This window comes from Fontibacillus phaseoli, from assembly GCF_003337355.1.
GTDB lineage: Bacteria > Bacillota > Bacilli > Paenibacillales > Paenibacillaceae > Fontibacillus > Fontibacillus phaseoli.
The window spans coordinates 115343-173013 of sequence record NZ_QPJW01000006.1; the positions used below are offsets into that span (position 1 = coordinate 115343).

The 57671-nt window shown below is 45.5% G+C and carries 46 protein-coding genes (2 of these 46 running past the window's edge); 31 read left to right on the forward strand and 15 right to left on the reverse strand.

What is annotated here, in order from left to right; translation table 11 throughout:
- The 3 genes from DFP94_RS15860 to DFP94_RS15870 all read left to right on the forward strand — a co-directional run.
- Positions 1–330, forward strand: partial view of an alpha/beta hydrolase gene (locus DFP94_RS15860; RefSeq protein WP_220270923.1) — the final stretch only. Its footprint begins 399 nt before the window's first position; only the last 330 of its 729 coding nucleotides appear in the window; the start codon falls outside the window, past its left edge; it ends in the stop codon at positions 328–330.
- 179 nt (positions 331–509) lie between these two features.
- On the forward strand, positions 510–710 hold the full coding sequence (locus tag DFP94_RS15865) for a cold-shock protein (RefSeq protein WP_114497440.1): 201 nt from the start codon (positions 510–512) through the stop codon (positions 708–710).
- Positions 711–790: 80 nt separating this feature from the next.
- Positions 791–1003, forward strand: coding sequence for a cold-shock protein (locus tag DFP94_RS15870; protein ID WP_114497441.1), 213 nt, complete (start codon positions 791–793; stop codon positions 1001–1003).
- A 96-nt stretch (positions 1004–1099) separates the two neighbouring features.
- Here DFP94_RS15870 and DFP94_RS15875 read toward each other — a convergent pair whose 3' ends face one another.
- Positions 1100–1930, reverse strand: a complete 831-nt coding sequence (locus tag DFP94_RS15875) for a CPBP family intramembrane glutamic endopeptidase (protein WP_245954875.1) — start codon at positions 1928–1930, stop codon at positions 1100–1102.
- 304 nt (positions 1931–2234) lie between these two features.
- On the opposite strand from DFP94_RS15875, the gene DFP94_RS15880 reads away from it, so the two are divergent.
- From DFP94_RS15880 to DFP94_RS15890, 3 genes are all read left to right on the forward strand, one after another.
- Entirely contained in the window at positions 2235–2858 is a 624-nt protein-coding gene (locus tag DFP94_RS15880; protein WP_181873173.1) for a TetR/AcrR family transcriptional regulator, read from the forward strand.
- Positions 2855–3748, forward strand: a complete 894-nt coding sequence (locus tag DFP94_RS15885; RefSeq protein WP_114497444.1) for an alpha/beta fold hydrolase — start codon at positions 2855–2857, stop codon at positions 3746–3748. The genes DFP94_RS15880 and DFP94_RS15885 overlap by 4 nt, the downstream gene beginning before the upstream one ends.
- Before the next feature lie 108 nt (positions 3749–3856).
- Positions 3857–4933, forward strand: coding sequence for an SGNH/GDSL hydrolase family protein (locus tag DFP94_RS15890; RefSeq protein WP_114497445.1), 1077 nt, complete (start codon positions 3857–3859; stop codon positions 4931–4933).
- 510 nt (positions 4934–5443) lie between these two features.
- Here DFP94_RS15890 and DFP94_RS15895 read toward each other — a convergent pair.
- Positions 5444–6472 (reverse strand): hypothetical protein, encoded by a 1029-nt coding sequence (locus DFP94_RS15895; protein ID WP_114497446.1) that lies wholly within the window; start codon positions 6470–6472, stop codon positions 5444–5446.
- A gap of 214 nt (positions 6473–6686) precedes the next feature.
- Positions 6687–7142 carry a hypothetical protein gene (locus DFP94_RS15900; protein WP_114497447.1) on the reverse strand — a complete coding sequence of 152 codons (456 nt, stop codon included), beginning with the start codon at positions 7140–7142 and terminating at the stop codon, positions 6687–6689.
- An 885-nt stretch (positions 7143–8027) separates the two neighbouring features.
- Between DFP94_RS15900 and DFP94_RS15905 the strand changes: the two genes are divergently transcribed.
- Together DFP94_RS15905 and DFP94_RS15910 are read left to right on the forward strand one after the other, a co-directional pair.
- A complete protein-coding gene (locus tag DFP94_RS15905) occupies positions 8028–8438 on the forward strand; it encodes a DUF1259 domain-containing protein (protein WP_114497448.1) in 411 nt (136 codons plus the stop codon).
- A 56-nt stretch (positions 8439–8494) separates the two neighbouring features.
- Positions 8495–8914 (forward strand): DUF1259 domain-containing protein, encoded by a 420-nt coding sequence (locus tag DFP94_RS15910; protein WP_114497449.1) that lies wholly within the window; start codon positions 8495–8497, stop codon positions 8912–8914.
- Positions 8915–9077: 163 nt separating this feature from the next.
- On the opposite strand, the gene DFP94_RS15915 is transcribed toward DFP94_RS15910, so the two are convergent.
- The gene (locus DFP94_RS15915; RefSeq protein ID WP_114497450.1) at positions 9078–10385 is read right to left on the reverse strand and encodes a hypothetical protein; all 1308 of its coding nucleotides are present in this window, start codon (positions 10383–10385) and stop codon (positions 9078–9080) included.
- A gap of 306 nt (positions 10386–10691) precedes the next feature.
- Between DFP94_RS15915 and DFP94_RS15920 the strand changes: the two genes are divergently transcribed.
- Together DFP94_RS15920 and DFP94_RS15925 are read left to right on the forward strand one after the other, a co-directional pair.
- On the forward strand, positions 10692–11720 hold the full coding sequence (locus DFP94_RS15920; protein WP_114497451.1) for a LacI family DNA-binding transcriptional regulator: 1029 nt from the start codon (positions 10692–10694) through the stop codon (positions 11718–11720).
- Between the two features lie 193 nt (positions 11721–11913).
- Positions 11914–16302 (forward strand): carbohydrate binding domain-containing protein, encoded by a 4389-nt coding sequence (locus DFP94_RS15925; RefSeq protein WP_114497452.1) that lies wholly within the window; start codon positions 11914–11916, stop codon positions 16300–16302.
- A gap of 168 nt (positions 16303–16470) precedes the next feature.
- Here DFP94_RS15925 and DFP94_RS15930 read toward each other — a convergent pair whose 3' ends face one another.
- The 3 genes from DFP94_RS15930 to DFP94_RS15940 form a co-directional block, all read right to left on the reverse strand.
- A complete protein-coding gene (locus DFP94_RS15930) occupies positions 16471–18798 on the reverse strand; it encodes an ABC transporter permease (RefSeq protein ID WP_114497564.1) in 2328 nt (775 codons plus the stop codon).
- Between the two features lie 2 nt (positions 18799–18800).
- Positions 18801–19505, reverse strand: a complete 705-nt coding sequence (locus tag DFP94_RS15935; RefSeq protein ID WP_114497453.1) for an ABC transporter ATP-binding protein — start codon at positions 19503–19505, stop codon at positions 18801–18803.
- Between the two features lie 459 nt (positions 19506–19964).
- Entirely contained in the window at positions 19965–20870 is a 906-nt protein-coding gene (locus DFP94_RS15940; protein ID WP_114497454.1) for an AraC family transcriptional regulator, read from the reverse strand.
- Positions 20871–21078: 208 nt separating this feature from the next.
- On the opposite strand from DFP94_RS15940, the gene DFP94_RS15945 reads away from it, so the two are divergent.
- From DFP94_RS15945 to DFP94_RS16020, 15 genes are all read left to right on the forward strand, one after another.
- A complete protein-coding gene (locus DFP94_RS15945; RefSeq protein WP_114497455.1) occupies positions 21079–22263 on the forward strand; it encodes an acyl-CoA dehydrogenase family protein in 1185 nt (394 codons plus the stop codon).
- Positions 22256–23218 (forward strand): methionine ABC transporter ATP-binding protein, encoded by a 963-nt coding sequence (locus DFP94_RS15950; RefSeq protein ID WP_114497456.1) that lies wholly within the window; start codon positions 22256–22258, stop codon positions 23216–23218. Before DFP94_RS15945 ends, DFP94_RS15950 begins: the two co-directional genes overlap by 8 nt.
- A complete protein-coding gene (locus tag DFP94_RS15955) occupies positions 23219–23881 on the forward strand; it encodes a methionine ABC transporter permease (protein ID WP_220270924.1) in 663 nt (220 codons plus the stop codon).
- A gap of 38 nt (positions 23882–23919) precedes the next feature.
- Complete coding sequence (locus tag DFP94_RS15960) at positions 23920–24789, forward strand: MetQ/NlpA family ABC transporter substrate-binding protein (protein ID WP_114497457.1); 870 nt, start codon at positions 23920–23922, stop codon at positions 24787–24789.
- A gap of 48 nt (positions 24790–24837) precedes the next feature.
- Positions 24838–25197 (forward strand): tautomerase family protein, encoded by a 360-nt coding sequence (locus tag DFP94_RS15965; RefSeq protein ID WP_114497458.1) that lies wholly within the window; start codon positions 24838–24840, stop codon positions 25195–25197.
- A gap of 17 nt (positions 25198–25214) precedes the next feature.
- Positions 25215–26219, forward strand: a complete 1005-nt coding sequence (locus DFP94_RS15970) for an aldo/keto reductase (RefSeq protein ID WP_181873174.1) — start codon at positions 25215–25217, stop codon at positions 26217–26219.
- Entirely contained in the window at positions 26216–27634 is a 1419-nt protein-coding gene (locus DFP94_RS15975; RefSeq protein WP_114497460.1) for a Sapep family Mn(2+)-dependent dipeptidase, read from the forward strand. Before DFP94_RS15970 ends, DFP94_RS15975 begins: the two co-directional genes overlap by 4 nt.
- Before the next feature lie 841 nt (positions 27635–28475).
- Positions 28476–30068 carry a GIY-YIG nuclease family protein gene (locus DFP94_RS25720; RefSeq protein ID WP_245954876.1) on the forward strand — a complete coding sequence of 531 codons (1593 nt, stop codon included), beginning with the start codon at positions 28476–28478 and terminating at the stop codon, positions 30066–30068.
- A gap of 922 nt (positions 30069–30990) precedes the next feature.
- The gene (locus DFP94_RS15990) at positions 30991–33345 is read left to right on the forward strand and encodes a hypothetical protein (protein ID WP_114497461.1); all 2355 of its coding nucleotides are present in this window, start codon (positions 30991–30993) and stop codon (positions 33343–33345) included.
- A gap of 656 nt (positions 33346–34001) precedes the next feature.
- On the forward strand, positions 34002–37082 hold the full coding sequence (locus DFP94_RS15995) for a P-loop NTPase (protein WP_181873175.1): 3081 nt from the start codon (positions 34002–34004) through the stop codon (positions 37080–37082).
- A gap of 637 nt (positions 37083–37719) precedes the next feature.
- Positions 37720–39942 carry an McrB family protein gene (locus DFP94_RS16000; RefSeq protein ID WP_114497463.1) on the forward strand — a complete coding sequence of 741 codons (2223 nt, stop codon included), beginning with the start codon at positions 37720–37722 and terminating at the stop codon, positions 39940–39942.
- Positions 39914–42298, forward strand: coding sequence for a restriction endonuclease-like protein (locus DFP94_RS16005; protein ID WP_114497464.1), 2385 nt, complete (start codon positions 39914–39916; stop codon positions 42296–42298). Before DFP94_RS16000 ends, DFP94_RS16005 begins: the two co-directional genes overlap by 29 nt.
- 160 nt (positions 42299–42458) lie before the next feature.
- The gene (locus tag DFP94_RS16010; RefSeq protein WP_114497465.1) at positions 42459–42875 is read left to right on the forward strand and encodes a hypothetical protein; all 417 of its coding nucleotides are present in this window, start codon (positions 42459–42461) and stop codon (positions 42873–42875) included.
- Entirely contained in the window at positions 42868–43089 is a 222-nt protein-coding gene (locus DFP94_RS16015) for a type II toxin-antitoxin system HicA family toxin (protein ID WP_114497466.1), read from the forward strand. Before DFP94_RS16010 ends, DFP94_RS16015 begins: the two co-directional genes overlap by 8 nt.
- Positions 43090–43177: 88 nt before the next feature.
- Positions 43178–43477 (forward strand): DUF6809 family protein, encoded by a 300-nt coding sequence (locus tag DFP94_RS16020; RefSeq protein ID WP_114497467.1) that lies wholly within the window; start codon positions 43178–43180, stop codon positions 43475–43477.
- Positions 43478–43513: 36 nt separating this feature from the next.
- Here DFP94_RS16020 and DFP94_RS16025 read toward each other — a convergent pair whose 3' ends face one another.
- On the reverse strand, positions 43514–43981 hold the full coding sequence (locus tag DFP94_RS16025; protein ID WP_114497468.1) for a hypothetical protein: 468 nt from the start codon (positions 43979–43981) through the stop codon (positions 43514–43516).
- Between the two features lie 166 nt (positions 43982–44147).
- On the opposite strand from DFP94_RS16025, the gene DFP94_RS16030 reads away from it, so the two are divergent.
- A complete protein-coding gene (locus DFP94_RS16030) occupies positions 44148–44684 on the forward strand; it encodes a TetR/AcrR family transcriptional regulator (RefSeq protein ID WP_114497469.1) in 537 nt (178 codons plus the stop codon).
- 157 nt (positions 44685–44841) lie between these two features.
- Here the strand turns inward: DFP94_RS16030 and DFP94_RS16035 are convergent, their stop codons facing one another.
- On the reverse strand, positions 44842–45219 hold the full coding sequence (locus DFP94_RS16035; RefSeq protein ID WP_114497470.1) for a hypothetical protein: 378 nt from the start codon (positions 45217–45219) through the stop codon (positions 44842–44844).
- Positions 45220–45401: 182 nt separating this feature from the next.
- Here DFP94_RS16035 and DFP94_RS16040 point away from each other — a divergent pair, with 182 nt between their 5' ends.
- The gene (locus tag DFP94_RS16040; protein ID WP_114497471.1) at positions 45402–46244 is read left to right on the forward strand and encodes an aldo/keto reductase; all 843 of its coding nucleotides are present in this window, start codon (positions 45402–45404) and stop codon (positions 46242–46244) included.
- Positions 46245–46325: 81 nt separating this feature from the next.
- On the opposite strand, the gene DFP94_RS16045 is transcribed toward DFP94_RS16040, so the two are convergent.
- Genes DFP94_RS16045 through DFP94_RS16060 form a run of 4 tightly spaced genes read right to left on the reverse strand, consistent with a single transcriptional unit; the run spans position 46326 to position 50580 of the window.
- Entirely contained in the window at positions 46326–47369 is a 1044-nt protein-coding gene (locus tag DFP94_RS16045; RefSeq protein WP_114497472.1) for a Gfo/Idh/MocA family protein, read from the reverse strand.
- Positions 47370–47385: 16 nt separating this feature from the next.
- Positions 47386–48501 (reverse strand): Gfo/Idh/MocA family protein, encoded by a 1116-nt coding sequence (locus DFP94_RS16050; protein WP_114497473.1) that lies wholly within the window; start codon positions 48499–48501, stop codon positions 47386–47388.
- A 15-nt stretch (positions 48502–48516) separates the two neighbouring features.
- On the reverse strand, positions 48517–49365 hold the full coding sequence (locus tag DFP94_RS16055; protein ID WP_114497474.1) for a sugar phosphate isomerase/epimerase family protein: 849 nt from the start codon (positions 49363–49365) through the stop codon (positions 48517–48519).
- Positions 49366–49416: 51 nt separating this feature from the next.
- Positions 49417–50580: a Gfo/Idh/MocA family protein gene (locus DFP94_RS16060; RefSeq protein WP_114497475.1), complete on the reverse strand. Its 1164-nt coding sequence runs from the start codon at positions 50578–50580 to the stop codon at positions 49417–49419.
- Positions 50581–50798: 218 nt separating this feature from the next.
- Here DFP94_RS16060 and DFP94_RS16065 point away from each other — a divergent pair, with 218 nt between their 5' ends.
- Complete coding sequence (locus DFP94_RS16065) at positions 50799–51629, forward strand: AraC family transcriptional regulator (RefSeq protein WP_114497476.1); 831 nt, start codon at positions 50799–50801, stop codon at positions 51627–51629.
- Positions 51630–52262: 633 nt separating this feature from the next.
- Here the strand turns inward: DFP94_RS16065 and DFP94_RS16070 are convergent.
- Together DFP94_RS16070 and DFP94_RS16080 are read right to left on the reverse strand one after the other, a co-directional pair.
- Positions 52263–53336, reverse strand: coding sequence for a GntR family transcriptional regulator (locus tag DFP94_RS16070; protein ID WP_114497477.1), 1074 nt, complete (start codon positions 53334–53336; stop codon positions 52263–52265).
- A gap of 344 nt (positions 53337–53680) precedes the next feature.
- On the reverse strand, positions 53681–54622 hold the full coding sequence (locus DFP94_RS16080) for an MTP-1 family protein (RefSeq protein WP_114497479.1): 942 nt from the start codon (positions 54620–54622) through the stop codon (positions 53681–53683).
- A gap of 154 nt (positions 54623–54776) precedes the next feature.
- Between DFP94_RS16080 and DFP94_RS16085 the strand changes: the two genes are divergently transcribed.
- The 3 genes from DFP94_RS16085 to DFP94_RS16095 form a co-directional block, all read left to right on the forward strand.
- On the forward strand, positions 54777–55625 hold the full coding sequence (locus DFP94_RS16085) for a helix-turn-helix domain-containing protein (RefSeq protein ID WP_114497480.1): 849 nt from the start codon (positions 54777–54779) through the stop codon (positions 55623–55625).
- Between the two features lie 288 nt (positions 55626–55913).
- On the forward strand, positions 55914–56828 hold the full coding sequence (locus DFP94_RS16090) for an ABC transporter permease (protein ID WP_114497481.1): 915 nt from the start codon (positions 55914–55916) through the stop codon (positions 56826–56828).
- Between the two features lie 11 nt (positions 56829–56839).
- Positions 56840–57671: the 5' portion of a carbohydrate ABC transporter permease gene (locus tag DFP94_RS16095; protein WP_114497482.1), read on the forward strand. 65 nt of this gene lie beyond the right edge of the window; 832 of the gene's 897 nt are visible here — the first part of the coding sequence; the start codon lies at positions 56840–56842; the stop codon falls past the right edge of the window.

Consider the following 57671-nt stretch of genomic DNA (forward strand, 5'->3'; position numbering starts at 1 on the left):
ATCGGAGGGCATTCATTGGGCGGAGCGATGGCAAGCAGTTACGTAGAGAAAAACCAAGACCGGATCGAGGGGCTTGTATTGCTGGGTGCTTACCCTGTTAAGGATAGCGATATACCGACACTGGTTATGTACGGAAGCGAAGATCAGGTACTGGATAAATCCAAGCTATCCTCTTCGTTAAGTCCCTATGTCATCGAAGGAGGCAATCACGCTCACTTTGGGAATTACGGCGAGCAGAAGGGCGATGGAGAGGCGACTATCACTAGGGAGGAGCAACAACAGGTAGCGGTAGAAGGAATCACAAGATTCATAATGGACTTGGCGGAGTGAAAGTAAAAGAAGAGTTGTAAATCAGCTCCAGTTGTGTGATAATTAGTTTATTGGAATTTCGACCTGAATTCACATATTGTAGAGGGTTATGATTTTGATTATGTAGCCTTGTACAATATGTGATTTTTTTTTGGAATTTTGAAGATCATGTAATAATGAAAATATGGAGGTAATGGATCATGGAACAAGGAACAGTAAAGTGGTTTAATGCAGACAAAGGCTTTGGTTTTATCGAGGTTGAAGGCGGAGGCGACGTATTCGTGCACTTCAGTGCAATTGTTAGCGAAGGCTTCAAATCGTTGGACGAAGGTCAACGCGTTGAATTTAATGTAGTACAGGGCAATCGAGGCCCACAGGCCGAGAATGTTGTTAAACTATAAAATTGCTGTTAGAAAGGTCCCAAACATCGTTTTGGGGCTTTTTTTCATTCATTATTCCAGAAGAGAAAGAGGGATGCTGCTTGTACTATTCACGAAAAAGACAGCTGATTGATCTTCCAGAGGAAATGACAATGATATGGTCTTGCACCAATAAAGAGTGCAACGGATGGATGAGGAACAACTTCGTTTTTTCGATTCAACCGATCTGTGGCCAATGTAATTCCTCCATGGAAAAGGGTGAGAAAATACTGCCTATTCTAGCTAATACAAGTCCTAATCAGACAAAGCACTAAATAAGGCGAGGATGGGTAACAATACAAAATATTTCGTTCAAATTCTTCAATTGAAGATTGCTCCATCCCCTGACTTATTTATGTCCCAAATGATTCTTATTTCCTCGAGTGACCTTGTTTTTTTGTCAAAATCAGCATGGGAATAGCGAGCAGCAGGCTAATGATCACGGGGACGATGGAAGCCTCGATGCCGAAGTTACCACCCGTCAGAAGGTAAGGACCGTTGACTTGGACAGAGAAGAGGCCTGATGATGGATGACCCGAGACGGGGATCCCCAATAGTTCCTCTATTGCATTCCACGTAAAATGAATACCGATGACGAACCATAAACTTCTACGCCAGAGAAAGGCGGAACCCAGAAGAACGCCCGCTTGGACGGCAATGGCAATGGCACCCCAAATGGTCGCTTCGGGATTTCCCAGATGTGCGACCCCAAAGAACAGAGAAGTGATTATAAGGGCAACTCGGCTTCCTAACATTTTTTCAATGGCTTGAAAGGCAATTCCCCGAAAAATCAGTTCTTCGACGAAGGCTGCACCAAGGGCTGTTGAGATCGTAGGCAGTATAACGGAGTTGGCATTAGCCGGTAACCATTCAAAGGAGTACCCGCCAAATAAAACAATAATCAGAGTGGATATGCCGATAAAGAACAAACCGATTAGCGCTCCAAAAGACACTTCGGTTACTGCTTTTTTCATCGAGAGCTCGGGTACATCCCGGTGAGCCAACCATTTCATGGTAAGCCAATATAAAATGGCGGCCGTGATGCTCATGGCAATTGCCAAGGTGAGGGCTTCAAATCCGTTTGGACTCTCACTTAATGAGCTAATCAGCCCATTGGCCAGGATAATTACAACGGCTCCGAGGATCATCCAAACCAGCGGAAATTGAATAAATGAATACAATGACAATCGTCTTTTACCCACTCTATGATCTCTCCTTAAAATCAAAAAATATACTAATATTGGTAAAGGGTGCGATTTGATCATAAGCTATAGGGCTATATTTGGCAACTCGTCTGGCGGGTATGGGTTACACTATAGTATGTTAAACCCTCGAATCGCGGGGAGCGCCAGCGACGGGCGGAAGCAGCTCATAATCATGAAAGAGAATGGTTCGGCGATGGTTTTAACATCTGATTCCGTAATAAATCATTGTAAAACGAGAATGCTCTCTTTATAATAAAAGAGAACACTCTCGTTTATTTTTTGCGAAAGGATGGACATCTTCATGCCTAAAATTACGCAACAACAAAAAGAAGCTATCCGAATGGAAATTTTGAATTCAGCACGACATGTTTTCATAGAAAAAGGATATGAAGCCACTTCTATGAGCGATATTGTAACCAGCTCTAGCAGGAGCTTCGGAGGAGTGTATTTATATTATTCCGGCAAGGAAGATGTTTTTCTGGATCTGCTTCGCCGGGAGTATGAAAACATGGCTCCGGATTTTGGATTAGAAGAACAGGGCAGTGCGTGGAATGCATTTGTGCAATTCATACGGGGACAAGAGAAACGGGTTAGAGAGGCGAATGCCGGGTTAGCGCCCTGTTTGTACGAATATTTTATCGTGGGCCGCAGAGAAGATCATCGTCGTAAGTTAATTGAAGAACGGTCCCAGGCTGTATACGGAACTCTGTTTGATTTAATACATAATGGCGTTCAGCGAGGAGAGTTTCATCCTGCTCAGCCTCTGGATATTTTCGTTCATTGGCTCATTTCGTTACTTGAAGGACTTTATATTGAGAGTATTATTAATGGTTTTGAAAATATACAACTAGCCCAGCAATTCGAGTTATTATTGACGGTTTGCCGCTCTATACTTAGGCCATCCGGGTTGGAGGGAAATCTATGACTGGTGCGGAACGGAGTAATTTGTCCGTATTTAAAAGCGAAGCAGGGGCCCGGCTGTTTATGCATACTTACGATAAACTTATGGAGCATTGGCCAAGTCACTATGAAACGATGGAGATCCAAACCGAATTCGGGGTTTGCCATGTGATCGTTAGCGGGCCCGAAGATGGGGAGACCGTCCTGATGTTCCATGGTATGACGAGTAATTCAGCGATGTGGTACCCTACTATTGATGCGCTGAGTGATTTTCGGGTCTATTGTATCGACACGCCGGGGGACTTCGGCAAAAGCAGGGTTGTTAAACGTATTAGCACCCCGGAAGATGCCGTTCTCTGGATGGATCAAGTTCTTGACGCGATTGGGCTTGCTAAGACGACATTCATCGGCCACTCGATGGGAGGTTGGTTTTGTTCGAATTATGCGACAAGTCGACCGGAACGAATCGAGCGGTTAATTCTGCTTGCTCCAGTGGCGACATTTTTGTCGGTCCCATTTCTGAAATTTCTCCAAAAAGTCTATCCAGCCATGCTGTGGCCCAAGCCTGATCGGATTCGCAGAGCGTGGGACTGGTTTTGTAAAAAGGGATACTCTCTTCCTTCGCAAGTTATGGACATGGTGATTGCAGCCTATACGCATGGTCGCTCGCAGCTTCCTGTTGTCCCTCGTCTCATCGAGAAAGAAGCTTGGAGCAGGATTTCGGCACCGGTACTCTTTCTGGTCGGGGATGAAGAGAAAATTTACGATGCCGGGAACGTGATGAAATGTGTCAGAGAAACATTGCCCGATTCAGAGGTCGCGTTGATTAATGGAGCAGGGCACTGCCTTATTCTGGAGCAAAAATCATCCGTGAACGAGGCTATTCAAGGATTTATGACAAAGCCCATTGCGTGACTGGGACCTTTAATATCATTTGAACCGGCCGGTCTATATGGACGGCAATATTAGGATTTATTAATATGAAGAGAGGTACTGGTAAAGAAGTCGGGAGGAAGAACCACTATGACAGAAGCAGCACAGGTTTTTAAAGCCACAGAGAACAATGTAAAAATCATCGGGAGAACCTACGAGTACAACGATGTACTTTGGCTGGCCTTGTCGGGCGGCGGGGTGGAATTTTCTTTTTACGGTAAAAAAGCGGAAATCACCATTAAGGGCGACCCTATTGCGACAAGCGGTAATAATGAGGCCCGAATCGGTATCGATGTGAACGGAAGCCGGGTGATTGACGATATGGTAACGCAACCCGTGAAAAAGTACACCGCCTTCGAAAGCGACACGGAGCAAAACGTCACGATCAGGGTCATAAAACTATCGGAAGCGGCGATGTCGACGGTCGGAATTCAAGAAATCGCCGTGGACGCCAAAGAGGGGATTAAGCCTACCCCGGCAAATGTACATAAAATTGAATTTATCGGCGATTCCATTACTTGCGGCTATGGGGTGGACGATGACAACGTGGAGGGTACTTTTTCCACAGCGACGGAGGATGTCACGAAAACCTATGTTTATCTGACAGCCCAGCGGCTTCAGGCCGATTACAGCATGGTTTCGTTCAGCGGTTACGGAATTATTTCAGGCTATACGGAAAACGGCGAAAAGCTGCTCACCCATCTCGTTCCGGATTACTACGAAAAGGTAGGCAAATCCGAAGGGAAATTCGACGGCACCCTGGTGCCTCAAACCCTAAGCTGGGACTTCAACAAGTTCGTACCTGATCTGATCGTCGTGAATCTCGGGACGAATGACGATACCTATACCGAAGACGATCCCGCTAGACAGGCGGATTATGTGAAGCAGTACGCGGAGTTCCTGAAAATGATCAGAGCCAATAATGCGGATGCCACCATCCTTTGCACGCTCGGGATTATGAGAGACAGACTGTATCCCTTTGTTGAACAAGCGGTTAACAACTATACCCAAGAAACAGGCGATACGAAGATCTCGGCCATGCGGTTTGACCTCCAGTCGGAAGCGGACGGCTACGTCGTTAATTTTCACCCGTCGGAAGTGACTCATCGGAAGGCGGCGGAGAAGCTGGTTGCGCGAATTAAAGAACATATGAAGTGGGATAAATGATTTGTCCTGTAGAAACATTCGGCACAAACCTCGCCGCTTTTTATTCTATCGAAAAATAAAGAATGCTTATTTAGGATGCAACATGTAAGTTAAGTTTGAATGTTCTATATGAATTTACATGTGTATAAAACAGGTGAGTGAGCACCTTAAGTCTGTAGTCATCGTATCATACAAATTTCGCATAGACAGGATGCTCTTACATAATGGTATAAATATAGATTAGGCTTGCAGAGATACCATCGATTCATGGCAGCCATAGCCAGCAAGAAACGGATTTAAACAGGCATAATGGAGTGTGATTCTACTCAAAAAACGGGCGCGATCCTTTTTTAAAGGAAAGCGTCCGCTTTTTTAGGGGCTATTGTTTTCGCAAGACTGCACCTTTAGCTTTTCATTCTCTAAAGTACGTTATAATATGCCCAATATTCATTTGCTGGTAGTTGTTTCATATAACTCTTTTAATACAGTAGTACTTCCTATACTACAATATTTACACTTTGCCCTATTTTATTAATTCCAGAATGTACAGGAATAATTACCCATTGTATACGGACAATCAGCGAAATTATGTGAAAATACTCCATAAATTCCCCATTTGGATTTCACATCTATATCTTGTCCTGTTCCTCCTTGTCCAATGAAAGTAACAATACCCGAATGATCGCCAGCTCCGTAATCTATCTTACTTCCGACCCTTGCGATACCACTTGTATAGCTACCATCTGTTCTATAGGAACTTGCACTGTTCATCCAATGGGCATTTGAGGAACTTTGTGAATACCACGCATAGGAATGACAATTATAACTAGGACTTTGAGAACTGAGTACGGTTGTATTTGGATAGGCAGCTACCATTTGAGTCTGCAATGCTGAAGCCTCCGATGCCGTTAAGCCATGGTCAGACCAAGTCAAGCCCTTATATGTTTCCACACTGGTTCCCTTTGGTGTTTTTACGGAACTGATGACCGCAAAAGGTGTTACTACGCTATTTATAAGCTTCTTAGAGTTGATTCCTTCAAGTAGAGTTTCAGTATAAACTCCTTGTGCTATTGAAACTGAGTCTGTAGTCTTAAAAATACTAAGCTTATTCTGATATTGTTGAATTTCAAGCGATGCATCAGACCTCTTTAACAACTCTTGCAAACCATTAAAACTACTTAAGACTGCATCAAATCCTTGTTGTTGCGTATTGAAAGCATACATATTTGGTAACAATGGATATTTAAGTACTGTCTCCACTAGAGCTTTTGTTGTCATCTTGCTAAGGATTTCTTCCGGGATTTGAGTTGCCTTAACTTTTTCTTCAGTAGAGGTTAATTTTATCCATTCAGCAGTATTAGGTTTAACAACATATTCATATGGTTCGCTTATTGTATATTCAGTGCTGATTTCCCCCGTCTCATATGATACAGTAGTGGAGTCAGCATATGCAGCAGGTACTGCTACACCAAAGCATAACATTAAGCACAAAATGGAAGACAATAAAAAGTATCTTTTCATTTCAAACTTCCTTTCACACTGATATTTGTTTTGAAACATTCCCTGCTTATCCTCGTTTTGGTTTTCGCTGAAAAGGAGCTATACTTATATCAACTTTACATGTTCTTCATGGCATCACCCCTAATGTAAACTCCATTACAAAGGCAGCTATAGAGCAACTTGAAAGTAAACTATTGTGAAAAAAATCACTTAATTCAGAATGGTACTATATCTCGGGTCAGTTTCAATTTGGATTAGCCCTAGATCGACTTTTTTACTTTTCTTTTATAACGAAAATGTATACTTCATCCCTTGATTCCCATGCTGCATTGACTTTGAATCCTCTATAATTCCTTTTAGTGGGCTCGAACTGCGAACTTAGGCCTGATGTTAAATTCGTTCCAAAAACAAAACTGAAATTCTCATCTTTATTGGTTAATAAAGTCTCAGGTGATAGCTTCTCCGGATAGAGATACTTGCCATCAGAACTGAGTAGAATATCCTTAATTATAACTTTGTTCGGTTGATCTCCCTCGAATTTCAGTAATAACCTTTCATTTATCTTTACATTTTTGATTTCTGACAAGGCTTCTTCAGTAAAAAAAGACTTGAAGACATCTTCCGAGTTAAATTCCTGGCCCGCTGGGATACAATTAATGCTTTGTTCTCCAGCAATTATTGCGAGTTTATAGCTATGTTCAGGTTCGTTTGTTTCCCCACTATTTATCATATTATGGTCCCCGCTGCTTTCCACACAGCCACTTAGTCCCAATAAAAACAACAGTAGTATTATCCAGTGTTTGATATAACTCAACTCCTTTTAACTTGTGTAATGACTTGCTCCGATCATCCTCCTCTTCCCGTAAGATAAATCTTCGACATCAAATGCAACACTAGCATTGCGGCACCATCACATTCCACTGTTACTTTTCTTAATGGTATAAAGCTTACTTTGGCAGTTGAATGTATTCGGTCTACCATAAATATATTTCTTATATCAATCGCCAAATTGCGTCAACCTGAAGCATTAAATGAGATGATATACGTCGCTTGTTCCAAGCATATGAAAATCAAATATAAAAGATCTTTTTTTGTAAATAATTGTTTTTATATCATAAATTAGGTTTATTATTTAATATTATACTATAGTTGTGTAAAAAGGAATATAAAAAAGCCAATTTATTTAACCCATTTAACTCGTTCCGAATTACTACGAAAAGGTAAGCAAATCTGAGAGGAAATTTGATGGCCCTTGGTGCCTCAATCCGTAAGCTTGGAGTTCAACAAGTTTGTTCCTGATTTTATCATCGTTAATGTCGGGACTAATGATGATACCTATACCCAAAATAATTCGATAAACAGGAGGATTATGTGAAGCAGTACGTTGAGTTCCTGAATCGGATCAGGACCAATAATGAGGACGCAGCGAATTAAAGAACTTATGAAGTGGGAGTAAGGACGTCCCCTCGACTTCAGTATATAAATCCACATCCTCATGAGGGTGTGGATTTTGCTTTTGATCGCCCTAATTTGTTGCTATCGACTGGGCTTCTGTCTTGTTCCCTTTTCTCCCTTGGTCATAGGATGTTGAGAAATCGATTAAAGGAGGATTTACATGGCAAAGGTAAGCCCGCAATTCAAACGGCTGTGCGCCCAATTCGGAAAAATCCTGGGAGGCGAGTCCGAAATCGAAGAAGGCCCGGTTTGTTTTGTCACGCGGATGACGAATCTGAGCGAGACGATTCTGGGAAGAAGAACGCGTTCGCCTTTAGTTCAAATGCAGATGTTTTCGTTTGAGTCTCTTGATAAGTCGGGTCGCGCGCTTTGTTTGGGCGAGACGGCCTTACATCAGAATCAGGTTAACCGATTGATTTCGAATCTCCGCAAACGGGGAATCAAGGTAACCGCCGTTCATAATCACTGGTTAAATGAAAATCCGCGCTTAATGTATATGCACTGGGAAGCCGTTGAGAATCCTGTTGTCTTTGCCAGAAAAACCAAAGAATCCATATCATTTCTGGGCTGAGCAGATCGGTTATGAGGTTGAATCTTTATTACGAATTGAAAGGATGAACTCGACTGATGGAACAAGTGAAAGCAAGCCCTCGTTTTAAAAGACTATGTAACCAATTCTCAACGATTTTAGGCGGAACGGAACATGAAATCACCCCAGGCCCGGTTTGTTTTGTAAGCAGAAACAGAAGAATAAATGCTACCATTCTGGGAAGAAGAACTACATCTCCTTTGATCCGTTATCAACTGTTCTCGTTTGAATCCCTGGACAGTTCAGGCCGCGCGCTTTGTTTAGGAGAAACGGCCCTCTTCCAAGGCCAGGTCAACCAATTGCTGACGAATCTCCGCAATAACGGAATTAAAGTAACGGCGGTTCACAATCACTGGCTGTTTGAGAAACCGCGGCTAATGTATGTCCACTGGGAGTCGATCGATAATCCGATTGATTTCGCAAGGAAAGTAAAGCGTTCTATTGCCTTCTTAGGTTAATATAAAGATCACAATGCAATAGCGTGACATGCGCGGCGGCGAATTGTGGATTTGGCCTACCACGAGTCGCCTACATAACAAAGGTGTGGAAGCCACCACCCACAATTAGCAGAAGTGGAAAAAAAGAAGAGCTACCGTTACACGATAGCTCTTTCCATTAGGTTTACTCGTAATCCGCCAGCCCCAGATAGTGCAGGGAAATGACGTTCTCGAGTCCTTGCATGAAGCCCATCTTGTCGCGGTGTTCCATCGTCTGAGTGGCATACTCCACTTTCGCGTCATGGAAACTCTGAAGCCGCATCTTGCCCTCGTCGAGCCCCGCATAGTAGTGATAGATGAAATAGTACGGGTTGATCTCCTGCAGCATCTCGTAGGTTACGGGCACGTAGTCGAACCATTGCCCCTGCTCATTTTCTTCGACCATAGTCCAAAGGTAGTTATTCAGTCCACCGCCGTTAGACGCTGTTATGGTATGCGAGATAGGATTGATCATCTTCCCCTTCGTCAACCCGTCGTGGATGATGTTGTCCGAACCGAGACCCTTGGCCGGGCTCATTCCCCAGTAGAACGCGGTGTAATAGTTAGAGGCCAGGCCACTTTTAACAGTCGCACGGCTCATAAACAATTCCTTGTTCTGTTTCGCACCCTCGCCATCTCCCAGACTATTTACCATAAGGTTCATGACTCCGTTCTTGTTCTCTTGTAGTAAATTCTGCTTCAAATCTTTGTAGTAGGTGCGAAGGTCTGAGTTTTTAAAGAGGCCGAATTCCTCCTTCAGCCGTTTCGTAAAAAGGGCAATGTCATTCTGGGCCAGGCCGTCCTGAATATTAGTCGGAACAGCAAGAACGACGTTCGGAACAGATTTGCCCCCGATCTGCTTGCGGTAAGCGTCGTAGCGATCGACGTATCCGGCGAACTCGCCCTTCGTTAGAGGTAGGCGGGACACGGGCCATTCGGGAATGAGCGTCAGCGGAACATTCTTTTCGAAAACATCAAAGATGAGGACGTCAGCGCTCAGGTGCTTGCTATCATTCTTGAGAGTCGAGTAGAAGAAGTCGGTTACGAATTTCTCTTCCTTATTGTGTTCGATGCCGTCCCATCTTTCGGTGGCCGGAATAGCCTGGACCTTGTGGACATAGGAGAAGGCAGGGACATCATCCTTGATTCCAAAAATCTGGACCCCGGCAACTTTTCCGCCGATCTTCTGCTGCCGGGCTTTCAAGGCATCCAGCAGTTTGGAGGCTTCCTTGTAGTTTTTAGCATCGAACAAAACGTTATGGGTATTCTTGAACTTAGCGGTGTACTTCTTGATGGCCGCAAGATCCTTGGCATCGACCTTTGAGCTATTATAGACGAAGTAATAGTTGCTTTTCTCTGTGGTTGCAGAACTGGCATTGGTGATGCCATCGAGAGGCAACAGAGTAGAGATCAATAAAACAAGGAACATAGACTTCCAAAAGAACCTTTTCATTCAAGACTTACCTCCTAGATTTATCCTTCGAATATTCCTCTTTCCATTCAAGAATGACGTCCGATTGCCCTTCTTCATACCAGGAATTATTACCTATTATAGGTGTGATAATTGTTTCAAACAATGAAATATATGGGTTTATAGTCTTTCTTATGAAGATCATTACGGGACGCCCTTTTCATGCAGATCAGAGAAAAAGAAACCAGGTCATGCTGGGTAGACACCGGAAAGAGTTTGACCGATATCCGCCTTTATTGTATTTTGAACATAGAATGCAATAATAAATGACAGGACGACTCTTAATATATGAATATTTTCGACATTGCTAAACTAGCCGGCGTCTCCCGGAAAACGGTTCAACGTGTGCTGAACAACTCTGCTAGCGTCAGTCCAAAAACCCGCGAGAACGTGCTCAGGGTCATGGAAGAATACCATTATGAACCGAATTCGGCCGCACGCAAGCTTTCCTCCAAAAAGGCGCATACTATTGGATTGTTTATTATTCAGGATACCAGTAACTATAGACTGTACTCGGATGACTTGTTCTACGGAGTTGCAATCGGAGCTGTTATAAGCCAGTGTTTTGAGCGCGGCTATAATACACTGGTCACGATACTCGATATCTCGGATACTTCGGCTCTATTCAGCCAATACAAGCAGAAGAATATTGACGGCGGTATTGTGATCAGCTGGTCCAATCTGCAGGAGCTTGTTGAACAGGTTAGAGACGCGGGCTTTGAAATCTGTGTGTTTGATCGCAGTAATGCTCCCGATGGAGGTCTATTCGTACCTGCACCAAGGATTAACAATCGGAAGGGCGCTTATAAAGCCATTGAATATTTGGCCGAACTGGGACATATGAATATTGGAATTGTTACAGGGCTGCTGAATAATCTCTCCGGTCTGGAACGCTATGAGGGGTATTTGGAAGCCATGCAGGCTTGGAAGCTGCCTGTTTCGCAAGCTCAAATTTTCCAGGGGGATTTTACGGAAAATGGCGGGTATGCAGCGGTTGAACATTGGATTTCGGAAGGTACATTGCCGACCGCGGTGTTTTGCTCAAACGATCTAACGGCGATCGGAGCCATGAAGGCTTTGGCCGCCCATAAATGGAGTGTGCCGGACGATATTTCCGTCATTGGCTTTGACGATTTGCTCATCTCGCAGTATCTTCATCCTGCGTTAACGACGATGCATGTTCCGCGTGTGGATATGGCCGTATCGTTAGTAAATCAATTAATTTCCGTTCTGGAGGAAGATAGCGAATCATTAGAGGAGAGATCCTTTGAAGTAGAACTAATCGTAAGGGATTCATGCAGCACTCCGAAAATATAAGGCAAATTTTCGTAGACGGTTCGCATTGACACTCCAGCGTGCTGATACTATATTATATTTAACTATGTCCCATATGGGACATTACTATTGTAAGCGATTTCATGAAGAAAGGAGGAAAGTTTGCTTCAAGGCAGTGGTTGTAGTACGCAATATAGGAAACGGGCTAATTAAATCTTAAAAGGAGATGTAGGATATGAGAAATCGTTTGATCCGCAAAGGTACATCCTTGGCAATGTCTCTGTTGATTGTGACGAGCGCGGTATCCGGTGTAAGCTCCGCCCAGTTCGCGACCGGGCAGGCTTCGGCATTTGTGGTGCAACAACAATATAACGATTTGTCAAAGAATCATTGGGCAGCCAATTCTATTGCCCGCTGGATGAATCATGACATCATTCATGGATATGGAGACGGGACAATTCGTCCGGATGCTTCTATCACGCGGGCAGAATTTTCCGTCATTATGAACAAGGTGTTTGGCTTAGTTCAGAAGTTGGATCAGCCTATTCCGGATGTCCCAGCTGGGACATGGTATGAAGAGGGTATTTCCAAAGCAGTTCATGCCGGATATATCAAGCTGAATGCCGAGGGAAAATCAAACCCGTATGCTCCTCTCAGCCGGGCCGAAGCCGCCTTTGCCTTGGATACGCTGTTCAGCTTCAGCCAATTGGACACGGGTTCATCGGATACCGCGTATTTCAGCGATATAAAAGGACTAGATGCCGACACGCTAGAAGCCGTTAATGCGCTTGCGGCTGCCGGATATTTGAAAGGATATTCCGATTCGAGCTTTAAGCCGCAGAGAACGATGACAAGAGCTGAGCTCGTCTCATTAATCGATCGCCTTGTATCTGGCTACTTCGACAAACAGGGGGATTTCTCAGAGGGAACCGTACGAGGGAATGTCATTGTCAACAAGGGAAAGGTTACGTTAAAGGATACCGTAGTGGAAGGTAACCTGTATTTAACAGCAGGAATCGGGGAAGGAACGGCCATCCTTCAAAACGTAGTCGTCAAAGGGGCAACCTTCATACCTGACAGCAATGCCGAAATTCACATGTCCGGTAGCTTTAAGCGAATTATTGCCGGGCCGTCAGCCGAGCATCAGCCAGCCATCACGATTACAGGAACTGTAGAGGAACTGGAGCTTGACGGGAATGCCAAAATCATTTTGGCAGAAGGAGCTGTAGTGAAGAAGTTGATCGCTGGCAAACATGCCGGTAAAGCGGTCATTGAAGGTAAAGGCAAGGTGGAGGTTATCGAGAATCAGGCGGACGGTCTAACATTCAACGGAAGTAAAATTCCGAAGAGCACAGACAGTCCATCCGGTGGCAACAGCGCAGGAGCCGGAAATCATCAAGGAGGCGTTACGCCCGGGAATTCTGATGGCGGAACACCGGGCGGTAACAACGGTAGTCCGAATAAGGATTGGACATTGACGTTTGCCAGCGAGTTTAATGAGGTATCGGATCTGCAAAAATGGACACCGGAGATTGGCACCGGTAAGGATGGCTGGGGGAATAAGGAACAGCAATATTATAAAGCAGAGAATGCAGCCGTAGAGGGCGGAAATTTGGTCATTACCGCGAAAAAAGAGGATATACAAAGTAGCCACTATACTTCTGCCCGGCTTGTGACCAGGGATAAATTTTCCCAGACTTACGGCAAGTTCGAGGCGCGGATCAAGCTTCCGGAAGGCACCGGGTTCTGGCCGGCATTCTGGATGATGCCGCAAGACAGCACCTATGGAACCTGGGCTTCGTCCGGCGAGATCGACATCATGGAGAGCAGGGGACGCTTACCGAAGGTAGGCCTAGGCACTCTTCATTATGGCGGGGAAGCACCTAATAATCGGTATTCCGGTCAAGAGTACCCGCTTCCGAACGGCGGGACGGCAACGGACTTCCATACCTATGCCATAGAATGGGAACCGGGGGAGATCCGGTGGTATATTGACGGCATCTTATGCCAAACCCAGAACGACTGGTACAGCATAAGCAAAGATCAAGCGGCGAATAATGCATACCCGGCACCATTTGACCAAGATTTCTACATGATCTTGAATCTGGCCCTTGGCGGTAATTTTGATGGCGGACAAATGGTCGATGACAGCTTACTCCCCGGCAAAATGTATGTGGATTACGTTCGCGCATACAAGCTGACCGGCCGCCCATATCGTGAAGCCGTTCCGCCTGTAATCGGGAAAGAGCCTATTCCAGCTGATGCGCAAGCGCCATTGGCAGATGGAAACCTGCTGTATAATCATAATTTTGACCAAGACGATGCAGCTAAACCGAATTTGTCGTACCTGAATGGTTCCGGGTCTTCCACAGAGGTTCCCAATACCGACTACTGGTCGCTGTTTGAAGGTGAAGGCGGCGCAGGGAGTGTAAACATAGACCGGATCGGTGCACAAAATTATGCGAAAATTAGCATTAAAAATGCGGGCAGCCAAAACTATTCCGTGCAGCTGTTAAACACGGCATCGCTTGTGAAGGGACATTTCTACAAAGTCACGTTTGACGCCAAGTCTTATGCGGATCGTACCATGATGGCAAGAATGACGGGAGGCGCAAGCCGCGGATACGCAGCTTATTCAGAGGCGAATCTATTCAATTTGACCGATCGGATGAAGTCCTTCGAGTATAAATTCCAAATGAAAGCCGGCACCGATCTTGCGGCAAGAACGGAATTTAATGTCGGGTTGAATACTAGCCCGGTATGGATCGGCAATGTTCGCGTAGAAGAGATCGATACCATTGCCATTGACGATGACATGCTGAAAGAGCCTTTGGATGGTGAAGGGAACCGGGTATATAACGGAAGCTTTGATCAAGGCCGGCAGGATCGGATGACCTTCTGGCATGTCGTGACGGCGGACAATACCAACGTAAAGGCATCGGTGAATCCGGCCACCCGCTATCTCGGGGTAAATATTCTGGATGCAGGCGACGGCAATGCCGATGATGTGAAGGTTCTGCAAAAAGGCATTTTACTTGAGGGGAATCAGGCCTATGAATGGACTTTTGACGCAAGCGCTTCAACCGCCAGGGATATTCAAGTTGAACTAAGGAGCAGTGACGGATCCGAATCCTATTTTAGTCAAAAAGTATCCCTGGGCAGTGAGGATGTACATGCAGCAAGCTCGAAACAAACCGTCAGCTTTACGATGACAGGAACAACGGACCCGAATGCGACATTGGTATTCCATGTAGGCGGCGCGGCCGGAACGGTCAATCTTGATAATGTCAAGCTGGTTCAGACATCGATCCACTATGGTCCGGATACGGTATTCTTCCCGCTGGCGAACGGCAGCTTCGATACGGGGCTTGCGCCTTGGGAAGCAGCTGTAGATAGCGGAGGAAGCCTCTCTGCTTCTTACGAGAACCAGGCCGCAAAGCTGACGGTGAATGCATTAGGCCAGAACCCGTACAGCAACATGTTTATGCAAAACGGGATGAGTTTAACGAGGGGTGCATCCTATGTGCTATCCTTTGATGCGTATTCTACAAAAGAGCGTAAAATGGAAATCGATATTGAAGATAGTTCATATACCCGCTATTTTGATGAAATCGTTGATCTGGGAACAACAGTCAAAAATTATAAATATGTATTTAAAATGGGCAGTGACGTAACAGGAAATCTGAAATTCTTCCTTGGGAAGCTGGATGGTCAAACGGTAAGCGGTACACATGATGTCTTTATCGACAACGTTGTATTCCAAATCAAAGACGCGCCCGTGAAGCGTTCGCCTATTCTTACAGCAGACAGTACGAATAATGTCTTAGGTCAACCTGTTGAGATTATGTTCCAGGATGACGAAGCCTGGCGTGATAACCTTTCATCCGTCACGCTTAATGGAACGGATATTGCTGATGAACTATACACTGTTGAAGCAGGTAAAATCACCCTCGATGCGGCATTATTCCCGCAAGCGGCTACCTATAAATTGAGGGTTGAAGCGAAGGGGTACGCTTTTGCGGGAGTGATGCAAAGCATTAGGCTCGCAGACGGCAATCTATTGAAGAATGGCGACTTCTCGAATGGAACGTCAGAGTGGACAGTATGGTCCGAGGCAGGTTCAACCCTCGCAGTGAATGCGGGAGCAGCGGTTATCACGATTCCGTCACGCGGTCCTCAAGGCTGGTCTACCCAGTTTTATCAGGAAGGGATACCGTTGCAGGCAGGTAAAACCTATGAACTGTCCTTCAAGGCGAGTGCAAGTGTTGACCGACCGATCGTACTGGAATATACGGACACGTCTATAGCGCCAAAACAGGTGGATTTTACACTCTCAACTACTAGCGCAACATATACTACAACGTTCACTGCGCCGAAACAGGAAAACCTGAAGCTGAACTTCCTGATCGGAAATGTAAATGCGGATTCGCTGACAACGCCGGACGAACCTCATACGATCACTTTTGACGATCTGTCCATTAAGGAGACGACCTCAACAACTCCGACTATGCCGGAACCTTCTGATTCTCATGAATTTTCAAACGGCAATTTCGAGGATGGCTTGAACGGTTGGCAGATCCATCAACAGAGCGTGTATGAACCCTATGCAGATGATCCGGCCTGACTCCCGCTAATCAGATGCCCCCAAAAAACATACCCGATCCGAAAGGATCGGGTGTGTTTTTCATGTTATCTTGAACAAAATGTTCCCTAAGTGACATCCGTAATCCAACATCAGGATTTTGCATGCTAGAATATAAAGTAGGGATACTGGCGTTGCCCACCAACTCCGTTATTCTATACTTTTTAAGGATTCCATCATATGGATTTGAGATACTTTTCTCCGAAGCAGCAGGTTGGAGAGAACGGTGAGCACGAATGCGAGCATGGCGGCTGTTATTATGACGACCGGATTTAATTGATCCGGGATTTGCTGATGAGTGCTCGACAGTGCCTTTACAACAATGGCATACATATAGCCGCCGATCGGTAAAGCTACGATGACCGCAAAGGTAGTAAGCAGGATGTTCTCAAAAAAGATCAGCCGGTTTATTTTATGGTTGGGATAGCCTAATACCTTAAGTGTGGCGAGCTCGCGATTCCTCTCATAGATGTTTATGGAAGATATCGTATAGATGGCGCCAAAGGAGAGGACGGCGGCACAAATCACGAACATGATAAAGATAAAACTGTTTTGCTCCATAATATATTCAGCCGATTTCCTTAGATCATACTTATCCGCGAGGGCATCGACTTGTTGCTCTTGTTCAAAGAAGTGACGCATGCTTATAAGGTCTGACGCGTTATTGGCTTCCACGAGAAGCGAGGTCGGACTGTAGTCGATGCCAAAGCTCTTTAAATAAGTTGGCGTACCATAGAACGACGGACTCGAATATTGATTAGATATATGTAAAACCTTCATTTCGACCGTTTTATTAGCTAGCTCCGGTGCGGTGAACTTGATTTGAATGACGTCCCCTTCAACAAGTTGATAGTTGTCCGCGTAGGATTTGGGCACCAGCACACCCTGATCTTCCAAAAAGATGGGAGTGTCATTTTCGTCGAAGAAACGAATCAGCCGGTTTTCTTTTTCCGTAACCACGAACGTGGCATTTTCGTGATCATCGCCCTTGATGAATTCCACGGGAAAGGTGGATAAATCATAACTGTTTTTAATGCCGTCAGGTAGCTGTAACGTATCCGAAGTAGTTCCTTTCGCATAATCTACTCTTAAATCGTAGGTGTTCACTTCTTCAATCTGGTCAGCTACTTTTTGCAGGGCCGATTGGGTGCCGAAAGCAGTGATCAATAAAACCGTGCTTACCACAACGCCAACGGAGCTTGCTAACGCTTTTTGTTTATTTATAAATATATTTCTGAAAATGAGTTTGTAGCTATAGGAAAGATGACTCCAGATTCCCGGGATTCTTTCGATGAGCAGCGGTTTTTTTATCTTCTTTGGCGGTTTGGGACGCATAGCCTGGGCAGCCCGTTCTTGTAATATGGCCCTGCCGCTCAAGTAACAGGACAGGATCCCGAAAGCACCGGAGAAGAGAATGGGAGGAATAACGGAAAACAAGGATAGGGAGAAACTAATGTCAGGCAGCGAGTAGGCCCTGGCATTCGATGCCGTGACTAAGGGAATAAATACAACAGCGGTAAGGACGTAACCCAGGAGGGAGCCCAGGATACTTACCAGCACCGGATATCCCATGTAATGAAGCAGGATGCTTCTGTTTTTCACACCCAAAGCCTTCATAATTCCTACTTGATTTCTTTGGGAATCAATGAGCCTGGACAGGGTAAGAAATAGGATAATCGCTTCAATTAAAAAGAAAACCAACGGGATAACCCTGCTCATCAATTTATTATTATGAATCGTTTGTTGGAGTTGAGTATAGCTGAACGTCCGCTCTTTACTAATTTGGCTTAAATAGGGGAGAGCTTTGGATTGCGCTTCAATAGATTGACCTAGTTTGCCAATATCGTAGCCTTCTTGAGCATCAATCATGAGCTCGTTATAGTAGAAGCCGCCTGAGATTTGAGGTATGGCCTCTTCGGCCATATAAGCTACGCCGTAGGTTTTATGGTCCTGGATGGCGTTCTTTTTGGCATATTCAACATTCTCGGACAAGCCGCTGATGGTAAACGCCAAATTCTGTTCATTCGCACTTATACGGATTTGATCACCGACTTGAAGCTGATGTTCTTTGGCATAATGGGAATCCAGCAAGATTTCATCCGTTTTCGACGGGGTCCTGCCCTCAATCATCGTAGGGGTATTGATTTCATTGTTTACAGGGATTGAATGGATTTTTAATGAAGCTTGGTTATCTTCAAAGGCTTGCGTGGCATCCAGGGTATAACGTCCTTCTATTTTGTTTATGCCTTCGATTTGGCTTAAACCGGCCACATCCTGTTGGGAAATTTGGCTGTAATATACATTCAAGTCGCTTAAGTTATGTTCTTTATAGTAAACCTTCGTATAGGCGCTAAGATTATCGCTTAACGTGGTCAGTCCCGCATAGAAAAAAGCTCCTACTGCGATCACCAAAACAAAGGCTAATAATTGCCCCATAGATTGTTTAATATCCCTCAACGATTTTATAAATAATTTCATGATTACCACTCAATCCCTTCGACACTCCGTTTTTCATGATTCAAAGTCACACTTTCGATCATCCCGCTTTTAACCTTGATAATTTTATCGGCCATAGGAGCAATCGCGGAGTTATGCGTGACCAATACGACACACTTCTTCGTTTCCTTATTCAAATCTTGAAGAAGCTTTAAGACGGACTTACCTGTAACATAATCCAAAGCACCGGTGGGTTCATCACAGAGTAAAAGCAGAGGATTTTTGGCAACAGCTCTCGCTATGGCAACTCTTTGTTGTTCCCCTCCGGAGAGTTGGGAAGGGAAGTTTTTGATTCGATCCTGTAAGCCGACTTTATTTAAAATGTCTTTAGCGTTGAGAGGGTTTTTGCATACTTCCGTGGCAAATTCCACATTCTCCAGCGCGTTCAAATTCGGGATTAAATTATAGAATTGAAAGACGAAGCCAACCTTCTCCGCGCGATATTCTGTTAATTTTTTTTCGTTGAACTTTGTGATTTCTTGACCGCCAACCAACACTTGACCTGCGTTAGCCGTATCCATACCGCCAAGGAGATTCAAAATCGTGCTTTTCCCGGCACCGCTTGCCCCCAAAACAACGACAAATTCTCCCTCTGATATGGAAAAGTCAACACCCGCCAGGGCCTTGATGGTCACTTCCCCTATTTTGTATTCTTTCGTTACGTTTTTGAACTCGATGAGCTGCTTCACTTCTTACATTCCTCCTATTGTGGGTTTCAAAACTCGGTTTCACGCCATGTCCTTTCCCTCGGGTTGCCATATTTTTGATGCCGCCGCTTCTAAGCTAGTCTTCTTATGGTAAGCGATTCCCCGAGGGGGGAAAACCGACCTGCGATTGAATTTCGATTGGACCAAAGTCCGAGAATAAGATCGGTCTGAGGGCTACGCACAAGGTTTTAGAGGTGACGTTAGGGATCGTGGAAATGAATTTCGGAGTCAGCTTATCGATTTTCGGTAGGTGGGGTGAACCTAAGGATATTGCGGATATCACGCATTTCTTGCATCTCCATCAACAGAACGATATAGATCATTCTTAGTAGAGGAATAACACGAGGCTGCCGCGAAATTGAACGGCAGCCTCGTTACGCTAATGGGCAATGATCTGTAACATGAAAGGTAGGGACATTGTGAATGACCTGAATTATGATTTCATCGCAAATTCACTTTTTTGCTTGCTATGATATGCCGGTTCGCGGCGGCGCGATATTCGACGGGGGAGATGCCCGTATTTTTTTTAAAAGCTTTTGAAAACGAGAAAATGTCGACATACCCGACGGACGGAGCGATGGCGGCAAGGCTTAAATCCGTAGTTTCGAGCAGTTTTTTTGCGGCATGGATCCGGATGTTCTGCAAATATTTTAAGGGCGTGATTCCATAGGCCGTTTTGAATTTTCTTGAAAAATAAGAACGTTCGATTCCCACATACCTCGCGATGGATTCGATGCTTATATCCTCCGAATAATGCAGTTCCATGTGTTCCCGTCCCCGCTCCAGCCATTCGTCCGAGCAGTCGATATTGCGGATTTCGTCCGGAACATGCCGGGACAGTGATCGGAACAGCTGAAGGAAGGTGCTTAAGCGTACCAGATCCCGGTCGCGATCTCCCGTGTTTTCCGCTTGCACGATGAGTTCGCGAAGATGCAATAGCGCCGATGAGGTATATCCGTTGACCTTAATAGGCGTGCAGCGTTTGATCCCGATTCTTTCCAGCAATTGAACGCATTGCGATCCTTCGAAGGTCAATCGTATATAGTGCATGGGATCGCACTCGACGCTGAAATATTCATGGGGGACTTGGGGGAACACGCCGAATAAATCGTTTCTTCTTAACTGGTATTTTTTACCCTTTTGGATAAATATCCCCTCTCCATCCAGGATGAAAATCAGGCTGTAATGCGGCTCGATGCGCGGACTCTTGAAAGCGGGACGACGGACCTTTGCCTCGCTGATTCCGATCCTGACCGGCCAAGCGCCGCTCGATTTTTCGAAGGATGTCGGAGTAAAGAAATACTTATTTGGTACATTGAGGATATGTTCATCACCTTTTGTCGACATATGAAATACACCTCCCGAGTAAGATTTAAGTATTACTTTGGCATTATTATAAGACGGAATTTGACATAAAACAAAGTAAATCTATATGAATAATAAAATAAGTCGCATTTGGACAAAGCAGGAATCGCTTTTGGACATTCAATTTCGGAATCCCGGCTGTTATAGTTTTAAAAAAAGTTCAACCAACGCATAGAAGGGGGTGCAGCCAATGCCGTCAGACCGGCACGGACCGGCAACAACAGACAAACAGCAGGAATGGCTTGCCCGATTGGATGCCGTATTGGAACAAAACGCGGCGGAAACCGAAAAGGCGGATGTCGAGAACGACTTGAATTACGGGTTGATCTCCGATTTGAAAAGAATCGGTTACCCTGCCTTGGCAGTGCCGTCCGATTTGGGGGGCGGAGGCCTTTCTTTGACCGATTTTCTCGCGTTCCAGGAGCGAATCGCGCAAGCCGATGCCGCTACCGCGCTGGCGATCGGTTGGCATATGAGCACCGTGCTGCAATTGGGAGCCGTTCGCCCCTGGAGGACAACGGATTTTGAATCGCTGTGCGGGGAGATCCTTGGCAGCAGCGCTTTGATCAACCGGGCCGACTCGGAAGGGGCGACCGGAAGCCCTTCGCGCGGTGGAGTTCCGCAAACGACGGCACGGCGCACGCCGGACGGATACAGCATCACGGGAACGAAGCGGTTTACTTCGCTTGCGCCCGTGCTGGATTATTTCATCGTATCGGCCTTTGAACCGGAAACGGGAGGAGTATCCGATTTTCTCATCCCGAAAGGGACGCAGGGATTATCCATCGACCGAACCTGGAATACGGTCGGCATGAGGGGGACGGGCAGTCACGATTTGGTGCTGCGGGATGCGGAAGTGCCGTTTTCCGCGAAAGTAATTGAACGAAAGCATTCGAAGGTATTCCAGCCCAATCCGTTCATCCTGTTTATTCCGGCGGTATATCTGGGGATTGCCGAAGCGGCAAGGGATGAAGCCGTACGTTTTGCCCGGAGCTATCAGCCGAACAGCTTGAATCATCCGATCACGAGTCTTCCGAACATTCAGCAAACTTTAGGGCAGATCGAGTTGGAGATTTTGGCGGCCAGACATTTTTTATATTCGGTTGCCGGGAAATACGAGAATCAGGAGTTTGATTCCGTGCAGGGGTGGGACGGCGATTTTGGCGCCGCCAAAGTATTGGCGGTACAGAACGCGCTGTCGGTCGTCGACAAGGCGATGCGGATCGTCGGTATCCACGGCTTGTCATTATCGCATCCGTTGCAGCGGCTGTACCGCGACGTCCGGTTCGGGCTTCACAATCCGCCGATGGAGGATGCGGTTCTAAGGCAACTCGCCGTCCGGGCGCTCGAAAGCAAGGGGACTGCCCATGATTGAGATTCAGAATCTATCCAAAACGTATGACGGAAGACCGCCGGTTCTTCAAGGCATTCAGCTCAGCATCGAAGCCGGGGATATTTACGGTCTGGTCGGCATCAGCGGAGCGGGCAAATCCACGCTGCTCCGGTGCATAAACGGCCTTGAAGGGTTTGATTCCGGCTTGGTGACGGTCGACGGCATCGATATCCAAGCGTTAAACAAGAAGGAGCTTCGACTGCTCCGAAGCCAGATCGGCATGGTCTTTCAGCAATTCAGCTTGCTGGAGCGAAAGACCGTGTATGAGAATATTCTGTTCCCGGTCAAGTGCCAGCACTTTAAAGTCAAAGACATCGACCAAAAAATTCGCGACGTCCTGGAATTGGTGGAGCTTTCGGATAAAATCCACGCGCTTCCGCGAAGTTTGAGCGGAGGACAGAAGCAAAGGGTAGCGATCGCTCGCGCCTTGATCATGAATCCCAAAATTCTGCTGTGCGACGAGGCCACTTCCGCGCTGGATCCGAACATCACGCAGTCGATTTTGGCCTTATTGCGAAAAATCAATCAGGAGCTCGGCATTACAATCGTCGTCGTTACGCACCAGATGTCCGTCGTGAAGCAGATCTGCAACCGAATGGGGGTACTGAGCGAAGGAAAACTGAAGGTGGCCGGGGATGTGCAGGATATTTTCCTGAACAAGCGGGACATGCTGGACGACTTTATGGGCGAAGAAAGCAACGGCAGCCGTTCGGAGCGGCAAACCCATCTGGAAATTATTCAGCGGGTAGGCGAAAACGAGGATATCCTCTCGGATGTTGCGATACAGACGGGAGTGAGGTTTGAAGTGATTTGGGGCGGCCTGAACAAGTACCGCGATACGGTAGCCGGATCATTTACGATCCGGGTCAGCGAGGAAGACCTCCCCGTCGTCGAACGGCACTTGAACGACCGCGGCGTGGAATGGAGGAAGCTATAGATGTATGAGTATGACTGGCAGACCATGCTGATGAAAATCATATTGCCGGGCCTGCGCGAAACGATCTTCATGCTGATCGGTTCTTTCGCCGCCAGCGTCATTTTCGGATTTCTTCTGTCGCTTGTCTTGATCACGACCGATCAGAGGGGGCTTCGCCCGAACCGGGCCGTTTATGAGACGATCAGCGTCGTGATCAACGTCCTCCGTTCCATTCCGTTCGTCATTCTTATCATCGCGATTATTCCGTTGACGCGCCTGATCTGCGGTACGTCAATCGGAATCGGGCCCGCTATTTTTTCCATTGCCGTGGCGGGTTCGCCCTTGATCGCCAGATTGCTCGAAAACTGCTTCAAGGAAATCAATCCGAGTTTGATCGAGGCCGCGAAATCCTTCGGCGCTTCGGATTGGCAAATTACGTACCACGTGATCGTGAAAGAGTCCATTCCTCTTGTCGTCTCGCAAATGACGTTTGCGGTCGTTTCCATTCTGGGATTTACGGCGATTGCCGGAACGGTCGGATCGGGAGGGCTGGGGGCCGTCGCGTTAACCTACGGCTACCAAAACTTCAACGATAAGGTCATGTACAGCACCTTGTTGATTCTGATTTTGATCGTCGAAATTTTGCAAATTCTAGGCAATATTCTCTATAAGAAAATCAAATAAATAGAACTCCAATTACAACATGGAAAGGAATACTCCCTATGAAAAAAAGTACAACGGTAATTTTGCTTGTCGCAGTTATGATCCTAAGCACGGTTCTGGCCGGCTGCTCCGGCAACAACGCGAAGAACGTGGCAGCGTCTTCTTCGAATGAAGCTTCCTCCGGCCAGGAATCGAATAAGCCGGATAACAAGAAGATCGTCATCGGTCTCCTTGCACGCGAGGAACCGGATGTTCAATATGTGGCCGAAAAGCTTAAAGCGGAAGGGTATGACATCGAAACACGGGTATTCAGCGATAATATCGCCTTGAATACGGCTACCGAGGACGGCAGCCTGGACGCGAACTATTTTCAGAACAAGCCTTATCTGAAGAGCTTCAATGAAAGCAAAAACACGCACCTGGCGGCTTACGGCCCGGAAATCTTCACTACGCCTGTCCTGTTCGTCTCAAAGAAGTATAAATCCATCGATGAACTTCCTGATGGCGCCAAAGTAGGCATTGCCAACGATTCGGCGAACCGGGCAAGGGAGCTGCAATTGCTTGAGGCCAACGGGCTCATCAAACTGAAAGAGGGCGTCGACCTGCCGACCCTGCTGGACATTGAGGAGAATCCGAAGAATCTGAACTTCGTGGAAACGGATCCCCGAAACCGCGTCGGCATATTCCCGGACCTGGATGCGATGACGGCGCCTTCGATTACGGTCTATCAAATGAACGATCCGGAAGTGGTGACGTTGTTCGAGGAAACGAAGGAAGTCTACAGCAATTATGGCGGCATCATCTTCGTCGTGAAAGAAGGATACGAGAATACGGAGTGGCTGGACAAAGCTATTGCACTCATGACGTCGCAAGAATACGGCGATTGGCTTCTGGAAACCTATCACGGGGTGAAGAAACCGCTGAACTAAGGGACGTGCACGTTATCCAACAATAATAACAATCAGGAGGAATAAAATATGGCAACTGTAATCGGTATTTCCAATACGGAATTGGCAGGAGAGCAACTGGAACAATTTATCGAGGTGATCGGCAACGCGGTAACCACCTCCCTGGGGCTCCCGGATCACTTGAAAAGCGTGTCACTTCATCAGCTTCCCAAGGCCTACGCTACGAAAAGGTCCTACGAGGAAATCACCTTCTTCGTATATACGGCTCCCAAACCGGTTGAAGCGAAGCGTGCGCTGGTCCAAAATATTCAGGCGGCAGCGGATGACTTTTTTTCGGGAAGTTCTTATACGACGATTGTCATCGTTAAAGAGCATGCGGATGAAAATGTCGGCGTGGGTGGGGTCCTCAGATTGGACAAGCAGGCTTAAGGAAGGAGGAGGTTGGATTGGAATATAGGGAGATTGGGCGTTCCGGCATCAAGGCTTCCGCGGTTACCCTGGGAGCATGGGGAATAGGCGGAGGCTTTCAGTTTCCGGATACCGACGACAACGAATCGATCCGCACGATTCACGCCGCGCTGGATGCGGGAGTCAATATTATCGATACGGCGCCCGTATACGGTTTTGGGCATAGCGAGGAAGTTGTAGGCAAAGCGATTCAGGGAAGACGCGACCAGACCATCATCTCGACCAAATGCGGTCTATGGTGGGGCGATGAGGAAGGGAGTTATCGTTTTACTTGGGACGGCCATCGGGTAAAACGTAATCTCAGTGCCCGCACGATCCGCGTAGAGGTGGAAGAGAGTTTAAAACGGCTGAATACCGACTATATCGATATCTACTATACGCATAATCCGGCGGTCGAGCCGTTTCTGACGCCGATCGAAGAGACCATCGGGGTCTTAACGGATCTGAAAAAGGAAGGCAAGATCCGGGCAATCGGAGCTTCCAACTGCGAGCCGCACCATATCAACAGCTATTTGGAGCTCGGCGAAATCTCCATCGTCCAGCGTCGTTATCACATGCTGTCGCGTGAAGTGGAGGCGGAAATCTTGCCGCTTTGCCAAGCCAACGGCATCGGCTTTCATGCCTATTCCCCGCTGGCCAACGGGCTGCTTACAGGGAAATACGACAAGGATTATACGGCGCCTGAGGGCAGTGCCCGCGCTGGCGATCCCTTGTGGGGACCGGAACTGTACCCCGCCGTACTGGAATTCGTGAATGGTTTGGAGGATATCGTCACGGGGCTGAATTGCAGCCGCGCCAGCCTGGCGGTCGCCTATTTGCTGGCTAAAGGGGAGTATATTAACGTCATTTTCGGGGCCCGCAAAGAAAGTCATCTGCAAGACCATCTTCGCGGTGCCGGGCTCAAGCTGTCCGGCGACATCGTGACGGAACTGGACCGCCGCATCGACGCTTTTTATGCCCATGCACAGGGAAGCGTAAAATGAACGGGTCTCATGAAGCCGTTACCGATGCCCTCGTGGACGAGTGGATTCTTGCCCATCAGGCGGAGATGCTGGAAGCGATGAAGCGTTTGGTGCGCGTTCGCAGTGTAGGGGAAGGCTTCTTCCCCGGCCAGGCCCATCCGTTTGGCGAAGGCTGCGCGCAGGCGGTGGATCTGACGCGCGAACTGATCGCGCAGGCCGGTCTGCAGGCCAAAGAGCATGACTATTACGGCATTTCCGCGGTTTATCCGGGGGATAGCGAGCGAACGATCAGCTTTTTCTCCCATCTCGACGTTGTGCCGGAAGGCAGCGGCTGGTCCTTTGACCCCTATGGTCCGTTTGTGAAGGACGGGTACCTGTTCGGCAGGGGCGCTGCGGACAATAAAGGGGCCGTGATCGGCGTGCTTTATGTTTTGAAATTCCTGCGCGACCATAACCTCCGGCTGAACCACACGATAACCGCATTTTTGGGGTGCAACGAAGAGTCCGGCATGCGCGATGTCGAGCATTATTTGCGGTCGGATACGCCTTCCTTTTCGGTGGTGTCCGACGGTTTTTTCCCGCTGGGCAACGGGGAGAAGGGCATATTGACCGCTGACTTTGTCGCGGATGTATCCGGCAGCAATTTGCTTTCGTTCACGGCCGGCGAATTATCGAATGTCGTTCCCCCTTCCGCTTCGGCGGTCATCCAAGGCTTCCCGGCCTCGGAAGTGCAAGCTGCGCTCGGCGAAGACTTTACGGTCACGGAAACCGAGGGCGGGATTCAAGTCCGGACGGAGGGCATAGGAGGGCATGCGGCTTTTCCGGAAGGGACGCTCAACCCGATCCCCAAGCTGGCGACTGCGTTGCTGGAATGCGGATTGTTAACGGGAACGGCCAGGGAGGCTGCCGCCTTTATTGCCTCCGCCTTTGCCGATTATTACGGCCACGGGCTTCACGTTGATGTTGAAGACGAAGCATCCGGGAAAACGACGCATACGGCAGGTCTTGTCCGCTTAACGGAAGGCAAGCTGATCGTCAACGTCAACATCCGGTATGCGGTGTCGGCCAACGCACAGGCATTGATCGATCAAATGCGGGCGACCGGAGCGGAGTATGGGTTCACGTTAACGAATATCGAAGATAACCCGCCCTTCTATATTCCCGAGACTGACCCCATCGTTCGAAGCCTTGTTGATTTGGCCAATCAACGCCTGAATACCGACTTGCCGACCTATGTCATGGGAGGCGCCACACATGCGCGCAAACTCCCCCATGCCGTCTCATTCGGCCCCAGCCGCTCCGATATCGGCAATCCCTTCCCCGCCGGAAGAGGAAAACCCCATCAGCCGGATGAAGCCTTGCGGTTGCAGGACATTTGGGACGGTATCAAGATTTATATCCATGCGGTGTTGTTGTTGGATAGGATGGTGGAATGAATGGAGGAGCCCTTTCCCGCGCGGTTGGATAACCGCTGGGAGGGGCTTTTTGGGTTGAATAGGAAAATAATTGATAGGGCTAAGAAGGTGACTTATATTTGGTTTTTATACCTTTTTATGTACACAAATGTAAATGGAATATCAAAAATGGGCGGGTGATCCGAATGAGCGAACAATTCTGGTTAGTGGTACAGTATCCCCTAAAGAGCGAAAAAGGTAGCCCACGCGACAACTGGTTAAGAGAATAAAGTAATGGAATGCCTAGAGATCTCTTTAGCCGAGTTAACTTAGGCTATGTGGACGGCTTTGATATGGGAAAATGCATCTCCGATCCGAATCAATATGCGCTTAATATATTTTGTGTCGTCGCGGAAGAAGAACGGAGTATTGCGTTGATTATGAGGATTTTAAAAAGAGCTTGATTATACTCGTGTAAAATCAGGTTCTATGGGGAGGAAGAAGTATAGTTTGAATTACGTGTATAAGAAAAAAAGGGGGGCGGGCTCGGTTTCCTTCATATCGAAACTGAAAGTCTACAACCATTAAGTTTGCTTATTTTCTGATGAAGAAACAACAGGAATCTTTAAACACCCCTATCTTACTCATTGTAATTATTCCTTCTTCTACACGGCTACTTCTGATTCTAATTCGGTTAGCTGTAGTACCGCGTTGGGATAACATTGTCGTCAAAATCACTTCATATTTATCCAGGTATTTCTCGATCCATGAATAGTAGGAAAATGTACCCATATGTTGTACTATATTACATAGAAGGAGTTATGGCGACGCATGCTACGTTTTAATTTTATCTTACGAAATTTAATAGAAAATAGGTGATAGTATGGCGAGCTTCTTTAACCGGTTAAAAAGGATGTTTTCGTTAGAAAGTTCTGTGAATTCATTGCAAGAGGCTGTCGAGGAAAAAGAAAGACAACTAGCGGATCTGACAATGCAAGTTCAACAATTAGACCAATTAGTTTTAGAAAAAATGAACGAAGAGCGCATTGTAATGAGAAATGAGATAAATGAAGAAAGACGTGAACAAGAAGACCAGTTGGAAACTTTAAAGATGACTGCTCGGCAGGAAATAGAACAATCTAGAACAGCTCTAATTATCGAACTTGACCAATTACGCATGGATCATGAGAAGAAAATTCAAGTTATGTTACAGCAGGATGTAGATTTAGGACATGAACTTGCTGAGAAACAAGGCCAAAAGGAAAAGCTTGAAAAAGAGTTGAAACGTATAGTAACACAAATTAAAAAGGGGAAGGTAGAAAGCCTAGCGATAAAGAATTTGATAGAGCTTTTCCCCGAGTCAGTTAATTACGACAGGATCGAGGATAAGCTAAAGGATTTTGAGGCAGCATTAAATGATGAGGGTATTCTAGATACAGTCGTTCATTTGGATTTACACTTTAAAACGTCCAGGCAACTGCGAAGTCAAATGAACAGCAATAATAAAGATATCAAAAAACTTATTACAAACTATCACTCACGATATACCACAAAAGCGAATATAACGATCTATGATTTAATGGTCATCGGGTTACAGGCAGAACTTCAAAATATACTGTATACCTTAACATATACTAACTTAGATGATGCGTTGGAACGCTCAAAAGCACTGATACATAAATATTTGCAGATTGCTAGTAATGGTAATGCAGCGTTAATTAATACAATTACAAGATTCTTAATGGAGCTAGAAGTATTATTCGAACAAGCAATTCGCATTGAGTATAGCTACTATGTTCAGCGTGAGAAAGAGAAAGAAGAGCAGCGACGAATTCGTGAACAAATGAAACAGGAAGCGGAAGAGAAACGAATGCTTGAAGAAGAACGAAAAAAGATAGAAAAAGAAGAAGAAAAATATTTTGTGGAGATGAATCGTAATAAAGAGCTTCTCATGTCCGAAACGAACGAAGAAAAAATTAGAGAATTACAGGAGCGTATTTCATTGCTTGAGTCACAATATCAGGAGTTAGAAGAAAAGAAAGAAGAAATTATTAAACGCGCAAACGGAAAAGCAGGCCATGTGTATGTGATATCAAACCTGGGTTCCTTCGGTGATCATATGTTTAAAATTGGGATGACAAGACGGTTGGATCCGTCAGAACGGATTGATGAACTAGGGGATGCCTCAGTACCCTTTAAGTTTGATGTACATGCAATGATGTTCAGTAACGATGCGGTAGCTTTGGAACAACAAATTCATCAGCAGTTAGCTTTATCCCGAGTGAATAAGATTAATATGCGCAAAGAGTTCTTTTATGCTGATGTAGAATCACTTGAAAAGTTAGTCCAAGATATTGATCCAATTGCGGAATTCACCACGACTATGATGGCACAAGAGTATCGTCAAAGCTTATCTGTTACTTATGTTTCTAGTGACGAGGCCTATTTATTTGATGAAGAGGAGGAAGTTTCATAGGGCTCCATCACTATTTTAAAAACTAGTGCTGAATTATATCTTTGACGAACACTCTTAGCATCTTGCGGTGGCGAGTTGTTTTTTTGAACAGTCTTTGCCATCCTAATAATATATGCAGAAGACGCTTGCCTACGCAGGTGTCTTTTTTAATTCCAAAATCAGGATTTTGCATGCTAAAATAAATATTGAGTAGATTAGTATTTCAGTCTTAAGAGGGAACGAGTTGTTTTCTTTCTCCGAAAGTATCGAAAAGAGAACTCGGTCGATTCAAACCAGCTATCTTATTTTAATGACACTTGTGTTTTATGCTTATGTAATGCTGGACAACTTTCATCTAAATATCCGACTATTGGGAATCCAAAAGCCGTATAATGCAGGAAGATGTCGAAGCCATTCAACACCTTGGAACGTGGGTAACTTCCTTTGAGGAATTGTTTTTGCTGTATTCGTAATAGCCTTTATTGTCGTTCATATTTACACGCTAAAAAACAACAAGATCTCACTGCGCTTTTTAGGGTTGAATGCCGCCTTGTTTATGGGAATTGCCCTTATAAATTTCATTGTTTATCTGGCTACTTCCATGCCGATCGGCAATCTTATGCAGCCGTTAATGTTGCCGTCTTCCATGGTGATCGTACTTTTTGTATATGTACAGTTGTTGAAGTTGAAAAGGTAGGGATAATGGCGTTGCCCAAAACACGGACCCATGCGGTCGGTGTTTTTTTGTGCGGATAGAACGACGGCCATAAAGAAAAAGACCGAGGACTAGGCAGTCTTCGGCCTGGGGTATGCCAGGTTCACTGCTCTCATCATCTCCAAATGTAATATTAGAAAGTGACTTAATTCAATTACTTTCTACATTAAACTTTCTAAGCTTATTCTACAGTAAGGATATATTGATAAACTAAGGAGAGAAAGTATCATGGATATGTTGAAATTTATTGAAGACAACATCAAATTAGCTTTTTTTGTAATAATCACTATTACTATATTCAATTTATTTGTTAGACCTATTTATACACTCATAAAATTTAGATTTTTAAATAGTAAATGTAGAAAACTTATCTCCAAATCGATTGTATTGATATTTGTTAGAAAGGTAATTTTGCCTTTTGGATTAATTTCTATATTTGTAGCGATTCAACAAAAGTATAGTTTTATTCAATTTGGTGCTAAAGAGAATTACAACGCACTTGTTATCAGTATTTTAGCTTTATACGGGATTCTTTACACCTTTTTACAGTTTACAATTAGTTATGCCCTTCAAAGTCAACAAGATAAATACTGGGGACAAAGCATCACTAGAATGTTATTTATGGAACGCTTAGGATTTGGGATGTTTAGATCTGGTGTATTTAAATTGCTTTTAATATACGCCGTTGTTTATCCATTTTTGAGTAGAGCAATTCTTGTGATAATAAATAGAGGGCACTTAAATGGTAGTTTTGCTGAGGCTTTTTGGCAAGTGTGCATAGTTGTTATTTATATTCTCTATGTGCATTTATTTATACGAAGCTTAAATGGTATGAAAACAATGTATTCTGTTCAGGAACGTCGGGTTACATTTCTTGAGCGGAAAATTGAAGAGGAGGTGATAGAAAACTATAAACAATTGCTCGATTTATCATATGAAGATCGTACATCTCAATTTTTTCTTAAAAGTCTTTTCAGAGATCTAGATAAGTTACCTAAGGAAGAGCAATCAAAAATGCTCATGGGAGTTCTAAGGGGAGTTTTTGATTCAAATACACATAACTTGGGATATGAATGGGTGATGGTTAATAAATTCCCATTGTTGCAAAAAAAACGAGATATTTACACCCCTCATTACTTACACAAATTTTTTAATGACTTGTACTATGAAATTGATAACCGTGATATCGAGTTGAACATACGGGATTTATTAATGATTTATGAGTTACATGATAAAAGTGTCAGTGCGACTTTAAATGAATTTCATTCGGAACAAGATGACTCTTTCATTAATAAACTGGTTAAAGTCTATTCTACGCACAATGATAGAATTTTTGACGAATGTACTTATTTTGAGGTGCCAGCTATTATCATTAAGAGCCTTTCCTCTTATGAGGACATTGAATTGCTGCACCAAAATATGATTCATAGAAAGGGATTCGTTGTTATTGAAAAAGTTGAACGGTCCAAAGAATTTCAGATGAATCATTATGAAAAAAAGTTAGTCAGTAGCTATGATAGGTATTTAACAAATCTTTTAGATTATTATAAAAGTTATGTGGATGAGCTTAAGAAAAGAGCTTATTCTCGATTTTGGAAATCACTTCGATCAAATTTTAATAAAGTATACATGAATGAATGTTTAAGTGCATTTATTTACGAATATATTATTGATTTGGAATACACGGATCAAAACAAAAAATATGTTAATTTTATGGTGAAACAATTGGATTACAAATATAGGGTATCTATTATTTTTTATCATTTGCTCTATCCAAGTACTTCATGGAAATGGCAAAGTGATGTTCCTTTCTTAAAAGAAATCGCAACTAGTAATCAGCAAAACGAAGTTTTTACTTCTGATCTTGTAGACTTTGTGTGTCATACAATTAAAAACATTGGAAATATAGGTCATAAAATAGAAGATGATTTAATTAGATGGATTTTTCATCACAGAAAAATTAAAAACTTAAATGAGATTATTGTAAATGAATGCTTGTCAAAAAATATGACATATGTGAAATTGATTGAATTTAATTATATTTTTTCAGACTATCGTTACTACCTTACTGGCTTTTATGATTTTGATTTTAGCAAAATTCATTCATTAACACATCAAGATTGGACAATTGATTTTCTTAGAGACGTTCTTCGAACGCCTCATCTCTTGAATATAGAGTTTTTTTCTAGCCATCTGCTTCTATTTTGTGAGAATATATGTTATTTAAAAAGACATTTAGTATTTGAAAATGACTTCAGAATATTTTTTATTAATCGTTTTTTTAAATTCTCAGAAAGGGAATTTAATGCCTTACTAAATAACAATTATTTGTGTGATGGAATAATTGAGTTTTTAGTATTGCATTTATCAGACAAAGAATATGAATATTTAATCAATAATGGTGAACATTCTCGACGCTATGCTTTAAGAGTTAAAGAGATTATTTATAGGAAAAATGTAACCATTAATGATTATATAAGTCAACTTGTAGGTCAAGCCAACGAATGCAGGAAACATGCTATACCTGTAATGAAGGAAGGTGAAATTTTAGATCGATTGCAGAGTCTATTAAAAGCAGGCTAGTAATTGCTGAGGCAGAAGGAAAGTAAAAAAGAGAACAAGTTAAATAAGTATTAATTTTCTGGATTTTTCCTGATATTAGGTGTAACGTGTATAAGACTATTCGATCTACTACGTTGTTTTTTAGAGGCACTAGTTTACTTAATAGTTAAGAATGTCATTAATTCTAGCGAAAGTGGAAGGTCTTTATTCTTTAGTTAGTATCGCTTTATCTGCGCTTACTTATCTTTTTATTATTAATTCGAACATGTATTGTCCACTTTCATTACTATACTATAACCTCCTTGGCTTTGTATTCCTTTAGAAATTTAGGAAAGTGTACATTTTATGAGCTTGCCCCAATAATTTCTCCTAGAACTTGGATTTTTTTAATAATAATTCACTTATGAATATTTGGATTTGCAATGACTGAGGCTTTATCTACGTCTGTAGAAAAAGGCTTATATGCATCCGATACATTTAAGATGATGCTGAGCAGCTAATTGACGACAAGATACCTACTATTCGTATCGCAGCCCCAAGGTGAGGTGTTTTTTTAATCTTTGAAAAGGTAATTGAAGGAAATTGTCGAACTGTTTACATAGCGCCAGGGAAATTTTTATTAATTCCTTAAAGACAACATGTTAAAAGCATATAGATCAAATAAAAAGGGGATAATTATGGATATCGCATTTCCTTTAAAACAGGCCTTAGAAAATGGTTCATGTGTATTGTTTGTCGGAGCTGGCATGGGATATCATATGTTTGATCAAAATGGAAATAACATTCCTGATGCAAATAAACTGGCACAAATGTTAGCAGAGAAGTTTGACGTTCCAGTAAATGGATACTATGATTTGTCAAAAGTCTCACAATATATTGAGGTAAAGAAGAAAGGCAGGAAAGAATTAGTCTCATTTATACAGGAATGTTTGGTTGAAGCAGTTCCTGATAAATACATGATGTGGATACCGGCAATTAAGTGGAAAGCGATATTTACAACAAATTATGATAATACGATTCAAAAAGCGTATAACTTACACGAGTCACCACTTCAAAACTATGTAACAATTACGCGTTCAACAGGTATAAAGCATTTCAATTCAGATTTTGAGGTCCCTATATTTCATTTACACGGGGCATTATTTGAGGCTACTTCACCAGATATTATTATTACACAACACGATTATGTAAAATATAAAGATCAAAGGAAGATGATGTTTGAACAGTTGAAACATTACATGGCTGCTTCTTGTGTTTTATATATAGGATATTCTCATAATGATTCGAATTGGAACTTAGTTTTGTCTGATATCGAGGAGGAATTTTATCCAGAGTCCCCTCCATTATCATATAGAGTTGATCCATTTACTTCAGAAGTAGATATTGAGATCTTAAGGGCAAGAAATTTAGTTACGATTCCACAGAAATTTGATGATTTTGTAATGGATGCTAGCATTCAAATCGAAACAAATATAAATCATGATTCAAGTATAGTAACTCATGAGTCAAAAATACCCAGTAATCTTGTTTCACATTATAAAGAAAATGCGGTTGCTGTCTTGCGACTGTTATCTTCTTGGGAATATTTAAATCAAGTTAACTTAAGTAATGCAAAGCCTGATGTTACTAGTTATGTACGAGGAGACAAGCCATCTTGGGATTTAGTATTTAATGATACTTATTTCAAAAGAGATATTGAAGAGGAAGTGTATTTCTCAATACTTGACTATGTAACAGATACAAAGAAAAGCGTGAAAAATTGCATTGTTTCGGGTTCTGCTGGTTACGGCACAACAACTTTACTTATGACTTTAGCAAGTAGGTTAGTAAAAGATAAGGCAGCAGAAGTATATTTTCATAAAACTAATCTTGAACTCCGTGAAGGAGATATTTTCTATGCTCTTTCGCTAAGTTCTGAAAAGAGTGTTTTTTTTATTGATAATGCCTCTGATCACACCCAGACCATAAGAAATATCATACAGCAGGCAAGGGAATCAAAAAAATCTGTGTTACTAGTTTTAGGTGATCGAATAAATGAGTGGAGACAGGCTAAACCTACTGTTACTGGTGATAGTTTTGATATACTCCCCTTAAGTGATAGCGAAGTTGAAGGATTACTTGATTTTTTAGGAAGACACAATGAACTAAACAGATTGGAGTATCTAACTAGAGAGCATCAAATTGCATCAATAAAGAGAAATTATCAAAGAGAATTATTAGTTGCAATCAGAGAAGCTACTGAAAATAGAAAAATAGAGGCAATTATTGAAGATGAATATTATGGAATTAAAGATGAATTTGCTAAGAAAGTTTACTCAACTGTTTGCTGTTTTAATCAGCATGGAGCACTTATAAGAGTTGAACTGTTGGCAAAATTACTAGATGTAACGGTAATTGAGTTGTTTGATAGAATAAAAGGCTTTTTGGATGGGGTTATAGTTAACGAATGTATTGACGAAATGAATGGTGAATATGCATTAAGAACGCGCCATAGATTAATTGCAGGAATCGTTTGGGATAGGTGTTTGGAAGCATCAAATAAGGACATATTAATACATCAATCATTAGACCATATGAACATACTTCATAGGGTTGATAAATTTGCATTTGAAAGTTTTATTAGGTCTGAACGTTTCATTGACTCTTTAAGAACTTTAGAAAGCAAAATTCAATTTTTTGAAAAGGCTTGTAGAAAGGACCCAGACAATCCATATGTGAGGCAGCACTTTGCTAGAATGTATCTTCGCGAAGATATTGATACTACGGCATTAACTTTAATAGAAGATGCCATAAAAATGAATGGAAAACTTCGCGTTCTCTATCATACGAAAGGTTACATTCTGCATCAGATGGTGCAAAGCTCAGAAAGTGAAGAAATTGGAAAGAGAAGACTGCTCCAAAGTGAAGATGCATATTATACTGGTTTAAAAATGAATTCTAACGATGAATATTGTTATCAAGGTTTAGCGCAACTTTACTTAGCATGGGCTAAAAAGGTAAATGATGAGGAACAAAGAACCGTATATATTGGTAAGGCAGAAAATATAATAAATGAGGGCTTGAAAAAAGTAAGGAATAAAGAAGGCCTATGGATAGAATCTGCTAATATTGATTCATTTATTAGAGATCACTTTGCACGTATCCGCTCATTAGAAAATGCTGTAGCAAATGCACCAGGAAGCATTATTGCAAGATATTTACTTGCAAAAGCATACAATTTAAACAATGAGTTTGAAAAAAGTAAGTCAATACTTTCAATTCTGGTTAGAGAGAATCCTGATGAGTATAGACCTAGTATTGAGTACGCTTTTACAATAATTAGAGCTGGCGGGAGTTTGGAGAGCGCAATTGCAATTTTAAGTCAAAGTACACTTTATGGATATTCAGATCCTCTCTTTGTTGCAACTTTAGGGGGATTGCTGTTCCTTAATAAGGAATTTACTAAAGCTGAAGATGTTTTTTATGAATCAGTAAAGAGAGAATTTTCAAATGCTCGTATGATACTATTTGATCCAGAGGATCGCCTCGAAAAAAACTTTGAGTATGATGCAGTAGTTAAATATGTGGGTGACAGGTACTCCTATTTATTTATTGCTGGTTTTCCTGATATTTATTGCCCATCATCAAAATATCACGGACTAATCTTAAAAAGAGATATGCGTGTACGTGTTACAGTTGCCTTTACTCCTCTAAGGCCAGTGATAAAAAAGGTTTCAGCTTTAATGTCAACAGTGCAATTGAATATTAATGTGAAATAACTGTTGAGAAAATGTATTGTCATATTTTTGGTCACTCTTTCATTTTTGAATACTGGGCACTCGAACGTAGAAATTCAAAATCATCAAAAAAAGTCTTGTCCTAAACAAGGCTTTTTTTATCTGAAAAAACATATATCCAATTGCAGCAATCAGTCAGAGGTTCTATCTTACAGAGGGTCGGATATATAAATTTTTAAATAATTTGGTTGAAGTATGGCCGTCTGAATCTGTCAACTCTTTGAGTTGTTTCGTTAGTTATGTAATTTATAGTTCGGATGGAAGAGGGAGGTAACCATATGATGACATCGAGTAATAATGATAAGGACAGCTCGTGTACTGGCACTTTTTTTGCTTTATAGTCCATGTTAAGGGTGAAACAACCACCTAGGGTTACTCTACTTATTCTTGGTGATTTCATTATAATCCATTCGTATAACATTCAGTAAAAAATGTAATTCAACATCAGATGAATAAGGCCTTCGAGAGATCTCCTAATTAACTCTCTAAATTATATAGTAATATGGAGAATAAAGATGGTTAGAGTGTTATGACTAGGTATAATTAGTCCATGATATCATTTCTTCTCACCCATCATTTTCCGCTATAATATACCTATCACTATCCCGGAGGGCAAAGCATGTCACTTCCAGTCGAACTTTCAACTATATTCCGCAACAAGCAAAAATCCTACAAAATGGTCCTTGTGCTTGCGATGATTGATACGTGGAAGGAAACACAGGATCAAAGTCTTAAGCTAGACGATGTTGCAAGACGGTTCTTAACTTACTATCAACATAGAGAGGCCAATAACCTTGCCGTAGATTCATCGCCACCTAGAGTAGCAGTCCGGTGGGAACTCATGAGCATATCCCAAGTAAAATCTCTTCTAGAGACTCCAATAGAGGCGCTTCGTTCGATTGTAATTAAACAAGCGGGTGGGGCTTTTTTGACATTTGCAGAGTCGGTTTGGTCAAAGGGGGCAGAGGTATTGCCGGAACTTCAGGATTATGCTAATCGAGAATTAGAATTGTATCATAGTCACCTTGGGTCTGAGCAGGGATTGGGCTTCTCGCTTAAAGAGAGCTTAGACCATATCTTACATACATACCACGAGGCTAAGTCTGAATCCTTTGCTAATCATCCTTTAGGTGCTTTATTCAGAAAAATACTACCGGAACAGCTTCGATTACTTCCTTTTGTTTCTGAGCATATCCGAATTCAAGGCTCGGTTGGGAAGGGGAATTGGGCGGGGGTGCCATGGATAGCACTCATGGATACGCGAGTTACGAAGTCTACACAGTACGGGGAATATATTGTTTACTTATTTGCGGAGGACATGAGCGCGGTTTACTTGACTTTTAACCAGGGAGTGACTAAACCAAAAACTGATCTAGGAAAAAGGGAAGGCTATGCTTTCTTAGAACAAAAGGTACTTGAACTAAGAGAAGGCCTGAATTTTGAAGGTTTTTCTACAGATGAGGATATCCATCTTACTTCTGCTGGCTTGGGTCGTGACTACCAAGTATCTACTGCCGCTTATAAGCGGTATTATGCGTCTAATATTCCGAACGATGATCAATTAGTTGCTGATTTAGAACAATTGATGGCGACTTATCAAGAGTATGTTGATCGGTTACTTCAAACAGATCAGGTAGACGATCCTGAATACTCTTTGGAAACGGTGGAAGAGATCATGGATGAACAGGCAATCCGCGAGCGGATCGAATACATAAAATCTTACATTCAGCACAAAGGTTTCGCTTATCCTCCAGGGTTGATAGAAAACTTCTACCTCTCCCTCAAAACCAAACCCTTCGCAATCCTAGCTGGGGTCTCTGGAACGGGGAAAACCAAGTTGATCAAACTTTTCGCAGAGGCGATGGGAGCTACTACACAAAATGGCCAATTCACATTAATTCCTGTTCGGCCGGATTGGAGTGATCCTTCGGATTTAGTTGGCTACAGTGATTTGTCAGGTAAGTTTCGTCCAGGTCGTGTAACTGAGGTGTTATTGGAAGCTTCGCAAAACCTCAATAAGCCTTATTTCATATGTCTTGATGAGATGAACTTGGCTAGAGTGGAGCATTATTTCAGTGACATGCTCAGCATTCTCGAGACACAGGAATGGCAGGATGGCAGCATTGTTACTGCTCCGATCATTCACGACAATTCCCTTGTCCAGGAAGAGGATCAAGTGGTCTACGGTAATTTGTCGATTCCCGAGAATGTCTATTTAATTGGAACGGTTAATATGGACGAGACGACGCATCCTTTTAGCAAAAAGGTGCTGGACCGAGCGAATACGATTGAGTTTAATGATATCTTTTTAGCTCAATTTCCGGATGAGGAACTAGGGATGGCATTAAGTCCTGAGTTTACTCCAAATCAGTTCCTAAGAAGCGACTATCTTCAACTAGTGGATGCCTACGGTGTCGAATCGAAACCGCTTATAACTAGAACAACTAACACCTTAGTGCAAATCAATAGCATTTTAGAAGAAATCCATGCCCATGTAGGGTTTCGGATTCGGGATGCCGTATGTTTCTATATGCTGTATAGTCAGCGATACGAGTTGTTTTCCGAAAATGAGGCGTTTGATCACCAACTGCTCCAAAAAATACTGCCACGCATTCAAGGTAGCAGCGCTTCAATAAGAAGGGTTCTTTTGAAATTGATGAGAGAGTGTGTAGGCTCCTCTTTTGTAATCAATGAGTATTTAGAAAATGTAGACTTGCTTTTTGATGAGGGTAAATTACATAAACTTATTACTCAGGCCGAGTATCCTCAAAGCGCAAGAAAAATCGCTTCTATGTTACGGAGGCTAGAAGAAGATGGATTCACCTCTTACTGGTTATCGTAATGCTCCGGTAGAGCTTCTAAGGATCGAGACGAACCTGTTTAATTTATATATTCAGGGGAAGCCGTTTCATCCGACCGTAGAGACTTTGCAGCTTCATCGTCAGGCCGGGGATGTGTGGGCTGATGCCCATTTTCGCGTCGAGCTTCCTTCTACTAAAGTGGGAATTAGCTCAATGCAAGTCTTTTCTCATCAAACGTTAGGTCTTCAACCATGGGATGGCGGTGCGGGTCAGACAGAGCCTTTATTTTACGAAACGCAAGCTTACGAACTCATCGTGGAAAAGAAGCAGGATCTACCGTTCATCTTTTTTCATGAGAATATGCATCTTCGGCAAGCTATTAAACCCTTGGGGAAAATGCTACTGTCTGGGGTGTTAAATTTTCAAAATGAAGTGGGACTGACTGAGCTAGAACTTCGCCTTCATGGAGAGGTGCTTATCAAGCTGCAAATCGAAGTGTTTCCCTCTAAAATGGATTATAAGCGGGATTATGAAGTGATTTTGCGTGAGGTCAATGAGCAAATCTATAATCTTTCTTTTGATTTTTTGCGCAAGACTTATCATCTGACTGGATTACGGGAGACCCGGCATCAGAGCGTGACGGAGTTTTTCACGATATTGCAGCAAGTTTTTCAGCAGTTAATGCAAAGCGTCGATCGCATCAAAAGTGCTCCCCATTACAAAATGAGAAGTGAATCCCGCAAAGTGGAGGCTTCGAGAGCGAGGAGAGTGGGGAAGGAGAATATAGCCTTTTTGCGCAAAAGGCCGGAGCTTTTTGTTCAAGGGCAGCAACAACCTACTCATGTGCTTGAAACCAGGCGTTATATGGATTTTGATACGGTGGAGAACCGTTTCATTCGCTGGGCGTTGCTTCGCATATCCTCGAAATTAAAGGAGATCCGTATGCATGCGGCAAAAAGGGGAAACCCGGATTCCGTGCTCTTAAAGAAAATTGATTTCATGGGTTCGCAGTTACAACGACTGTTGAAGCATGATTTTTTAATCGTTGGGGATATGAAGCAGGCTTCCTTAACCCTCGTGCTGCAAATGGCTCCGGGCTATCGGGAGGTATACCGGATTTATCTCTTGTTGATGAAGGGCCTTTCGATTCAAGGGGATCTATTCCGTTTATCGATGAAAGACTTGGCGCAGCTTTACGAATATTGGTGCTTCCTAAAAATCCATGAGTTATTGCATCGTAAATATGAGCTCGTGAGCCAAGATCTGATCAAGGTGAATCGGAATGGTTTATTTGTCACGCTGGATCGCGGGCAAAAGGCCAAAATGGTCTATCGAAATACACGAAATGGAGAGGTATTTACCCTTTTCTATAACTCGCTCCCTAAGGGGGACACTACGTCAACTTTGGCTCAAAGACCGGATAATGTGCTTACGTTAAAAAAGAATGATGCTAGTGTGGAGTACAAATACATTTTTGATGCAAAGTACCGCCTAAACCCAGCCTATGAGGGGACTCCTTACTGGGGAAAGTACAAACAGCCGGGTCCAGAGGAAGAGGATATTAACACAATGCATCGCTACCGGGATGCGATTGTCTTCAAAGATCATCGAAACGGCGAGTACGAACGGAGTATGTTTGGTGCCTATGTGCTTTTTCCTTACCCGGATGAGGAGAGATATAAGGAGCATCCATTTTATAAAAGCATTCAGCTAGTCAATATCGGAGCCATCCCGTTGTTGCCGAATGCCACGGATCTCATGGAGCAGCTTTTGGACGAAATGATTCAAGACAGTCCAGAAAAAGCCTATGAACGCTCGACCCGGCCTCGTGGGACGAAAGAATATTATTATAACAAGTTCTCAGGCAAAAATGTTCTTGTCGGTTCGCTGAGAGGGCCGTCACAGTTGGATATAGCTTTAGAACATCGTTTCTACCATATGCCGCTTAAGAATATCGCGGACCACAAGCTCTTAACCCAAATCGAGTTCATTGCGATGTGTCAGTCACGTAAGAAGTTCCAAGGCCCAGGTAATACGGGTATCCACTGGTTCGGCAAAGTCCAGGATTGGAAAGTTGTCCGTAGAGGAGAAATCACCGAACGACCTGCACGGCCGGGAACGGAAGAAGAACTGTATGTGAAGTTTACAATAGAACGTTGGGATCGGCGGGATCAGTCGATCGCTTTAGGTGGGCGACGTATCTATACGTGCCTGTATACCAGCAAGTACATGTTTGACCGTGCCAGAGAAATTGCGGAACTGAAGCTAGAGAATGAAGAGGATCTAAGGCAGTGGCGCGAAGCCCGTAGAATGGGCAAAGTTAAAGTACAACTAGATCACACGCATGTAGATTTGGCGGGGCCTGTAGTGGGGATTCGGGTAGAGGATCAATATTAGAGGACATAGGTCTCAATCACCCAGAATATTTTAATAAGGCACCTTAAAGGTGTCTTTTATATTTTTAAGGGTTATTTTTTCTGGTTAATGAATAAAATGTGAAGTACATAGTGTACATTATGTACATAATTATATAGAATGGAGGTGAGGAGGGATGAACATGCAAACAATGCTGAATGCAACAGATGTAAGAGCCAATTTTGGCGGATTCATAGATACAATCGTTCGGGAGAAACCTCAGGCGATTAAAAGAAATAGGGATGTGATCATGGCATTCTCTAAACAACAGCTTAGAGAATTGCTTTCGATTTATGAGCTGACATTTGAGTATGAACAAGATGAAGATGGAAGATATGCGGGATCTATTGAGCAAATTGAGGACATTGTTGCAGATGGTGAGACACTGGAGGAACTTAGAAATGAATTGGCACGGCATTTAGTTGAATATGCCATAGACTATGAGAATAATTATGCCCAATACTACAATACCCCTAACCGCCACAAACATGCACCTTATGTGCTGCGTGTCTTGCTTGAAGACGATACAGATGCGGTTGCAAGGATGTTCCATGCCTAGTTGGAGCGATCTTGAGAATTTCTTAAGGCGCGACGGTTGGGTTATGATCCGGCAAACAGGCAGAGATAAATTGTACCAAAAGACTCTGCCTAATGGAGAGATACTTCGATCAGCGGTCTCTAAAGGGACAGGTGAGATCGGAAAAGGTTTATTCAATCGGATTTTAAAGCAGCAGTTACGGGTAGACAAAGAATATTTTAATTCGAAAAAATAATTGGGTTGAGTTATCTTAAGCTATACGCATCCACGTACCACACCCTACTCCCACCTCTGTTACTATAAAAACAAAAACGGAGGTGCCCATGCCTACCCTTCTAGAATCTCTATACTACGGCAAACTAATCCCTAGTGAATCGACCGTCCCCCAAGACCCGAATTATTGCCAACTAAGCAGACAAATATCCGAATCCATGGACACATGGAAAAGCAAGCTCTCCGAAAAGGATTTCGAAGAGCTTGAGTCTTTGTTCGATTTGTACCAGCAGCTTCAAGGAATGGAGCTGGCGGCTTCTTTTGCACAAGGGTTCCGGCTGGGGTCGGCTTTGGTCTTTGAGGTATATGCAGATCGGCATGTTCGAAGTTGTGAGAGCGACGGGGATTAGCCCCTCCTACTCAAGTTTTTGACGTCAGACTTGCCTTCACCTCAATACCCCACGCCTCTTCATCAAACTGCAATAAATGAACAGTCCAACTGTCATCACTAAAATCCCTATATCAAAAAAGGATATCCAAGGCCCCAGTACATGCCAACGATCCATAAATGCAAATGTAGTCAATTCTAGGGCAAATATCGAAATAGCAGAAATAAGCGAGGTCTGCACGGCCCAGCGGGAGCGGATTAAAAGTAATATCGGCGCAATGAGACCGCAGAATACATTTAGGGTCCAGAAGATTAAAGGTACAGTAGGGTAATCCGTGAAATATTCGAATACATTCGCGCCGTAATTTTTAGTGCTGTAATAAGCCTCATTATATCCAAACATCATAAAGTAATCGTAAATGCCGTTTGCGTAGACGAATATAAAGAATAGCCCTATTAGCCAAAGATGCCAGGGTGTTCCGATACGTTGGATTGCGGTCTTGAATCTTAAATTTCCCTTATTCATAGATTCCTCCGGTTTCTAATTGGCAGCGTTGTATTGTGTCACAATTGTGTAATCATGTATAGTATAGGCCTGAGGGTGTGCTTAAACAATAATCCCCAGACAAGTGCTACATTTCCTTTGTTTTTGTGACAGAATCTATAGGCCGATTTGTACCGGGAGGACATACATGAGAAAAGGTCAAACCCATCCTTCATCGATCACCTCGAAAAATATGCTTGCCCAAGGACTTGTCGGGCTTTTGCGGGAGGAAGAATATAAAGATATTACGATTACCAAGTTATGTGACCATGCACAAATTGCGAGAAGGACTTTTTACCGGAACTTTGAAACGATTGAGGATGTTCTTGCCTATTCGATTGCCGGGATTATGGGTGAGTTTGTTAAAGAACTTAATGCACACGTTTATGAGGATCTCAGGACGGTTGCCACGGTTTATTTTGCTTTTTGGGAGAAGCATGCCCGGTTGCTGTTGTTACTAAGTAAAAATAACTTGATACATATCGTTTTTACGCAGTATATTCACTATTTGCACCAGTTTCCGAAAACCTTATGGCTCAACGGAAAGGTTCCTCCCGATGAAGGGAGTTTTGCGGTTAGGCTTGCCTACATATCCGGAGGGTTATGGAGCGTGCTGACGTACTGGATCTCATCCGGCTGCCAGCAATGTCCAAGTGAACTTGCTGGTATCATCAGCGGGGAATGACATTACAAGAGCGATTCGGGGATTGGGAGGGAACGCATTCGTCATGGCATTGTAACAATCGTTATATCGGTCAACCTCCGGGTCAGGTGGTAGTCGTAAGCCGCGAATCCGATTCGGAGATGCCTTCCTTCATAGGAGTTTTGCAGCTTTATTCATATCAAGGCTTAGCCTTGTTGACGGCATTTCTTATCTCCTGAACTTCCCTCTCCGTTGCCTGCTGGGACTGTTGGATCGCTTCCAGTTGCTTCTCTATGTTGTTCAATTGGAGCTGCGTTTCCTGGTGGATTTTTTTGGTTGCTCTTTGTGCTTTGGTGTTATCCACTAATACGCAAATGGTAACGCCGGCACTGAAGATCGTCAGGCCTCGGGCCAGTTGATCTACATCCAGTTGTTTGATGGATATGACGCAATCGGCGACCCCGGCCCCAATCAGGAAGCCTCCAATAATCATCACGGTATTCAAAACCCACTTTTGTTCTTTTATGGTGCTTATATCCGGTTTGCTGGTTAACATATTTGATAGTATGCGCTTCATGGTTGCCTTCCCTTCATTCCCACGACGGTATAAAATATCACATCAGATTCTACTATAATGGCTCTTCTATAACAACGGACGGTGTACGCTCACCGCTAGTATCATCAATGGGTAATAACCCTTGAAAGATGTTTATAATAGAGTCATCAGATCTTAATCATTTCAGCAAGGAGGCTGTTTAAATGAACCGGCAGATTCCGGAATATACGCTTAATGATGGATTAAAGGTCCCCGCGATCGGGCTAGGCACGTATAGTCTGAAGGGGGAAGAAGGCGTTAAGGCGATGGCCGCCGCGATAAATGCGGGGTATCGGTTGATTGATTCGGCTTTTAATTATGAAAATGAAGGGGCTATCGGAAAAGCGATCAAGCAGAGTTCCGTTGCCAGGGAAGAGTTGCTGATTTGTTCCAAGCTGCCGGGGCGACACCATGCCTATAAAGAGGCGCTCGAAACGATAGAGGAATCGCTGTACCGGGCGGATCTGGATTATTATGATCTCTATCTGATCCACTGGCCCAATCCCAAGCAGGACAAGTACGTGGAAGCTTGGCAGGCGATGATTGAGGCCCGGAAGCGCGGGTATATCCGTTCGATCGGGGTTAGTAATTTCCTTCCCGAACATCTGGAGCGTCTGATTCAGGAGACCGGGGTGGCGCCGAGCATGAATCAGGTGGAGCTGCATCCGTTTTTTGACCAGGCTGTTCAGCGGGAGAAACATAAGGAACATGGGATCATTACGGAATCCTGGAGTCCGCTGGGGCGCGGGAATGATATTGTGGAGCATGAGAAGATTCTCCAGATTGGACAAGCTCACGGAAAGACGGGGGGCCAGGTGATTCTGCGCTGGCATACCCAGCTAGGGTCGATTCCGATCCCGAAATCCGGTTCGCTTCAGCATCAGAGAGATAATCTCGATATTTTCGACTTTGAGCTGACGGCGGAGGAGATGGAGGTCATCGCCTCGTTTAACCGGAAAGACGGACGGTTGTGGGGACAGGATCCGAGCGAGTACGAGGAGTTTTAAACGGTATTACAGAAAAAAGACGAGGCTCTGAATCGGCAGGGATAGCCGTTTCAGTGCCTTTTTCATTTGCTCAAGAATAAATTAAGTTGGCCGCTTGCTCATCTCGGTGGCTTGCGCTTGGGAGGAAGCGTACAAGTCGGCAATCAACCGCAAGGTTTTGATGCCTTCCCCGGCGTGAATCGGGAAGCGGGTCCCGCTTCGGACATGATCGTAGAAGTCTTCGATCAGCAGCTGATGGCTGGTGCCCCAATAGGATTTACCCGTAACCAGACCTTGCTCGTCTAAGGTGATAGGAGGCTCACACAGCAGAGTTTCGCAGCCATGCTGGATGAGGTGCAGGCAATCGTTACGCTGCTGGAGCACTCCTTGTTCGAACACGAGCTCCAGCTCGACCGGAGAATTGGAGACATAGGCGTTCGTGGCATAAAACAAGGCCCGGGCCCCGTTGGTAAACCGGATGTGGGCATGCGCCGTATCCTCAACCTCAATGGTGTCGCCCAGGGCATCGGTGCTTGCGCTGCCATGAATGGAAGCCACCTCGCCGCCGAACCATTGAAGCAGGTCGAGCGTATGAATCGCCTGGTTAATCAGCACGCCGCCGCCTTCGGTCGCCCAACGTCCGCGCCAAGGGCTGGAGGTATAATAAGCCGGGCCACGGTCCCAGGTGACGATACCTTTAAGACCAAGCAGACGTCCCAGCGTTCCGGCGTCGATGATCTCGCGGATTTTCCGGGAGGAGGCGTTATAGCGGTTTTGAAAAGCAATGCCCAGTTGGGCCGGGCTCCGGCTTGCTTCCCGAAGCAAAGCTTCAGCAGCGTGGAGATGGTGAGCCATCGGCTTTTCCGTGAGTACATGCTTGCCGGATCGGAGCAAGCCGATCGCCATCCCGGCGTGGAGGTGGTGGGGCGTGCATAGATGCACGACCTGAATATCCTCCCGGTCCAGTAGCGTTTGCATATCGCCGGCTGCCTCACAATGATATTTTTCGGCGGCTTCTGCGGCCTTGCCTGGATCATTGTCTACCATCATCTTCAGATGAACTCCGTTCAATTTGGCTATGCTGTCGGCATGAAGAGGGGATATCGCACCGGCACCGACGATGGCCGAACCGATCTGATCTCTCATGATGCATCCTTCCTGTCTATAGAGATGTAGTGAGACGAAGCGCCTGGTTCTGTGCCTTCAGGCAGAGTTCTGCGGCTTTAAAAGCATGCTCCTGGGTCATCGCCTGTTCGGTCCGGTGGATGCAATCCAGGATCAATTCTCCGAAGTAAGGGAATCCCACCTGTCCGCGAACGGCAAAATGCTGTTCTCCGTCCTTATTGACCAGATAGACATGGTCTCCCTCCGCATCGCGGGCAATGTCGGTATATTTTCGCAGCTCGATGTATCCATCCGTTCCCAGAATGAAGGTCCGACCGTCTCCCCAGGTGCTTAGTCCATCCGGCGTAAACCAATCCACCCGGAAGTATTGGGTCGCTCCGTTATCGCCGACCAGTGTCGCGTCGCCGTAATCCTCCAACTCCGGGTATTCGGCATGGTTATAGTTGGCGACCTTGCTGTGCACTACCTCGGCATCCTTACAGCCGGAGTAGAACAGAAATTGCTCGATCTGGTGGCTGCCGATGTCGCAGAGAATGCCGCCGTACTTGTCTTTTTCAAAAAACCAGGACGGCCGGGAAGGGGCATTTAACCGGTGCGGACCGAATCCGGTAATTTGCAGCACCCGGCCAATGGCGCCTTGCTGAATCAATTGCCCGGCGTAAACCGCAGATTCTACATGCAGGCGCTCGCTGTAGTAAACCGCATATATCCGTCCGGTCTGCTCTGCCTTCAGGCGGGCCGCCTCCAATTGTTTCAGGCTGGTGAACGGCGCCTTGTCCGTGAAGTAATCCTTGCCCGCATCCATCACCTGCAGCCCTAAGGGGCCTCGTTCGGAGGGGACCGCTGCGGCCGCAACGAGCCGAACCTCCGGATCCTGAAGGATTTGTTCAAGACTGGCGGCGGGAGTGGCTTGCGGATAGGATTTCAGAAATGCCTGCACTTTGGCCGGATCCGGATCATAGACCCATTTCAGGGTCGCTCCGGCCTCGATCAATCCGCCGGTCATGCCATAAATATGTCCGTGATCCAGTGCAGCGGCGGCAAATACGAACTCGCCCGGCTGCACGACCGGATTGGGCCGGCCCTTTGGCGCATAGTTCATTCCGTCGCGGGTCTGAAAAGATTCAACCTGACCGTTAGCTTCCGATGGCATAGATAAACAGCCTCCTTAAATTCGCTCATGAATGAATTGTGCAAACTGCCGAAGCATGGTTCCGGAATTCCAGGTGCCGCTGAAGTCTTCGATGCCGAGATAGCCGTCATAATGAACGGACTTCAAATCCGCCAGCAGTCGGCCGAAATCGACGGCTCCGTTATGCAGGGGGGCCCATTCGCAGCGCCATTCGGCCGTCCCGTCCTTGCGCTTTCCGGTTTCCATCCAAGCGGCATTTTTGATATGAACATGGGCCAGATAAGGTCCAAGCAGCTCCAGTCCCATCTTGAACTGCTCGTAGCCTTCATACACCATGTTGCCGGGGTCGAACAACACCCCGATGAAGTCGGGATCGCAATGGCTGACAAGCCGATGGGCCAGGCCGGCACTAGGGGCGATGGTAAAATGATGACTCTCCACCACCCCTTTGACGCCGTACTGTTTGGCAAGCCGCTCGGCTTCCTTCAAATAGCGGACAGTCTTGTCGTAAAGCTCGGGATAAGACGTGCCATCGCCATATCCGGCGGTCCCGACGCGGATCAGCTTCGCCCCCAGCAGACGAGCGGCGTGGAAAGCTTGCTCGGTCTCCTCCAGACCGAGGTGGTTCAGATAGGGAGTGACGCTGACCATCTCCAGGCCCGCGTCTTCGGTAAGGTGCTTGAAGCGCAGCAACTTGTCGTCCGGGAGAGACGGATCAATGGAACATAGATTATTGCGCCAGTAGGACGGCGCCTCCCCGGCTGCATCGGCCGGAATCTCCTTGTATCGCCATTCCACCCCATGGAGTCCGGCTTCCCGGGCGGCCTGAACCAACTCCTCCGGGGTGAGATCCGGTGTTGATACGGTAAATACGGATAATTTCATCGCGGGTTGAGCCTCCTTGAAATACCTTGGAATTAAAAATTCAGGCCTACGCTAATGCGTACCCGAAACATCGAGCGTTTTGCCGTCTCCGCTATTTTTGCGGAAGGTTGAAGCCTCGATCTTCTCTTGCAGCTTGGCGTGGTATAAATCTTCATCCAGCGGCAGTTCCACCCAATCCTCGGTCCAGGACGACAAATGCATGGCATTGGACAGCGTCAAGCCGTGAATGCCTTCCTCTCCCGGAGCCAGCAACGGCTCGCCGTGCAGAATGGCGTTCGTGAAATTCCGCAAAATGCCCTTATGCTGCGAACCTTCACCCTCGCTGACCGGAATCTCGCATTTCCAGCATTCGGGTTGGCCAAATCCGCCGGTGAATTCCGCGTTGAACTGCGGCTCGGGTACCCGCAGCCGCCAGAAGGTCAGCTTGCCATCCTCGACGACGATTTTTCCGCGATCCCCGGTCAGTTCAAAACGATTCGTTCCGGGCGCTTCGCCCGTTGTAGTCACGAACAGCCCAGTGGCGCCGTTGTCATATTCGACATAAGCGGTGACGTCATCCTCGACCTCGATGTTCCGGTATTTGCCGAAGCGGCAAAAAGCGCGAATCCGTGCCGGCATCATCCCGGTCGTCCACTGCCAGAGGTCAAGCTGGTGCGGATCCTGATTGAGCAGCACGCCGCCGCCTTCGCCGGCCCAAGTGGCGCGCCAGCCGCCGGAATCGTAATAGCTCTGCGACCGGTACCAGTTCGTGATAATCCAATTCGTTCGGCGAATCTCGCCGAGCTCCCCGGATAACACCAGCTCGCGCAGCTTGGCATAGAGCGGGTTGGTCCGCTGGTTGTACATGATGCCGAACAGCTTGCCGGAGGTCTCCGCCGCGCGGTTCATCTCCCGGACCGCTTTGGTGTAGACGCCGGCCGGCTTCTCGATCAACACATGGTAACCGTTTTCAAATGCTTGTACCGCCAGGGTGGGATGGTTATAATGCGGCGTTGCGATCAGAACCGCATCCATCGCACGAGACGCCAGGAAATCATCGGGATTTCCGAATGCAAGCACTGGGCTGGGGAGGTGCTCCTTTGCCCATTGCAGCCGCTTGGGGTTTGTATCGCATACCGCAGTCAGCTCGGCTCCCTGAATATCGTGGATCAGGCTTAACGCATGGGAGGAGCCCATATTCCCGATGCCGATGATGCCAAACCGTACTTTGTCCATATTGCTACCTGCCTTTCTTTGATCCGGCCAGAATTGGCGCACGCATGTACATGTAAAGGTGGATTTCTATTTGACGCTCTTAGCTTAGCTTGAATATTCGGGAATGAGAATGACGGAGATTAAGCGTCTTTTGCATAAAATTAAGGTGAAAGTGTTAAATATCGCTCGCAATGCTACAATCAAAAGAGAAGAGGAATCCACGGAGAGGATGGGGAGAAATGAGGAATGAAATGGAGCTTCTGGCCGGGAGAATGCCCGAAAGCTTGACCGTGACGGTAACGCACGCCCAACTGAAAAGCGGCCTTCCGGGCTGGAACCGGACGGAGCTGTCCCCGAGCTTTAACCGGCTGTATTTCATTCCTCAAGGGGAAGGCTCCGTCATGATCAATGGCGAGACGTATTACCCGCTTCCCAATCAATTAATGATCATGCCTGCGGGTTCCAGCCAAACCACGTATACTAATCCGGACAATCCGTATTCTAGATATTTTTGCCATTTTGATGCCCAGGTGGGAGGCTGGCCGCTGTTTCATGCGGGGAGCAAGCTCTATATCAGCAGTGTGCGTAATCCGGAGTACGTCCGTCTGACGTTTGAAGAGATGATTCACCAATTTCAGAGCGGAGGCCCTTTTGCCGGGCTGCGGATGCAGGCCTGTCTGCTGAATCTGATTGCGTGCTGTCTGGAAGAGGGCGGGTATCACGATTATTTGAAGGATTACATGCAAATGACGGAACGAAACAAGCTGGGAAAAGTGCTGGCGTATATTCAGGAGCATCTGTGCGAGTCGATCGAGATCGAAGCGCTGGCCCACCTCGTACACCTGCATCCGAACTATTTTATTCCTTATTTCAAAAAGATCATGGGCGTCACCCCCATGCATTACGTGCAGCAAAAGCGGATGGAGGAAGCCAAGCGGCTACTGACCTTCACGAATACGAGCATTGCCGATATTGCCGAGCAACTGGGCATGCAGCTAGCGCATTTTTCCCGCCAGTTCAAGAGTCACGCGGGCATATCGCCAACCTCCTACCGGGCTTGTACGCGGTAGTCTCGCGCCGAAAAGCTTGTTTGCTTGCGGGTCTTGAGTGCCGAGCTGCTGTACGAAAACATCTTCATTCTTTAACGTCACGAGGATTGAAGGCTATCGAGGCTTTCTCGACAGCCTGAGCGTCCTTTCAGGACGCTATTTCGCGTTTTTTGGACGTATCGCAAGGAATAGTGGATTTTTTGGGCCTTATTTTCGTAGAGAATAGCCATTTGGAGTTCTTCTACCCGGGTTGGAGTAAAATAGCGCCCCAAAAGGACGCTATTTTCTATAAACTCCCCCAAATGAACAAATAAGGTCCGAAAAGGACGCTATTGGGTATCGGCCTAGCCAATGCATTGGGTTCGTCGTTTTTGCCGTTTGCGAGGACAGCATAATGTCAGGTGAAAGCACGGAAGACGGCTGCCAGGAAAAAACATGATGAAGAGGGTGATCCGCCGGGCTCGCCCGGATAGGCAGGAGGGAAACCAAAGAGAAACCCTGTACTTTAATAAGTACAGAGGTTTCTCGACAATCTGACCACCCTCAAGGGTGGTCTTTCTTCTTTGCTTTAAACTTCCAATTGCATCGCATCAAACATCCCCGCGCATCAATGACCAGCATACTACATGGCCTTCTTTGTCATTACCCCTACCCTCAAACCGCCTTAATCGTATCCCGTATCACCAAGCTAGTAGGCAACATGACTTTCTTGTTGCCGTAAGACGAGCCTTCGGTAATTTCGAACAGCAGCTTAGCGCTTTCGTAACCGAGGACGTCGAAATATTGCTTCACTGTGCTCAAGGCGACCTTGGCGAATTTGGAGCTTTCGAAATCGTCGAAGCCCATGAGGGAGACTTGTTCGGGGATCCGGATGTCAAGGGCGGTGAGCTGTTCGATTACCTCCAAGGCCCGTTTGTCGTTGGCGCAGAACAGGGCGGTCAGTTCTCCGTTTTGGATAAGACGCGCCAGCGCGGCGTAGTCCATTTCCTTGTTCAGGAACAAGAGCGATTCGGGGATCGGGAGGGACGCGTTCGACATGGCGTTGTAATAGCCGTTGTATCTGTCAATCTCCGGGCTCAGGTGGTAGTCGTAAGCCGCGAATCCGATTCGGCGATGACCTTGCTTTATCAGGTATTCTACGGCTTCATAAGCCCCGTCGTGGTTGTTGCAGGTGACGACGTTGACCGGATAGCCGGAAGGGGAACGGTCGAGCATCACGAACGGAATCGCTTTTTTGCGAATTTCCCCGAGATAGCCCTTCGCCGCTTCGGGATTGGAGGAATAGATGAGGATTCCCCTGAGTTCCGTTTGAATCAGTTCCAGAACGAGCTCCCGTTCCTGGTCGAAGTCGTTCTCCACGAATTCGATGATCAGCTTGCAACCCTGCTTGCCCAGAAAGGATTGAATGCCTCTCATGATCTGCATATACGAACTATCGTACAGGTCGATGCCGGAGATGACGAAGGCTACCAGATTGGAGGTCTTTTCCGGGACGGCCGCTTGGCTGGCCACGAAGCTTCCCTTCCCTCTGACGCGGTAGATGACGCCCTCGTTCACCAGCTCCGACAGCGCCTTGCGGACGGTAATGGAGCTGACATCCAGCAGTTTGGAAAATTCCGATTCGCTGGGAATCCGGTCGTCCTTCGTAAATTCCTGATTCTCGATCTGGGATAAGACATAGTCTTTCACCATCTGGTACTTTGGCAGAGCCAAGTCCTTCTTGCTCAAGTAGGTTCACCTCGTATTAACATTTCCTCAATTATAGCGCATATATATTTAAAAAGCATACGTACTTGGAGCGTATTCTGGAAAAAGTTTTGTCGAATAGGCAGGTTATTTTCAGAAATCAGGGTGAAAATGGGGCGAAATGAGATAAAAGGTTTGAATTTTGGGAACATCTGTATTACTATGAGCTCAAATAAGGTATGTGTTTTGTTTAACATATTATAATAACTTATAAAAAGGGAGGCACCTTGTAAAGGGAAAGGAAGCTGCTTGCGCCGCATCACGCCGCCAACGGACATAAAAAAGAGCCGCCGGGCAATCCGGCAGCTCGATGCTTGAGCATTTATTTAGAAGGTTACGATGGCGCCTTCCTTCTCGAACGGGTAGTCGATAACGATGCGGCCCGCTTCGGTATCGCCGATGCCGCTGTACAGATTGACCTTGCCGTCGGGACGCATTTCGATGCCGGCGGTGAAGGCGCAGTCGGTCAGATGCAGCTTCTTGGCGGGACCATCCGGATAACAAGGACGGGTGCCGATGATTTTCAAATCCGAGAATTGGTTGGTCTGCGGGTCCACTACGAAAGCCATATTCATATAGGTCGATGTATCTCCTTGCGCATAGCAGATATGGCCGATGACGCCGATCTTCCCGCTCTCGAGCAAGTAAGCCTGGTTGCAGCCGCCCCACTCATCTTTTTGGAACAGTCCGCGGATATAAGGAGCGTTCTCGATGACTTCGGGAGACAGGTCGTCGAGGCCGTCGATGACGGTGAATCCCACCAAGGATTCGCTTCCGAATTCCTTGCGCACCTCTTCGCCGCGCGGCCGCGAGAAGACGCCGATCTTGCCGTCCCGGAGCTCTACGAGTCGAATGTCTTTCATATAATCCGGTCCGGTCGTGAAGTAGTAGAGATCATGAAGATCGCGGCCTTTGTAGAAATATCCGTAGAACGTATCGAGCCGTCCCTGCTTGTTACGAACATGCGTGCCGCCCAATACGATGTGTTTGTCGATGACGCTAATATAAGGGTCTTCAAGCTGATAAATCATCGTATCCGGCACGGCTGTCCACTCGTCGGGACCGCTCTGCTCGAACAGGCGAACCCAAGACCTTGCCCACTCCAGGCGTCTTTCCACGCGTCCGTAAATGTAACGCTTGCCGTTCCATTCAAACGGAATCGAAGGATTGTACACATCGAAGCCATCGACTCCGCGGAAGACAAGCTTGGCGCTTTCGTATATGCGTTTGTCGGCTTCGAATTGCTGACGCAGTTCCATTAAGTTCATATCTGGCAAATCTCCTTTCAGGCTTCAATAACGATTCTATCTTAAGCGATAGCTTTGCCCCAAATCTTGCTCCATTTTTGAATGCATTATGGTGTTTTGACATCGGAGAAACTTGTCATGGTCAAAAAGTATACGAACAAGGAGGAATATCGCTATGTTGAAGTTACTTGCGGCGGACGGCATCGATTCTGAAATTCAGGCCCACTATCGGCTGATCGCTTCGGTGCGCGATACGATCGGCATGCATACGCACGACTTCTTCGAATTGTTTCTTATCCTGAAGGGAAGCGTCGTGCATGTCATAAACGGCAACCGGCAGCTGCTGCGGGAAAATACGCTCGTGTTCATACGGGACCGGGACGTTCATTACTATGAGCAGACTTCGGATAGCGATTGCCGGTTCATCAATTTGTCGTTCCATCGGGAGGTCCTGGACGACCTGATTGCTTTCTTAGGAGAAGGGTTTCCGAGCGAAAGGCTGCTGGAGCCGGCCATGCCGCCGTCGACCTTGCTGTCCAAAACGGAGAAGGAATACGTACGGTACCGGCTGGACCAGCTTAGTCTGATCCCGCAGGAGAAGAAGCCGGCCCTCAAAGCGGAGGTGAGAGCCATCTTGACCGACTTGTTCTCCCGGTATATTAAGGCCGAGGCGGATCACATCGAACTAAACGGACAGCCGGAATGGTTTAGGGCGCTATGCCGGGAAGCGAGAAAGAAAGAGCACTTCACGCGGGGAACGGCTGCGCTTGTCCAAATATCGGGCAAATCGCATGCCTACGTATGCAGAATGTTCAGGAAGTATCTCGGGATATCTCCGACCCAGTATATTAACGAATTAAGAATGTCCTATGCCGAGAACTTGCTTCTGAACACGGATATGGACATCGTGGACATCAGCTTGGAGATCGGACTCGATAATGTCAGTTATTTCTATGACCTGTTCAAGCGGAGACATAGCCTGACGCCGCATTTATATCGCCAGTTCGGGATCATTCACAGATAGTATACCTAGTTATAGAGGATATTTTATTTATTTCTGATGTGTTGACGAGTTAAATAGTATGTGTTATTTTCTACTTAGCATAACAACTTGTGAGACACCATGATGCTCCTATCTGTAGGGGACGGTAGCCGAAGGCAAAAGCGTTTTCGACGAACGTCAGGATACTGCCTGGAGGTGAAATGAATGCGCTTACATATAAGGCGAACCCAATGGAAGGGCTCATGCGTCCGCGACCCGTAGTGCCTGCCGTAACCGACCACAACATGTTAACAGTCAGGAGGTGTTTCTTTGAAGACAACCAATAACAGGCTGGCGGCCAGAATCTACAAGCACCGCTATCTCTACCTCATGGTGCTTCCCGGTTTTCTGACGATATTGATTTTTCACTATTTTCCGATGTACGGAATTTTAATCGCTTTCAAAGACTTCAACGCGTCCAAGGGGATCTGGGGAAGCGAGTGGGTGGGGTTCAAGTACTTCACTTCCTTTTTTCACGATCCCATGGCGTTCCGGGTTTTGAAGAACACGTTGCTTCTAGGTTTGTATACTTTATTATGGTCGTTTCCGGCGCCGATTATATTGGCTCTGTTGTTTAATGAACTGAAAAACAAGGGTTTTAAGAAGCTTGTACAGACGGTTTCTTATTTCCCGCATTTTATTTCGGTCGTCATTGTTGCGGGGCTGCTTAAGGAATTTACGGGGAGAGACGGTTTGTTTAACAAAATTGTCGGCTTCTTCGGCGGAGATCCGATCATGTTTCTTCTCGAACCCGGCTATTTCCGGACCATCTTCATCTCTTCCGGCATATGGCAGGGCGTCGGGTTCGGCACGATCATCTATCTTGCCGCATTAAGCGGAATCGATCCTACGCTGTATGACGTAGCTGAGGTGGACGGTGCAGGCCGATGGAGAAAGGTTTTGAACGTCACCTGGCCGTCGCTCAAGCCGACTACGATCATTTTGCTGATTTTCGCCGTGGGGGGCATCCTCGGGAACGATTTCCAGAAGATCATTCTGCTCTATTCGCCAGAGACTTACGAGGTAGCGGATGTCATCGGTTCCTATGTTTATCGCCAAGGTATACTAGGTGCGCAATACGAATATACGACGGCCATCGGATTATTCATGTCGGTGATTTCCTTTAGTATTCTTTTCTTGACCAATTGGATAAGCCGCAAAGTATCAGAGACGAGTTTGTTCTAGGTGGTGGGATATTGAAAAAGGCTAGCTTAGGTTCCAGAACTTTCGATGCAATAAATCTTCTTATCATGCTATTCATCCTGGTTGTTGTACTGTATCCGATTCTGAACATCATCGCGACATCGCTCAGCGGCACGCGGTACATCTCCTCCGGGAGCGTAACGATTTGGCCCAAGGGATTTAACCTGGAAGCCTATACGACGGTATTTAACGATCCGTACATTTTCAAAGGGTATCTGAACTCGATCATTTATGCGGTCGGCTCTACGGGCATCATGCTGCTGTTTACGGCGCTGATGGCCTATCCGCTCACGATCCCGGGATTTGCGGGCAAGAAATTTTTGACCATTTTTCTCATGATCACGATGTTTTTCGGCGGCGGTTTGATTCCGACCTATCTGCTTATGCGCAGTCTGAACCTGCTGGATACGCTTTGGGTCATGATTCTTCCTGGTGCGATCAGTGCTTATAACGTATTCCTGTTTCGAACCTTCTTTCTGAATATTCCCGCCGAGCTGAAGGACTCCGCCTATATCGACGGGGCGAACGATTTGGTCGTTCTGTTCAAGATCATCCTGCCGTTGTCGAAGGCGCTGTTTGCAACCTTTGCGCTGTTCGGTCTGGTCGGAAGCTGGAACGGCTGGTTCGAAGCTTTGATCTATTTGCGGGATCAGGATAAGTATCCTTTGCAGATGGTATTGAGAAATTACTTGTTCACCTTGGATACGACTGCGATTCAAGGGCGGATCGGAGGCGGCTCGGTCGCCGTCAACGGCCCGGGGGACACGCTCGATCCGAAGGCGGTACGAATGAGCGTCATTATTATTACGATGTTTCCGATCATGT

Coding starts and splice junctions, on each gene's coding strand:
- DFP94_RS15865 (WP_114497440.1), top strand. CDS start 510: ATGGAACAAGGAACAGTAAAGTGGTTTAATGCAGACAAAGGCTTTGGT.
- DFP94_RS15880 (WP_181873173.1), top strand. CDS start 2,235: ATGCCTAAAATTACGCAACAACAAAAAGAAGCTATCCGAATGGAAATT.
- DFP94_RS15885 (WP_114497444.1), top strand. CDS start 2,855: ATGACTGGTGCGGAACGGAGTAATTTGTCCGTATTTAAAAGCGAAGCA.
- DFP94_RS15890 (WP_114497445.1), top strand. CDS start 3,857: ATGACAGAAGCAGCACAGGTTTTTAAAGCCACAGAGAACAATGTAAAA.
- DFP94_RS15895 (WP_114497446.1), bottom strand. CDS start 6,472: ATGTTTCAAAACAAATATCAGTGTGAAAGGAAGTTTGAAATGAAAAGA.
- DFP94_RS15900 (WP_114497447.1), bottom strand. CDS start 7,142: ATGATAAATAGTGGGGAAACAAACGAACCTGAACATAGCTATAAACTC.
- DFP94_RS15905 (WP_114497448.1), top strand. CDS start 8,028: ATGGCAAAGGTAAGCCCGCAATTCAAACGGCTGTGCGCCCAATTCGGA.
- DFP94_RS15910 (WP_114497449.1), top strand. CDS start 8,495: ATGGAACAAGTGAAAGCAAGCCCTCGTTTTAAAAGACTATGTAACCAA.
- DFP94_RS15915 (WP_114497450.1), bottom strand. CDS start 10,385: ATGAAAAGGTTCTTTTGGAAGTCTATGTTCCTTGTTTTATTGATCTCT.
- DFP94_RS15920 (WP_114497451.1), top strand. CDS start 10,692: ATGAATATTTTCGACATTGCTAAACTAGCCGGCGTCTCCCGGAAAACG.
- DFP94_RS15925 (WP_114497452.1), top strand. CDS start 11,914: ATGAGAAATCGTTTGATCCGCAAAGGTACATCCTTGGCAATGTCTCTG.
- DFP94_RS15930 (WP_114497564.1), bottom strand. CDS start 18,798: ATGAAATTATTTATAAAATCGTTGAGGGATATTAAACAATCTATGGGG.
- DFP94_RS15940 (WP_114497454.1), bottom strand. CDS start 20,870: ATGTCGACAAAAGGTGATGAACATATCCTCAATGTACCAAATAAGTAT.
- DFP94_RS15945 (WP_114497455.1), top strand. CDS start 21,079: ATGCCGTCAGACCGGCACGGACCGGCAACAACAGACAAACAGCAGGAA.
- DFP94_RS15950 (WP_114497456.1), top strand. CDS start 22,256: ATGATTGAGATTCAGAATCTATCCAAAACGTATGACGGAAGACCGCCG.
- DFP94_RS15955 (WP_220270924.1), top strand. CDS start 23,219: ATGTATGAGTATGACTGGCAGACCATGCTGATGAAAATCATATTGCCG.
- DFP94_RS15960 (WP_114497457.1), top strand. CDS start 23,920: ATGAAAAAAAGTACAACGGTAATTTTGCTTGTCGCAGTTATGATCCTA.
- DFP94_RS15965 (WP_114497458.1), top strand. CDS start 24,838: ATGGCAACTGTAATCGGTATTTCCAATACGGAATTGGCAGGAGAGCAA.
- DFP94_RS15975 (WP_114497460.1), top strand. CDS start 26,216: ATGAACGGGTCTCATGAAGCCGTTACCGATGCCCTCGTGGACGAGTGG.
- DFP94_RS25720 (WP_245954876.1), top strand. CDS start 28,476: ATGGCGAGCTTCTTTAACCGGTTAAAAAGGATGTTTTCGTTAGAAAGT.
- DFP94_RS15990 (WP_114497461.1), top strand. CDS start 30,991: ATGGATATGTTGAAATTTATTGAAGACAACATCAAATTAGCTTTTTTT.
- DFP94_RS15995 (WP_181873175.1), top strand. CDS start 34,002: ATGGATATCGCATTTCCTTTAAAACAGGCCTTAGAAAATGGTTCATGT.
- DFP94_RS16000 (WP_114497463.1), top strand. CDS start 37,720: ATGTCACTTCCAGTCGAACTTTCAACTATATTCCGCAACAAGCAAAAA.
- DFP94_RS16005 (WP_114497464.1), top strand. CDS start 39,914: ATGGATTCACCTCTTACTGGTTATCGTAATGCTCCGGTAGAGCTTCTA.
- DFP94_RS16010 (WP_114497465.1), top strand. CDS start 42,459: ATGCAAACAATGCTGAATGCAACAGATGTAAGAGCCAATTTTGGCGGA.
- DFP94_RS16015 (WP_114497466.1), top strand. CDS start 42,868: ATGCCTAGTTGGAGCGATCTTGAGAATTTCTTAAGGCGCGACGGTTGG.
- DFP94_RS16020 (WP_114497467.1), top strand. CDS start 43,178: ATGCCTACCCTTCTAGAATCTCTATACTACGGCAAACTAATCCCTAGT.
- DFP94_RS16025 (WP_114497468.1), bottom strand. CDS start 43,981: ATGAATAAGGGAAATTTAAGATTCAAGACCGCAATCCAACGTATCGGA.
- DFP94_RS16030 (WP_114497469.1), top strand. CDS start 44,148: ATGAGAAAAGGTCAAACCCATCCTTCATCGATCACCTCGAAAAATATG.
- DFP94_RS16035 (WP_114497470.1), bottom strand. CDS start 45,219: ATGAAGCGCATACTATCAAATATGTTAACCAGCAAACCGGATATAAGC.
- DFP94_RS16040 (WP_114497471.1), top strand. CDS start 45,402: ATGAACCGGCAGATTCCGGAATATACGCTTAATGATGGATTAAAGGTC.
- DFP94_RS16045 (WP_114497472.1), bottom strand. CDS start 47,369: ATGAGAGATCAGATCGGTTCGGCCATCGTCGGTGCCGGTGCGATATCC.
- DFP94_RS16050 (WP_114497473.1), bottom strand. CDS start 48,501: ATGCCATCGGAAGCTAACGGTCAGGTTGAATCTTTTCAGACCCGCGAC.
- DFP94_RS16055 (WP_114497474.1), bottom strand. CDS start 49,365: ATGAAATTATCCGTATTTACCGTATCAACACCGGATCTCACCCCGGAG.
- DFP94_RS16060 (WP_114497475.1), bottom strand. CDS start 50,580: ATGGACAAAGTACGGTTTGGCATCATCGGCATCGGGAATATGGGCTCC.
- DFP94_RS16065 (WP_114497476.1), top strand. CDS start 50,799: ATGAGGAATGAAATGGAGCTTCTGGCCGGGAGAATGCCCGAAAGCTTG.
- DFP94_RS16080 (WP_114497479.1), bottom strand. CDS start 54,622: ATGAACTTAATGGAACTGCGTCAGCAATTCGAAGCCGACAAACGCATA.
- DFP94_RS16085 (WP_114497480.1), top strand. CDS start 54,777: ATGTTGAAGTTACTTGCGGCGGACGGCATCGATTCTGAAATTCAGGCC.